Annotated in this window: 48 protein-coding genes and 2 tRNA genes (1 of these 50 running past the window's edge); 36 read left to right on the top strand and 14 right to left on the bottom strand. The window is 49.0% G+C overall.

The annotated features are described in order from the left end of the window. The 10 genes from EZV61_RS16895 to EZV61_RS16850 all read left to right on the top strand — a co-directional run. Positions 1 to 365: the 3' portion of a DUF1353 domain-containing protein gene (locus EZV61_RS16895; protein ID WP_205695406.1), read on the top strand. The gene continues 55 nt to the left of window position 1, outside the view; the window shows 365 of its 420 coding nt (coding positions 56–420); the start codon falls outside the window, past its left edge; its stop codon occupies positions 363 to 365. 70 nt (positions 366 to 435) lie between these two features. Further along, positions 436 to 3489, top strand: coding sequence for a tetratricopeptide repeat protein (locus tag EZV61_RS16890; protein ID WP_131417136.1), 3054 nt, complete (start codon positions 436 to 438; stop codon positions 3487 to 3489). A gap of 397 nt (positions 3490 to 3886) precedes the next feature. After that, a complete protein-coding gene (locus tag EZV61_RS16885) occupies positions 3887 to 4723 on the top strand; it encodes a calcium-binding protein (RefSeq protein ID WP_130567549.1) in 837 nt (278 codons plus the stop codon). A gap of 303 nt (positions 4724 to 5026) precedes the next feature. Further along, a complete protein-coding gene (locus tag EZV61_RS16880; protein WP_131417134.1) occupies positions 5027 to 5263 on the top strand; it encodes a TIGR02647 family protein in 237 nt (78 codons plus the stop codon). 203 nt (positions 5264 to 5466) lie between these two features. Continuing rightward, positions 5467 to 7062, top strand: a complete 1596-nt coding sequence (locus EZV61_RS16875; RefSeq protein ID WP_114338930.1) for an ABC-F family ATPase — start codon at positions 5467 to 5469, stop codon at positions 7060 to 7062. Between the two features lie 722 nt (positions 7063 to 7784). Continuing rightward, the gene (locus EZV61_RS16870) at positions 7785 to 8090 is read left to right on the top strand and encodes a hypothetical protein (protein WP_130567551.1); all 306 of its coding nucleotides are present in this window, start codon (positions 7785 to 7787) and stop codon (positions 8088 to 8090) included. Between the two features lie 102 nt (positions 8091 to 8192). After that, positions 8193 to 8627, top strand: coding sequence for a hypothetical protein (locus EZV61_RS16865; protein WP_131417132.1), 435 nt, complete (start codon positions 8193 to 8195; stop codon positions 8625 to 8627). Between the two features lie 145 nt (positions 8628 to 8772). After that, positions 8773 to 9078, top strand: a complete 306-nt coding sequence (locus tag EZV61_RS16860) for a DUF6506 family protein (protein WP_130567554.1) — start codon at positions 8773 to 8775, stop codon at positions 9076 to 9078. Positions 9079 to 9563: 485 nt separating this feature from the next. Next, positions 9564 to 9716 carry a beta/alpha barrel domain-containing protein gene (locus EZV61_RS19485; protein WP_165569650.1) on the top strand — a complete coding sequence of 51 codons (153 nt, stop codon included), beginning with the start codon at positions 9564 to 9566 and terminating at the stop codon, positions 9714 to 9716. A gap of 163 nt (positions 9717 to 9879) precedes the next feature. Then, complete coding sequence (locus EZV61_RS16850) at positions 9880 to 10392, top strand: GNAT family N-acetyltransferase (protein WP_131417130.1); 513 nt, start codon at positions 9880 to 9882, stop codon at positions 10390 to 10392. Between the two features lie 79 nt (positions 10393 to 10471). Here EZV61_RS16850 and EZV61_RS16845 read toward each other — a convergent pair whose 3' ends face one another. The 4 genes from EZV61_RS16845 to mnmC form a co-directional block, all read right to left on the bottom strand. Next, positions 10472 to 11542, bottom strand: a complete 1071-nt coding sequence (locus tag EZV61_RS16845; protein ID WP_165569649.1) for a M14 family metallopeptidase — start codon at positions 11540 to 11542, stop codon at positions 10472 to 10474. Next, positions 11539 to 13026, bottom strand: coding sequence for a glutamate-cysteine ligase family protein (locus tag EZV61_RS16840; RefSeq protein WP_131417126.1), 1488 nt, complete (start codon positions 13024 to 13026; stop codon positions 11539 to 11541). The genes EZV61_RS16845 and EZV61_RS16840 overlap by 4 nt, the downstream gene beginning before the upstream one ends. 126 nt (positions 13027 to 13152) lie before the next feature. After that, positions 13153 to 15570 carry a diguanylate cyclase gene (locus EZV61_RS16835; protein WP_114339918.1) on the bottom strand — a complete coding sequence of 806 codons (2418 nt, stop codon included), beginning with the start codon at positions 15568 to 15570 and terminating at the stop codon, positions 13153 to 13155. A gap of 147 nt (positions 15571 to 15717) precedes the next feature. Further along, positions 15718 to 17781, bottom strand: a complete 2064-nt coding sequence (gene mnmC / locus EZV61_RS16830) for a bifunctional tRNA (5-methylaminomethyl-2-thiouridine)(34)-methyltransferase MnmC2/FAD-dependent 5-carboxymethylaminomethyl-2-thiouridine(34) oxidoreductase MnmC1 (protein ID WP_131417124.1) — start codon at positions 17779 to 17781, stop codon at positions 15718 to 15720. A 147-nt stretch (positions 17782 to 17928) separates the two neighbouring features. Here mnmC and fabB point away from each other — a divergent pair, with 147 nt between their 5' ends. The 9 genes from fabB to purF all read left to right on the top strand — a co-directional run bounded on the left by fabB (position 17929) and on the right by purF (position 30160). Then, the gene (fabB, locus tag EZV61_RS16825) at positions 17929 to 19143 is read left to right on the top strand and encodes a beta-ketoacyl-ACP synthase I (protein WP_114339951.1); all 1215 of its coding nucleotides are present in this window, start codon (positions 17929 to 17931) and stop codon (positions 19141 to 19143) included. A gap of 196 nt (positions 19144 to 19339) precedes the next feature. Continuing rightward, positions 19340 to 20473, top strand: coding sequence for a 4-phosphoerythronate dehydrogenase (locus tag EZV61_RS16820; RefSeq protein ID WP_131417122.1), 1134 nt, complete (start codon positions 19340 to 19342; stop codon positions 20471 to 20473). 303 nt (positions 20474 to 20776) lie between these two features. After that, entirely contained in the window at positions 20777 to 24274 is a 3498-nt protein-coding gene (locus tag EZV61_RS16815) for a FimV/HubP family polar landmark protein (RefSeq protein ID WP_131417120.1), read from the top strand. 65 nt (positions 24275 to 24339) lie between these two features. Then, positions 24340 to 25122, top strand: coding sequence for a tRNA pseudouridine(38-40) synthase TruA (gene truA / locus EZV61_RS16810; protein ID WP_131417118.1), 783 nt, complete (start codon positions 24340 to 24342; stop codon positions 25120 to 25122). 173 nt (positions 25123 to 25295) lie between these two features. Next, complete coding sequence (gene accD / locus EZV61_RS16805; RefSeq protein ID WP_114339923.1) at positions 25296 to 26171, top strand: acetyl-CoA carboxylase, carboxyltransferase subunit beta; 876 nt, start codon at positions 25296 to 25298, stop codon at positions 26169 to 26171. Positions 26172 to 26184: 13 nt separating this feature from the next. After that, positions 26185 to 27429: a bifunctional tetrahydrofolate synthase/dihydrofolate synthase gene (gene folC / locus EZV61_RS16800; RefSeq protein WP_131417116.1), complete on the top strand. Its 1245-nt coding sequence runs from the start codon at positions 26185 to 26187 to the stop codon at positions 27427 to 27429. A 14-nt stretch (positions 27430 to 27443) separates the two neighbouring features. Further along, positions 27444 to 28046, top strand: a complete 603-nt coding sequence (locus EZV61_RS16795; protein WP_158538150.1) for an SPOR domain-containing protein — start codon at positions 27444 to 27446, stop codon at positions 28044 to 28046. Between the two features lie 65 nt (positions 28047 to 28111). Continuing rightward, on the top strand, positions 28112 to 28615 hold the full coding sequence (locus EZV61_RS16790; protein ID WP_114339926.1) for a CvpA family protein: 504 nt from the start codon (positions 28112 to 28114) through the stop codon (positions 28613 to 28615). A gap of 18 nt (positions 28616 to 28633) precedes the next feature. Then, positions 28634 to 30160, top strand: a complete 1527-nt coding sequence (gene purF, locus EZV61_RS16785; protein ID WP_114339927.1) for an amidophosphoribosyltransferase — start codon at positions 28634 to 28636, stop codon at positions 30158 to 30160. 87 nt (positions 30161 to 30247) lie between these two features. Here purF and EZV61_RS16780 read toward each other — a convergent pair whose 3' ends face one another. Beyond that, on the bottom strand, positions 30248 to 30844 hold the full coding sequence (locus tag EZV61_RS16780; RefSeq protein ID WP_114339928.1) for a Yip1 family protein: 597 nt from the start codon (positions 30842 to 30844) through the stop codon (positions 30248 to 30250). 329 nt (positions 30845 to 31173) lie between these two features. On the opposite strand from EZV61_RS16780, the gene miaE reads away from it, so the two are divergent. Beyond that, positions 31174 to 31950, top strand: coding sequence for a tRNA isopentenyl-2-thiomethyl-A-37 hydroxylase MiaE (gene miaE / locus EZV61_RS16775; RefSeq protein WP_114339929.1), 777 nt, complete (start codon positions 31174 to 31176; stop codon positions 31948 to 31950). On the opposite strand, the gene lpxH is transcribed toward miaE, so the two are convergent. Both lpxH and EZV61_RS16765 read right to left on the bottom strand, forming a co-directional pair. Further along, positions 31947 to 32696, bottom strand: a complete 750-nt coding sequence (lpxH, locus tag EZV61_RS16770) for a UDP-2,3-diacylglucosamine diphosphatase (protein ID WP_131417114.1) — start codon at positions 32694 to 32696, stop codon at positions 31947 to 31949. The genes miaE and lpxH overlap by 4 nt on opposite strands. 6 nt (positions 32697 to 32702) lie before the next feature. Next, positions 32703 to 33194 (bottom strand): peptidylprolyl isomerase, encoded by a 492-nt coding sequence (locus tag EZV61_RS16765; RefSeq protein WP_114339931.1) that lies wholly within the window; start codon positions 33192 to 33194, stop codon positions 32703 to 32705. A 176-nt stretch (positions 33195 to 33370) separates the two neighbouring features. On the opposite strand from EZV61_RS16765, the gene cysS reads away from it, so the two are divergent. After that, positions 33371 to 34750, top strand: coding sequence for a cysteine--tRNA ligase (cysS, locus tag EZV61_RS16760; protein ID WP_131417112.1), 1380 nt, complete (start codon positions 33371 to 33373; stop codon positions 34748 to 34750). A gap of 86 nt (positions 34751 to 34836) precedes the next feature. Here cysS and folD read toward each other — a convergent pair whose 3' ends face one another. Beyond that, the gene (gene folD / locus EZV61_RS16755; protein WP_131417110.1) at positions 34837 to 35697 is read right to left on the bottom strand and encodes a bifunctional methylenetetrahydrofolate dehydrogenase/methenyltetrahydrofolate cyclohydrolase FolD; all 861 of its coding nucleotides are present in this window, start codon (positions 35695 to 35697) and stop codon (positions 34837 to 34839) included. 180 nt (positions 35698 to 35877) lie between these two features. Between folD and EZV61_RS16750 the strand changes: the two genes are divergently transcribed. From EZV61_RS16750 to EZV61_RS16715, 8 genes are all read left to right on the top strand, one after another. Continuing rightward, positions 35878 to 35954: transfer RNA gene (locus EZV61_RS16750), tRNA-Arg, on the top strand. A 210-nt stretch (positions 35955 to 36164) separates the two neighbouring features. Further along, complete coding sequence (gene tig / locus EZV61_RS16745; RefSeq protein WP_131417108.1) at positions 36165 to 37475, top strand: trigger factor; 1311 nt, start codon at positions 36165 to 36167, stop codon at positions 37473 to 37475. An 85-nt stretch (positions 37476 to 37560) separates the two neighbouring features. Further along, the gene (gene clpP / locus EZV61_RS16740) at positions 37561 to 38190 is read left to right on the top strand and encodes an ATP-dependent Clp endopeptidase proteolytic subunit ClpP (protein ID WP_114339935.1); all 630 of its coding nucleotides are present in this window, start codon (positions 37561 to 37563) and stop codon (positions 38188 to 38190) included. An 89-nt stretch (positions 38191 to 38279) separates the two neighbouring features. After that, positions 38280 to 39560: an ATP-dependent protease ATP-binding subunit ClpX gene (gene clpX / locus EZV61_RS16735; protein ID WP_114339936.1), complete on the top strand. Its 1281-nt coding sequence runs from the start codon at positions 38280 to 38282 to the stop codon at positions 39558 to 39560. A gap of 124 nt (positions 39561 to 39684) precedes the next feature. Next, the gene (lon, locus tag EZV61_RS16730; protein ID WP_131417106.1) at positions 39685 to 42039 is read left to right on the top strand and encodes an endopeptidase La; all 2355 of its coding nucleotides are present in this window, start codon (positions 39685 to 39687) and stop codon (positions 42037 to 42039) included. Positions 42040 to 42222: 183 nt separating this feature from the next. After that, positions 42223 to 42495, top strand: a complete 273-nt coding sequence (locus EZV61_RS16725; protein ID WP_114339938.1) for an HU family DNA-binding protein — start codon at positions 42223 to 42225, stop codon at positions 42493 to 42495. Between the two features lie 69 nt (positions 42496 to 42564). Further along, positions 42565 to 42641: transfer RNA gene (locus EZV61_RS16720), tRNA-Asp, on the top strand. A gap of 77 nt (positions 42642 to 42718) precedes the next feature. Next, on the top strand, positions 42719 to 44617 hold the full coding sequence (locus EZV61_RS16715) for a SurA N-terminal domain-containing protein (RefSeq protein ID WP_131417104.1): 1899 nt from the start codon (positions 42719 to 42721) through the stop codon (positions 44615 to 44617). 63 nt (positions 44618 to 44680) lie between these two features. Here the strand turns inward: EZV61_RS16715 and EZV61_RS16710 are convergent, their stop codons facing one another. From EZV61_RS16710 to pspF, 6 genes are read right to left on the bottom strand one after another with little or no spacing between them, the layout of a single operon-like run. Then, complete coding sequence (locus tag EZV61_RS16710) at positions 44681 to 45436, bottom strand: ATP-binding cassette domain-containing protein (protein ID WP_114339940.1); 756 nt, start codon at positions 45434 to 45436, stop codon at positions 44681 to 44683. Continuing rightward, complete coding sequence (locus EZV61_RS16705; RefSeq protein ID WP_114339941.1) at positions 45433 to 46449, bottom strand: oligopeptide/dipeptide ABC transporter ATP-binding protein; 1017 nt, start codon at positions 46447 to 46449, stop codon at positions 45433 to 45435. The genes EZV61_RS16710 and EZV61_RS16705 overlap by 4 nt, the downstream gene beginning before the upstream one ends. After that, positions 46446 to 47336, bottom strand: coding sequence for an ABC transporter permease subunit (locus EZV61_RS16700; RefSeq protein WP_114339942.1), 891 nt, complete (start codon positions 47334 to 47336; stop codon positions 46446 to 46448). Before EZV61_RS16700 ends, EZV61_RS16705 begins: the two co-directional genes overlap by 4 nt. Beyond that, positions 47329 to 48354, bottom strand: a complete 1026-nt coding sequence (locus tag EZV61_RS16695; protein ID WP_114339943.1) for an ABC transporter permease — start codon at positions 48352 to 48354, stop codon at positions 47329 to 47331. The genes EZV61_RS16700 and EZV61_RS16695 overlap by 8 nt, the downstream gene beginning before the upstream one ends. Before the next feature lie 2 nt (positions 48355 to 48356). Beyond that, positions 48357 to 50018 carry an ABC transporter substrate-binding protein SapA gene (gene sapA / locus EZV61_RS16690; RefSeq protein WP_205695405.1) on the bottom strand — a complete coding sequence of 554 codons (1662 nt, stop codon included), beginning with the start codon at positions 50016 to 50018 and terminating at the stop codon, positions 48357 to 48359. A 6-nt stretch (positions 50019 to 50024) separates the two neighbouring features. Continuing rightward, positions 50025 to 51116, bottom strand: a complete 1092-nt coding sequence (gene pspF, locus EZV61_RS16685) for a phage shock protein operon transcriptional activator (protein ID WP_131417101.1) — start codon at positions 51114 to 51116, stop codon at positions 50025 to 50027. 176 nt (positions 51117 to 51292) lie between these two features. On the opposite strand from pspF, the gene pspA reads away from it, so the two are divergent. The 7 genes from pspA (at position 51293) to gmhB (ending at position 57490) form a co-directional block, all read left to right on the top strand. Further along, positions 51293 to 51982, top strand: coding sequence for a phage shock protein PspA (pspA, locus tag EZV61_RS16680; protein WP_114339945.1), 690 nt, complete (start codon positions 51293 to 51295; stop codon positions 51980 to 51982). 30 nt (positions 51983 to 52012) lie between these two features. Then, on the top strand, positions 52013 to 52252 hold the full coding sequence (gene pspB / locus EZV61_RS16675; protein WP_114339946.1) for an envelope stress response membrane protein PspB: 240 nt from the start codon (positions 52013 to 52015) through the stop codon (positions 52250 to 52252). Then, positions 52252 to 52647 (top strand): envelope stress response membrane protein PspC, encoded by a 396-nt coding sequence (pspC, locus tag EZV61_RS16670; RefSeq protein ID WP_114339947.1) that lies wholly within the window; start codon positions 52252 to 52254, stop codon positions 52645 to 52647. Before pspB ends, pspC begins: the two co-directional genes overlap by 1 nt. Then, complete coding sequence (locus EZV61_RS16665; RefSeq protein ID WP_131417099.1) at positions 52648 to 54066, top strand: YcjX family GTP-binding protein; 1419 nt, start codon at positions 52648 to 52650, stop codon at positions 54064 to 54066. Further along, positions 54063 to 55094 (top strand): TIGR01620 family protein, encoded by a 1032-nt coding sequence (locus tag EZV61_RS16660; protein WP_114339949.1) that lies wholly within the window; start codon positions 54063 to 54065, stop codon positions 55092 to 55094. The genes EZV61_RS16665 and EZV61_RS16660 overlap by 4 nt, the downstream gene beginning before the upstream one ends. A gap of 203 nt (positions 55095 to 55297) precedes the next feature. Beyond that, on the top strand, positions 55298 to 56860 hold the full coding sequence (gene tyrR, locus EZV61_RS16655; protein ID WP_114339953.1) for a transcriptional regulator TyrR: 1563 nt from the start codon (positions 55298 to 55300) through the stop codon (positions 56858 to 56860). Positions 56861 to 56923: 63 nt separating this feature from the next. Continuing rightward, a complete protein-coding gene (gene gmhB, locus EZV61_RS16650; RefSeq protein WP_131417097.1) occupies positions 56924 to 57490 on the top strand; it encodes a D-glycero-beta-D-manno-heptose 1,7-bisphosphate 7-phosphatase in 567 nt (188 codons plus the stop codon). Positions 57491 to 57671: the final 181 nt, after the last annotated feature.

Raw genomic sequence — 57671 nt, 5'->3', positions numbered from 1 at the left:
AAGTGAAGCTACCGTTGTCACCTGCAGAGGCGATTGACGATGGGCTTTTTCTAACGCTGTCGACGTTTGGCGTGCTCAGTATTAAAGCTGGCTATGCTTGGGACGGCCCATCTGGTCCGACGCTGGATACGGCCAACTTCATGCGTGGCTCATTGGTGCACGATGCGTTATATCAGTTAATGAGAAATGGCCACTTGGATAGAGGTGAGTATCGCGATATCGCAGACCGACTGCTGCAGCGCCAATGTAAAGAGGATGGCATGTCATCGCCTCGGGCGTGGTGGGTGTATTGGGGGGTGCGTTTATTTGGTGGTAAAGCGAGTCATGAAGACGCCGTGAAAAATGTGTTGAGTGCCCCGCGATAATGCACTATCGCGCTTGTCATTGGAGTTGGTTGCAATAGACTGAGGCCGACTAATTTCTGTGGGATATGTCGTGGCAAAGCAACTCTTCTCCTCTTGTTATCTCTGTTTTAGCAAACCGGTTTGTTTTTACTGGTTACTGGCTGCCGTCTTATTACCGAGCAATGTCGGCGCTGTGGATCTGGTGGGGTTACACCAAGAGCCCAATTTTAGCCGTGCTATTCAACAGGTCGAAGATGCCCCCGCTGAGTCATTGTCGCAGTTAAGCCTTGCCATAGTGCGAGTCGATAGCACCGATAGAAAAGCGCGTATCAGCTACCTGATGGGACGGGCTAATATGGCGCTCGGTGCGCCCGATGCCGCCATCGTTAATTACCAAGATAGCCGCGAACTCGCGCTGGCGCTGGCTGATGATGAGTTGTTGCACCGTTCTGATTACGGTATCGCGTCTATCTACCTCTACCACGATAACCCTGTGCTGGCGTTGGATATTTTCAAGCGGTTACGGATCAATGATGAAAAGCGTGGCAACCTGAAGCGCCTGGGCTCAACACTTAATAATATCGGTGTCAGTTACCGACTGTTAGGCAAGTTAGACCTGGCGATGCAGTACTTTATTGAAGCTCTGGTCTATAAAGAGCAATACGAAAATCCGATATCCGTGGCACGAACTCTGACCAATATCGGTGAAATCGAACTGGACATGGGGCAGTTCGATGCTGCCAAGGCGCGTTTGCTACAAGCGGAGATGATATTTACGCAGGAAGAGCGTGGTAAAGACCTCATGCGCGTACTTAATCTGTTGGGTAATGTTGAAGCCAGCGCTGGTCAGTTTGATGCCGCAATGCGTCACTATCAAAAGGCGTTGGATTATTATCAGCGTCATGGGCCGGAAGCCGCATTGGCGCAATCCTATCAGAATATTGCCGATCTTTATGCGCGGCAAAATCAGCCTGATAAATCGATAGCCCTGTACGAAAAAGCGTTAGAACTATCAGATGATCTCAGTGATGGCGTGCTTAGTCCCGATATTGCTGTGCGGCTCGGCAACGCTTATTTGGATAAACAGCAGCCTGCCGTTGCCCTTGAGATCTATCAACAAGCGATGGCGCAAGTTGGAACTCGTACATTGGGCGCTTATGAAGGTCCGTTGTTGCTTGGTTTGTCCCGTGCCAGTGAAGCAATGGGCGATTATCAACAGGCACTCGCTTACCTGAAACAGTTTCAAAGCAGCACCCTGGGGTTACAGCATTCTGAAATGCGGATGCAGGCTCAGGAGTTGCACCAGAAATTTGGCGTGGCGGAGAAAGAGGCATCGATCCGTTTACTTGAGCAGGAAAATGCACTGCGTGAGTCGGAGCTTGCCGCGCAGGCGTATCAGCGAAACTTTTGGTTATCGGGCAGTTTGGTGTTGTTGTTGGGCTTCTCATTCCTCACCTACCGTCAACGCAGCCGACGTCTGCTGATGGCGGAAAAGGCCAGCGTAACAGAGACCATACTTGAGAAAAAACGTACCTTGTTTGCCAATATCAGCCATGAATTTCGTACGCCACTGACGCTGATCTTAGGCCCGCTGCATCAATTAAAGTCTGCCGACACGCCAGAGTTAAAAAGACAATCTCTATTGGCGCAGATCGAGCTGAATGCACAGCGTATGTTGCGCATGGTTGAACAGGTGTTACAACTGGCCAAGCTGGAAGCGGGCGAAGAGCGGGACGCCAAGCGTGTATTGTTAGACCAGCTAGTGGCGCAGACCACACTGGAGTTAAGGCCTCTTTTTGAGCAAAAACGGATCCAGCTAACTACCGCTATTGCGCCGGATTGTTGCTTGATAGGTGATCACGACCTGTTAGAAAAAGTGGTGGTTAATTTGCTGAGTAACGCCGTGAAATACACCCCGGAAGGCGGGCGGGTGGCGGCGTCATTAACAGCAGAGAACGAAAAACTGAAGTTGGTGGTCACTGACAGTGGCATCGGCATGACAGACGAAGCGATGAAACAGATATTTGAACGTTTCGTACGTGCTCATGTGGATGTTGAAGGCACTGCCGGTGTGGGGATTGGTCTGGCCTTGGTGAAAGAGGTAGTGGAGGCGCATAAAGGCGAAATCAGTGTCAGTAGCCGAGTCAATGAAGGGACGGTTTTTACCGTAGTGCTGCCCCGCTATATGACGTTAGAAGCGCTCGCAACAAGTCTGCCCGCTAGTGAATCGGGGCAGGTGTTAACTGCAGCGCCATTACCTGCGACTCAATCTGCCGCAGCCTCGCCGGTGGCGTCGAATAGTGACAGCGAGCAAGCCGCGGATCAACCTGATGAGAGCGTGCGCCCTAAGGTGCTTATTATTGATGACCACCCGGAGATCGTCGCCATGGTGGCTGATGTTTTAGCCAATCAGTACCACTGCATTACAGAGACCGACAGCCCTACCGCGGTACAGATCGCGATAGAGCAGGTACCAGATCTGATTATCACCGACCTGATGATGCCGTCGCTTGATGGTTTCGAAGTGAGTCGTTTAATCCGCGATAACCCCGCAACTAGTCATATTCCTTTGATGTTGCTCACCGCCAAAGGCGATGATGAAAGTCGCTTGAAGGCATGGCAAAGCGATATTGATGCCTACTTGTCGAAGCCATTTAACCCGGATGAGCTGCAACTGCGTTGCGCTGGTCTGATTAAAGTGCGGCGCTTGATTGCGCAAAAGCTGCAGTTGCGTGATCCGCAGCCGGAGCAGAGTGCAGAATCGAGCGGAACGCCGCAACCTAATCAAGAGAGTGCGGCGGGGCTTAATCAACGGGATCGTCAGTTTGTTGAAAAGCTAGAAGGGGTATTGGCGCAGCATTATTCACAGAGCAGTTTGGATAAAGCGCTGATCGCCAATGCCGTGGCAATGAGTGAGCGGCAATTGCAACGCAAAATGCAGGCCCTATTTGGCCAAACGCCCACGGATTACGTTCGCAGCTTCCGCTTAAAGTTAGCGGCTGATGCGTTGCAAGCGGGCGAAGCGGTAACACAAGTGGCCTCCGCTGTTGGTTTCTCTTCACCCGCTTACTTTAGCCAGTGCTTTAAGCAAAAATTTGGCATGAGTCCGAGCGACTTTGTGCGGCAACAAACTTCATCGGGCTGATTTCAGCGCGCGTCTCTTCAACATCTGCTTGTGGCTGGTCGTTTGGTATCAGCCACAAGCGCACTTTAGTAGCAATTATCGGCCAACCGTTCTCGATTATAGAAAATGGCCGATTTTTCACTGTATCTCATATCCGACACCGCTATTGTTTCTGCGACAGAGCTATAAATAACGGCCATTTTGGTGTCCGTTTTTTAATGCCACAAGCTTATTGTTGATTTTGTTTTTGATTTTATCTTATTGAAAATAAATGTTTTTAATAGGTTGTCCGTTATTTGGTGTTATCTGTCCGCTGATTGAATGCGCTTATCGATAGCAACTTCTAATCTTTGCTCAACGTTTCGCACTACTGATATGCAAGTCGTCGCATCACAGGTGCTTTGGGTAGGGAAAGACAATGAAGACACAATGGGTTTATCGCGGTGTATTGAACTGTTCAGCAGCCGTCGCATTTATTGGCTTACTGATGCTGTTTGGTGAAATAGATGATGTCACACGGGACTGTTCTGACAGCAGCCGGATTGTTGCAGCGAAAGAGATCGCTAAGAACAGCTTTTTTGGTGCCGCTGAAACCATTGACCCAAAGCAGATAACAGAGTGTCGCCAGAACGCTGAGGTTGTTGCTTTTCTATATGACCAACAACTGTGGGTTGATTGTAAAAGTAGCTGCTCATTATTGGTAACCAGTGACGGCTTGTCGGGTGACATGAGTGTTTTTCGCATCGACAGTCAGGATGACCGCTGGGACGAGTTTCATACTTGGCGCAGTGCGTCGCTGAATATGCACCGGATCAATTTGAGTGGTTCGCAGTATGACGACGTGATGGTGATAGATGACGACATGAGCCGTTGCATAGATGTGCGGATGGATGGGTTGCAGGGTAAAGACCTGCTGCAAGCGGGCTGTGGTAACGACCTCATATATGGCAGCGGCGGTAACGACATGATTATAGCGCAAACGGGTAATGATGAGATTTATGGTGGCACTGGTAACGACCGCATATGGGCGGGCCATGGTGCCGATGAGATCTTCGGCCAGGCGGGGCAAGACGTTATCCACGGTGCCGATGCACATGATTATGTCGAAGGAGTAGATGGTGAAAGCCTGTTTTTGGGCAAACCTAAAGGCCTTGATATCGCTGGTGTGTTGGAAAACCAAGCGGTACGCCTGAAACAGCAACAGATGCTTTCATCCGTCGCCCTATCAGGCTCTGAAAGTCTGGACTTTGAATAAGCGAAGAGAAAGAGAGCTTTAGCAACAGAACGTAACAGGCGCCCTCGGGGGAGCCTAAGCAACCGAATAATAACGATAAGAGTGATTCCACGCGAATTGAAGGCGGCCAAGGATGGCTGCCTATTTTTTTTGGCTGTTATTTAACCGTCCTTCATACATCCGCTGTTGCAACTGCGTACTCTGTCACAGAGTCTTAATGCTTGCCTGTATCGGCATGATCCAGATCTTTTTTAAATTCGTCTGACTGCACTATGCTCAATCGTAATTTCATTTCTTATAAGACCAACATTGATGGGATCGACTATGCCTTACACCGCCGACACAATCCAAGAGTTGAACATTTTGTGCCGCTTTAATCTCGATACAACGCTTGAAGGAATAAAAGTTCACCATGATGCAGCCCCTGAGGTGATTGAAGCCACTCAGCGATTACATAATAAAGGCTTAGTGACCATGCCAGATGGTGGCTATTTAACCGATTTAGGAAGAGAAACAGCAGAGCACGCGCAAGCGATGGCGTCGCTGCTGATGACCAGCTAGTCAGCTTTGTGTGTTAACCCCTTAAGCGCAAAGAAAAGAGGTCGTTTGCTGCTGATATAAGCCGCAGTGAACGACCGTTCCATCTGCATTTTCTCCCCTTAAAAAAACGCATTCTGGATTGCCCAATTGGCACTATCTGTGTAGTCTGCCACCCTCTTAACACCTAATACTTTTTCGTTCAATCCAGTCAATGGAGTTTTGTTGTGATCTCAACCGCCAATATCACCATGCAGTTCGGCGAAAAGCCGCTGTTCGAGAACATCTCAGTCAAATTTGGTGGTGGTAACCGCTACGGTCTCATTGGTGCCAATGGCTGTGGTAAATCCACCTTCATGAAGATCCTCAGTGGCGAGCTGGAAGCTACCTCCGGCAAAGTGATGTTGGATCCCAACGAGCGTTTAGCCAAACTGAGTCAGGATCAGTTTGCTTATGAAGAGTATTCCGTGATCGATACAGTGATTATGGGTCATGCGGAACTCTGGAAAGTAAAGGAAGAGCGTGACCGCATCTACTCCATGGCAGAGATGAGTGAAGAAGATGGTATGCGGGTGGCCGATCTGGAAACCGAATTTGCCGAAATGGACGGCTATTCCGCCGAAGCCCGTGCGGGTGAGTTGCTATTGGGTGTAGGCATTCCGGTCGAGCAGCATTTTGGCCCGATGAGCGAGATCGCGCCGGGTTGGAAACTTCGGGTACTGCTTTCTCAGGTGCTGTTTGCCGATCCTGATGTGATGTTGCTTGACGAACCGACCAACAACCTGGATATCAACACCATCCGTTGGTTGGAAGGGGTCCTGAATCAACGTAACTGCACCATGATTATTATCTCTCACGATCGCCACTTCCTGAACAGTGTTTGTACGCATATGGCCGATCTGGATTACGGTGAACTGCGCTTGTTCCCTGGTCACTATGACGAGTACATGGCGGCAGCTACTGCAGCGCGCGCTACGATGATGGCCGACAACGCGAAGAAGAAAGCGCAGATCGCTGAGTTGCAGCAATTTGTTGCTCGCTTCTCTGCTAACGCTTCTAAGGCGAAACAGGCAACGTCGCGGGCCAAACAGATAGACAAGATCCAACTGGCAGAAGTGAAAGCCTCTAGCCGCCAGAACCCATTTATTCGCTTTACCCAGGAGAAGAAGCTTTACCGTAATGCCCTGGAAGTGAGCAAAATGGGACAAGGTTACGACGGTGAGCTGCTGTTTAAAGGCTTGGATCTGTTGGTGGAAGTGGGTGAACGTATTGCCGTGATCGGCCAAAACGGTGTTGGTAAGTCGACACTGTTAGACACCTTAGCCGGACGTAAAGTGCCGAAAGAGGGCACAATAAAATGGTCTGAGAACAGTCATATCGGCTACTACGCTCAAGATCACGCCAGTGAGTTTGAACAGGATATGAACCTCTACGACTGGATGGATCAGTGGGGCAAAGAGGCCGATGACGAGCAGGTGATCCGTGGTACTTTGGGTCGTTTGCTGTTTTCGCAGAACGATATCAAGAAATCAGTGAATGTGATCTCTGGTGGTGAGCAGGGGCGGATGTTGTTTGGTAAGTTGATGCTGCAAACGCCAAATATTCTGCTGATGGATGAACCGACCAACCACATGGACATGGAATCGATTGAATCCCTGAATATGGCGTTAGAGCAGTATGAAGGCACCCTGATCTTCGTCAGTCACGACCGTCAGTTTGTTTCCAGCTTGGCAACGCGGATCATCGAGTTAACCGAAGATGGCGTGACCGATTTCCACGGCACTTACGACGAATACCTGAAGTCGCAGGGTGTCGAAGAGTAAATCGCAATCACCTGCGGTTAACGCTCAAAAAAGGCGCTGAACTCAGCGCCTTTTTTGTTGCCGAAGCAATGCTAAAACCTTCTGCCTAAGGTCCGACAGGCTGTTTATCTGGTGCCATAAAGTCTAACGGACTGGTGGTGCCAACGCGCGGTGCTTCGCTATTATGCCGCTACGTTACTACCCGTTAGCTTGGTGCTGGAGGGTCACCTTATAAATCCTTCAGTCCGGCGGTGTGAACCAGTCTTACGAATTCATTGATAGTCGACCGTATTCGCAGCTCTGAGATAACAAAGTCGCGTTCTCTTCGTACTTTCTTCCCTAAACGAACAACGACTACATAGCCCGCTTTTTGATGGTGTTAGGCTGAAAGTAGCACTGCCATCCAACCTGCTGGGCTACGGGCCCTAGCCACCATAAAGTGACTTCAGCGATCATGTCGATTAACAGCGGCACATCGTAACGGCGAGGGTAGCGCGAGCGACTTAGTCGCAACCATCAGTGAACTCAGGCGTTTTTTGTGCATTTATGGGCACTGTTGTGCAAGCATTTGGTGTAGGATTTGAACTTCGGGCATCCCGACTGCCTCCGTGCAGGGTGAGATAGGATTTGTTTTTGGCGAAATTAATTAGATTAAACCACGGGGTGCGCGTCTACTTTTATGAACTTCCTAAGGATTATGAGGGGATTCGCTAGATTTAAGCGTTAAGACTAATGGAGAGAAAATGACTGAATTTTGGTTTAAAGTCGCCAATGTATTCAACCTGCTGGTTGCGAACATATTTGCCATCTTAGCATTGCCATTTGCGTTACTTTTTCTGTTTGTAGGTGTTAAAGGACTACTAACTTCTGCTATTGCAATAATTGATAAAGTAGAGGTTGAAGGGAGTTTTTCAGCCGGTGCTGTATATGGTGGTGTCGTTACCGGACCACTTATGGTTTTGCTTGCACTTTGGTTATTTAGACTATCGTTTCGGATTTTTAAAAGGAACTTCAAAAAGGGGCCATACAAGTCAATTGATTATGGCTAGTCTTAACAAAAAGTCTTTCCTCAGCCCCCTAAATACAACACTTCGCGGCAGGACCTTGGACTCGCAAGCTCACCGTAAAACGAAGGCGTTAGGCATAAGAACATGAATCTACCAAGTCTTTTAAATCTTTCATTAAAGTCAGACGAGTTAATCGAGTTATTTGAACTTTATGAAGTTGAAGTGGTTTACGCTTATGATCGATTGTATGAAGGGACAGAAGATAAATACTATGGTTCAATCTATGATTTAGGGCTTGAGTTTTCATTTGATCATGAGCAAATTCTTAAGACAATATTTGTTTTTATGAATACTACAGAAGAATATCAGGCTGCAAGTCTTTCAAAATTAGGCATTGATGAATTCTCAGACAAGCCGTCTCTGCTAGAGCATGTGAAATTAAACAACCTTGAATTCCAAGAGGGTGAGGCAGAATTCCTAGGCGAGTATAGAAAGTGGGTTAAAGTTATATTCGATGGTCATTCAATACACTATGAATATCTTAAGAGTGGTTTGTCTCAGGTTACTTTTCAAGCTTAAATGCCTAACTAGTTTAGGCAGCAATCGCTGTAGTTGCTCCGTTCTAGTAGACACCAAAGTCAAACAAGCCAGTTTTTGATCTGAGTTTCATATTATTCGGTGCGCTTTGCTAAGTCGCTTATTTTTAACACTAAAAGGAATTAACATGAAACTTAAAGCAGCATTCATTTTTGTCGCACCGGAAGCCGATCGTAAAACCCATCGTTCCAGTATTGACACGCCAGCGGTTGAACTCATTAGTGTTGGGGTGAAAGACTACGCAGACGCTGAGGTATTAGCAAAGGAGTTGGTTTTAGAAGGCGTTGCTGCGATTGAATTATGTGGTGGTTTTGGCAGTGATGGCGTCGCCCGAGTGAGTCAGGCGGTAGAGGGGAGGGCTGCTGTTGGTGTCGTTCGGTTTGATAATCACCCAGGCCTTGATTACCAAAGTGGTGATGCAATTTTTCAGTAGGATGTTTTAACTCTTTGTAATGTAAACGGGATGATTTTCTCGCAAGCGCGCAGAGACACCTGCGGTGTGTTTTTGCGTACGCCTTAATTTCCAGTGCTGTTAGGTTTTAGTGATATGGTCGAGTACGTCAGAATTGCTTTTTTGGTTGTAGGTTCAATTCCTTTGCTTGTGTATCCCTTTGTCGCTATCGCCAGCCTGATGGGGTTGGGTAGCCAATCCACGATCGATATCCCCCTATTTAACAGAATAATGAACCTGTTTTTCTTATGGGGAACGCTGACATATCCGGTCGTTCTTTTGCTCTGTTTTTGGTTGAGTGGAAAAGTGCAAGCTCATGGTGTGTACGTTGCTTGTTTTCCCTTACTGTTTTTGTTTTTGCTCTGGGTGAGTTTTCATTTTATGGATGCGCCTTAGGTTCAAAAGATAACGTGGGTGATTTTAGGTGCTGGAGGCTATCTCTACCTTAATACGCTGTTCAGTGAGTGTTGGAATGCTATAAGGCAGGAATTGGTGCGATTACGTTGCCGGTCGATGTGCTTGAGCAGATGATCAGCCATCCTGGCAGTCAATCGGCATGTATGCAGTTTGATCAAGACTGGCGTGGGGCATTTGGTAGCAAACTCTCGTTTCAAGCGTAATAACCCGCGTTTAAGCATCATCATGTGCTGGAAAACACATTGCATGCGTTAAGTAAGTTGAAAGCACTGTTTCGGGTTGGATTGCTCGGGCATTGTGCTTTACTCACTGTGGCGGGTTCGCTTCGCTGTTGATGTCATCTATTTAGGAGCACAAGAGGTTGTTATGGCGCAAATTTGGCTCCGAGACGTCTTGTCGTCTGATATGGATACGTTATTTGAACAACAGAATGAACCGAAAGCCTGCGAAGTGGCCCAGTTTGTTCCGCGAAGCCGTGAGGCGTTTTTATCTCATTGGCAAAGTAACGTGTTATCGAATACGTGTGCCACAGTGAAAACCGTTATGGTACTAGATGCAACGGATGTGGCGAGGGGAGATAAGGGACGCGTGGCGGGCAGTGTCGTGTGTTGGTTGCAGCAGGAACAGTGGAAAATAGGCTATTGGTTGGGCTGTGATTTTTGGCAGCGAGGAATAGCGACACAGGCGCTGTCGTTGTTCCTAGATGTCGTGATTGAGAGACCCTTGTATGCCAATGTGACAAAAAGCAATATTGGTTCGTTACGGGTGTTGGCGAAGAATGGTTTTATAGTTGAACGGGAACAGCGCTTTTTCTGCCCCGGATTAAATCAGCAGATAGAAGAGCTGGTGTTATGTTTGCCTGCTACCGGTTCCGCGTGAATAGTGTCCCCCGCGAGAGAGCGTCGCACTCTGTGTGAGCCAATTCTAGCAATGACCATACCTTATAAAAGAACACAGCCTAATAAGGCGCGGCGACTAAATAGAACAGACAGTCACTTTGCGCTATGCGGATATTGGTGGTGATCATAAACAGCTTTAGTGGCTGTTTAGGCGTTAATTCACCTGCTCGGTTTTCAAAATAATCGTTGGTTAAGTCGATGCCCTGACCGTCGAGCACTTTGATGGCTCTGGTATCATTTCCTTGTAGCCAAGCTAAACATGTGCCGGGCAGTACACGACCAAAGTTGTGATGTTCGATATTGCCCGGAAGCGTAATATCCGCGCCACTGACCGCCTGTTCAGCGACTGCCAAGCTCATTTGTGGGGTGATGATGACACGGCATGGATGATGCAACAGTTCCACATCCCAGTCTTGACGGCTGTACTCCCTCACATTGGCTGCGCAAATAAACTTCTCTAATCCTTCTAATGCCACTTGGCGAGACTCGGGATCGATGGCACCGCCACATTCAATGGTGACGATGGGCATCTGAGTGGAAGTCTTCTCCATTAACGCACCCAGCCTGACGTCGGTGACGATCATACGTTGGCAAAATAGAGAGGCGATGGCTTGGTGTATGGCGCAATCTTCGACCGACACGGCAAATGCCGGTCCTGAGCCCGAAGTGTTGTGTAGATCGACGACCGCTTCGGGTTGTAACTCTGTAAGTACCTGCCAGATCTCGCTTGCTAGCTGACCTGGAAAATCGTCGGTGGGCCCGTTAAAACAGCGATTAAGATCGCGGTGCTGAGGCAAATGGCGGTGGCTAAAGTAAGGCCGGGTTAGCGCCGTATTGATGACGGCGATAAACAGGTGACAGGTGACAGGAGGGGATAGGGCGCGCTGTAGTAACTGAAACAAAGCTTCGACGCCTGACGGTTCGTTGCCGTGCAGTAAGGTGACGACGGCGCGCGAGCGGGTGATGTCTTCGCCTTCTATGGTGAGCCATGTCGGGCCTCCGCATTGCTGGAGGAACTCGATGACGGAATGCCCTGTCGTGGCTTTATCTAAGCGTTGCCCATAGGGAATGATGTAGCGGGATAACAGCGGAGAGTATGTGTCGTTTGATGGGCGGATAGGCGCGCTCATAATTCGCTGCTCCATTGGGCTACGGGGGTGCCTATTTGTTGCTGTTCGTAATATCGCCATAGCATTTGATGTAGGGCATCGTGGCGGGAAAGGCTTTGTTCCAGCTGGCTTAGTATCTTGAGTTGCCAGATGGCACCGTTTTGTTGGTGGGTTAGTCGCATCCTGATGGGATCAAGGTAGAGTGCTATTTCAGCTGCGGTGATCCCGAGTGTGGCTAATCCGCGCTCTGCAACGGGGAGCATTTTTGTCGCTAACGTTGTTAGAGGGGTCTCTTGCAACTGCCCATGTGGGCCAGACGGCCATACCAGTTGTGCGTCTAACCCGTGCTGAGCGGACCGGTAAAAATTGTAGCGCGCATGCTCAAAAGGTAAGGCAACCAAGTGGTCTTCGAGCTGATCCTGCAGGCCGACCGCCATGCCGATGCAAAATGCGGCGTTGGCCATCATATCTAAGGGGGTAGGGCCCGCGGGTAGAGCCCTTAGTTCGATCCTTAGGTGGCCTTCGGCAACGGGATCGTAGACCGGACGGTTCCAATTCCAGACCGTGCCTTGGTGTAGCCGCAGGCTACTTAAAGCGGGCGTTTTACCTTGTTGGATGTCAGTCAACGGTGTTTCATGGTAGTCAACCGGCATCATCACGGGGAATTGACGTGCGCTGGAGGAAAACAGTTCCAGTGGACTTTTGCGTGCCCAACCACAACCGAAACCCACACGGGCGGGTGGGCGCCAATGATTTGAATGTCTGTCTCGGTAGTCGATCGACTGTTTAAACAGCGTGATCCTGGTTTCGTGCCACAGCCGATGGCCGAGCAGAGTCGGTGAGTTGGCTGCTAAACCAAGCGCGATCGGTGTAACTAACTGTATGGCGTTGTAGTGATCGACAAACTCTTTAGGATTTACTCTCAGATGAACCTGAAATGATGTGTTTGCACCTTCCAGAGTTAAAAAATCGGTGTGTAATTTGAGCGGCTCTGCGCCATCGATGTGGATATAAAACGGATCTTGTTTTAGCTCATCCAGTCTTTGGGATAGGGCGTGATAACGAGGTTCGTCGGTCATGTTGGCTAAGCCGAAATCGCTTTGCCTTAATGTGGGAAGAATGCCAATGGCGAGAATGCGTGTATCGGTTGGCGCAGCAATATGACGAAGTTCAGCCAGCTTTTCGTTTAGCTGACGGTGAATTGCGGTAAAAGGTGTGCCCGCAGCGGGTACCGGGGATAGATTGTATTCCAGGTTGAAGCGGTTAAGTTCTAATGTGAGTAATGGATCGTTCGCCAGTTTTTGGAAGTGTTTGTTGAATGGTTGAGGGTGGCCGCAGTGATCGACCAAGTACAACTCAAGCTCTGCTCCCAGAGAGCAGGGGCCAACGCCGAAATCTGGTTTATCTAATAAGCATGCTAGTGCTTCAATGTCCTGTTCAAGGCATTGTGCAAAGCGCTCAAAATCAGCCGCACAGAAATGATGCTTATCAACGGCTTGTCCCATAGAGCCTGCGATAAAAAATCAAGGATAAACTCAGTGTATGTCAGCGGGCGGTGGTTGCCCGAAAGAGTGCGAAATATTTGACCCGCTTCATTTTTCGGCCTGCCGGATCGGCCTGACAAACCGTCATTAGGATGTTGAGTCCGATTTTTTTATCGGAGCAACGGTGTTTGTTTTTGCTGCGGGAGGTGCATTACGCGTCGTGCGGGGGCTTTCTTTCCCTGTGCCCGCGTCTGTATCTGCTTCTATCTCGGCTTCGGTTGGGAGCGGATGGCTACTGTGCAACTGCACTTCATTTCTATGCAGCGCGGCATAGAGCTCGTCTATGTCGGCATCCATCAACTCCCGAGACTGCCAGCTCTTGCTTGTGCCTAACCCCAACCAGGCATTGCGGTATTTGGCTTTGGCTTCATAAAGCAGACGATCGGAGAGCATGATTGCGGGCTCAATCATCGCTTCATCTGGTTCTTGTTCGGCGAGAGGGAACGGTGCAAAGCCCAGAGAGCAGGTGATGCTGATGGGCTGATTGTCAGCGACGATAAAGCTATGTCGGGCGACGACTCGGCGTATCTTTTCCGCCAGTTGTGCTGCGCCATACTCATCTATTTGCTGGGCAACCAAGAGAAACTCTTCTCCGCCCATTCGTACCAGCTGGTCACTGTCACGCAGCAGCTTAGTACAGAGGCGGCTGAACTGCACCAGTACCTCGTCTCCGGCGGAGTGGCCGTGCTTATCATTGACCTCCTTGAAAAAGTCGAGGTCAATCATAAAGAAGTAGATGTCAGCACTTGAGTAGATCGATGAGCGGCGTTGAAACCAGCGGCGGCGCATGATCGGTATCTGGATCGAGAGCCAGTGCTGCAGAAAACGGCGATTACCAAGTTTGGTTAGGGGATCGTGCTCACTCTGATCTTCATAGGCTTTGGCGAGCCGTCGGCTTTGGTAAACCAGCGCACTGATCAGGCAGAGCAAAATGCATAACACAGCGATGGTCGCTTGCAGGCTTTTCTTTTGCCAATCTTGCTGAGCAAGGGCGAGCTCTGCTTGCAGTTTGCCTGATTTAAGTTGCGCTAGTTGTTCCGATTGTACTGACAGTTGGTGTTCTGCTCTGAGTAATTGCAAATTTGTATTCTGATTTTGTTGCGCCAGTTGGTTGGTGTAGTTATCCGCTGTCTTATGGGCAAAAAAGGCGTCTTTGAATCTGTTTTGTTGCTGATAGATATCGGTCAGGAGCTGGTAGCTTTGACTGGCTTCCTCAAGCAGCTCGAGCTGTTCTGCCAGTGCCGCTGCTGATTGTGCAAAGGTTTGGGCGGAAGTTAAACGCCCTAACAGTAAGCGGCTTCTGGCTTTTAATAGATCGGTTTTTAACTGCAGTGTCGGCGGTGCATTTTTCAGAGTGTCGTTGTTGGCGCGTTTGAGAAAACTCTCCGCTTGTTTCGGTTGGTTGCGTAGCAGCCAGCTTTCGGCAATGGCAAGTAAGGATTCAAGCTGAGCGTTGCGTTGATCCTCGGCCTGATATAGCGACAGTGCCTGACGAAAGTGTTGCTGCGCCTTTTGGTACTGTTCATGGTCGAGCGCCAGTTCACCGCTCTCCATTAACACGTTAGCAATACCGTTACTATTATTCAGCTGTTGATAACCACTCTTGGCCGAATCTAGGTGGCTTTGAGCAAGATCTTTACGTTTCAGCAGGCGTTGCAGTTTTGCCAAATTTAGATGGCTACGTGCGACAGCATCTTTCTCCTGATGACGTTGCCAAATAGCGTGGGTCTTTAACGCTGTGTCCAAAGCTTCATGGTATTTGCCTTGTGTTTGATACACCTCGGAAATATAGCCAAGCGGATAAACGGCAGCCAATTCGTTGTTTGCTTTGGCAAAACTGGCTAGTGCATTATTAAAGCGGTTTAATGCGTTGTTGAACTGCGCGTTGTCTTTGTAAATTAACCCTAAGTTCACCTCGGTGACACCGGTGCGCCAGGGATCATTCAGTTGGTAGCTATAATTGAGCGCCTTGTATAGGTTGTCGAGCGCAAGCACTGGCTCGCCAAGACTACGGTAGACACTGCCCAGGTTTGAGTGGGCACTGACCTGCCTGTCCAGATACTTATGTTGGTCGGCGATCGCCAGTGTTTTGTGAAAATAGACTTCTGCTTGCTCAAAGCGTCCTTGGCGAAAGGCCAATGCCCCTTCGAGGTTAATTGCTTCGACACGTAATCGAGGCAGGTTGTGTTGTTCAGCGACCATTAACGCTTGTTCGGTTAACAGCGCACTTCTTGGATATTGCCCCTGCAGCATATATGCCCACGCAACAGCGACTTTGACGTTGGCGGCGTCTACTGCGGACAGCGGAGTATCGAGTAGCAGGTTACCCTGTTGTATGGTCGCGGTGGGGTCGCGACGGGCTAACTCTTTTAGTTCGGTGAGGCTAATGGGCGTGCCTGTAGACATCCCCGTCACTGGCGAAGAAGACGGTTCATCCGCCAGACTGGGTTGACCCCAAAGCATAAACATCGTCAAAAGCAGTGCTAGCTTTGCCCGAGAATTCACCCTGTGCTCCCATTACGTTGGCTTGCTTCCATGCGGACGCCTCACTGTGAGTTGATCTTGTAATGTTAGCAAGATGTTGCGCTTTGTACAGGAGCTGCTTAAATACTTTCTGCGGCGGCTGAAGGGGTTACGGTGCAACCCCGCCGTTTACCTGTTCTTACCATGGTCGACGGCGTGCCTAGCGCTGTCAGATTGTTTTGCTTGGCGCTTGAGTTGTCGCCAGATAAAACGCTTGGCACTTAGGCTATTTGATTGGCTCAGGGGTAATGGCTCTGGTTCGCTCACAAGCTGGGCAACGAGTTGCTCGGCACATAGCCAGGCAGACGTTAGGCCGCGAGAGCCAAGCCCGGTAAGTGTCCACAGCATAGGTGCCCCAGGTAAAGACTGCGGGCCATCACTGAGGGTGACTTCTGCTAATGTCGTCTGAACCGGCACCGGACCAACCAGCGGCAGATGATCAGGTGAAGCGCAGCGAAAGCCCACTTTTCCCTGTTGGCTCATCGATAAGGTTTGTGTCCACGGCGCAGGCGCCAAACAGCGCTGTAGCTTGTCTATGTTTTCTGCAGCTTCAGTTGGACTTAGTTCGGTGTCGAGGTTGCCCCGTTTAAAGCTAGAGCCAATACAGTGTTCACCGGCCACCGCAGGGGTCATGTAGCCTTCATAGCAAAGGACGCGTTTTAATGGTTGCGATGTTGTGGTGGCGGGCATGTGACTGACCTGACCACGGATAGGCGTTAAGGGTAGGGAGCCTAATGGGCCTAGCTGGCTTTGATGACCTGCACAGACAATCAATGGCGTATGGTTTAGTGCATAACTGCTGGTTTTTGCCGTGTTGTCGGCAGACAACAGGGTGAGCTGCCAGCCTTGTTTGCTTGCAGATATGTCTTCAACTCTGGCATGAACAGTTTCCAACAGGCCTGTTTGTTCCGCCCAACGGAATAGCGCCTGACAAAGTTCAGCAGGGGAGACCCAGCCTGCATTTGGATAAAACAGTGCGGCATGGGGCAGAGTTACTCCAGCTAATTCGGAGGCCTGGTTGGCATCTACCGAGTGCATCAGTGCGGGAGGGTATAGCGCACTGGCCAGCAGCTTTTGTTGGCGTTGTTGACTGCGCTCATTGAAAGCAAGCTGCAAGACGCCGTTGAGCTGTAAATTCAGTTCAGCACCTTGCGCCTTCGCATGTTCGGCGAGCTGTTGGGTTTGCTGGACGGCAAATAGCGACGCAGGGGTAAAAAATTGGCTGATAGCATCGAGTTCAACATGTAGCAGTGGATAGATAGCCCCTTGACGGTTGCCCGATGCCTGCGAGCCTGGTGTTTCGTCTTGGCTGATCACTTTGCAGTTGATGCCGCGCTTGGTTAGGGAGTAAACCAGTGTCGCTGCCGCGATGCCATTACCTATGATGGTGACCGGTTGGCTGCTATTCGGTGCGGTTGAGGCCGTTATGCTGTCATCGTGAGACTGGTATTTGCCTGCCAGCATCTCCCGTTTACGGCCAAATCCTTTTACTTTCCACATCTCGAAACCGGCGGCGATCAGCGAGCGGCGTATCATGCCCGCGGCGGTAAATGTGGCGACGGTGGCATCGGGTGCCGACAGTCGAGCCATCTGCTGGAATAGTGTGGGTTGCCACATCTCTGGGTTTTTTGACGGGGCAAAACCGTCCAGGTACCAGGCGTTGACGATATGAGGGTGAGAGCTGGCGCTGGCATTGATCTGCGGTAGCCAGTCGTTAACATCACCCAGCCATAAATCCAGGGTGACGCGCCCATGGTCGAAGGTCAGGCGGTGGCAGCCAGCAACGGCAGGCGGATACTGGGTTAAAAGTGGCGCGATATAGTGTTGCAGCTGTGGCCAAACGCTGAGTGCTTTGGCTAAATCCTCAGGCTGTAATGGATACTTCTCAAATGAGATGAAGTGCAGGCGTTGGCTGTGTGGCTTATCGTTTGCGGCGTCACGGGAGCGTTCGAATTCGCTCCAGGTGAGCAAAAAATTCAGGCCGGTGCCAAACCCCGTTTCGGCGACGACAAACAACGGGGTGTCACTGTTTTGCCAGCGTTCTGGAAGACGATTTTGCGCCATAAACACATAGGCGCTCTCCTCCAGTCCTGAGGCTCTGGAGAAGTAGACATCATCAAACTCAGTGGCCACCGGGGTGGTGGGATCAGACCAATCAAGTTGTGCATGACTGAGGTTGAACTTTTGTGCCATTGAAAAAAAGCTCCATTACGCGACAAGACGCGCTATTCTACTGCATTGTAAGTAGGAAGGTAGTGTTTGGTGCCGCTGAAAGCCGACCAGTTTGATGGTGCTTTGCGGCTATTATCCCCGGTTGGATTAAGAATCAAGGTTGTGGCAATGAAACGAGCGGTAATCACAGGTATCGGTATTGTTTCCAGTATCGGAAATAATGCAGAAGAGGTTTTGGCATCACTAAAGGCTGGACGCTCTGGTATCACTAAGGCCGAATCCTTTGCTGAAATGGGCATGCGTAGTCAGGTTTGGGGTGATGTGAAACTCGATCCCAGTGAACATATTGACCGTAAGGCGATGCGCTTTATGGGCAACGCAGCAGCGTACGCATATATTGCAATGGATCAGGCGATCGCAGATTCAGGCTTGGATGAAGCACAAGTTTCCAATCCTCGCACCGGCCTCGTGGCTGGTTCTGGCGGCGCAAGTTCCGAGAATCAGGTTGCTGCGGCTGATATTTTGCGCGAAAAAGGTGTTCGTCGTGTCGGGCCTTACATGGTACCACGTACCATGGGCAGTACGACTTCCGCTTGTTTGGCGACACCGTTCAAGATCAAAGGTGTTAACTACTCGATGAGTTCAGCTTGTGCTACCTCTGCACACTGTATCGGCCACGCTTTAGAGCTTATTCAGTTGGGTAAGCAAGATGTTGTATTTGCTGGTGGTGGTGAAGAAGTTCATTGGTCTCTGGCTGTGCAGTTCGATGGCATGGGCGCGTTATCTACCAAGTACAACGATACGCCAGAATTAGCATCACGTACGTATGATACCAGCCGCGATGGTTTTGTTATCTCCGGTGGCGGCGGCATGGTTGTGGTTGAAGAACTCGAACATGCTTTGGCCCGTGGCGCAAAAATTTATGGTGAAGTTGTAGGTTATGGCGCAACCTCTGACGGCTACGATATGGTGGCTCCGTCAGGCGAGGGTGCTGTACGTTGTATGCGTCAGGCGATGGATACTGTTGATGCCCCAATCGACTATTTGAATACCCATGGCACCAGCACGCCGGTTGGTGATGTGAAAGAGCTGGGCGCGATTAAAGAAGTGTTTGGTGACAATGCGCCAGCCTTGAGTGCCAGTAAGTCGATGACTGGGCATGCTCTGGGTGCGGCGGGTGTTCACGAGGCGGTCTATTCACTATTGATGATGGACAATGGCTTTATCGCGCCATCAATCAATATTGATGAGCTTGATCCAGAAGCCGCAGGTTTACCCGTGGTGACTGAAGCCCGTGATGCTGAGCTTAAGACTGTGATGTCAAACAGCTTTGGTTTTGGCGGTACAAACGCCACCTTGGTATTCAGCAAGTACGAAGCTTAACTGCAGATTAGCTATCGCAGTATTGAAAGGGCCTAAGGGCCCTTTTTTACGTTTAGGCGGTGTATTATTTAGTTGATTTGAATATTAAAAAGCCAATTAGACTAAGCTATTGTCTAATCCCTTGCTCGCTAACTGGACAGCCTTGAAAGTGCAGATTAGAGTGCCAGCTCTCAAAGCCTATTGATGTGAGTGTGAGATGCGAATTCTTGTTGATGAAAATATGCCCTATGCGCGCCAGCTATTCAGCGAATTTGGTCAGGTTGAAGCAATCTCTGGGCGTGACCTGACGCCATCAAAATTAAAAAATGTTGATGGTTTGATGATCCGCTCCGTCACCAAGGTCAATGAAGCATTGCTAACAGAAGCAAATAAACTCTCGTTTGTTGGCTCGGCCACCATAGGTACAGATCATGTCGATAAGTCATTGTTGATGAGTCGAGATATCAGTTTTGTCAACGCACCAGGCTGCAATGCGCACTCGGTGGCTGATTACCTAATCAGTGCCTTATTTGTTTTGGCGCAGCAACACCAGTTTAATCTGCGCGATAAAACGGTGGCGATTATTGGGGTTGGAAATATTGGGACTCGCGTGATCGATAAATGTGAGGCGCTTGGGATCAACTATCTGCTTTGTGATCCGTTTAAAGCCCCTGCAGATGCGTTTCGCCAATATGTATCGTTGGAAGAGGCGGCAAGAGCCGACATTATCACGTTTCATGTGCCATTGACCCGTGATGGTCAATATCCAACCTTCCATATGGTTGATGAAGCTTTCCTATCAGCACTTAACCCTGGCACTGTGTTGGTCAATGCCAGTCGTGGTGAAGTTATTGACAATAAGGCGCTGTACCGCGTGTTATCCCAAGGCAAACAACTGCCCACTGTACTCGATGTGTGGGAGAACGAGCCCCATGTGATGGCAGAGCTATTGCCGTTAGTGGAGTTGGCCACAGCACATATCGCTGGTTACTCGCTGGAAGGGAAAGCGCGGGGTACAGAGATGATTTATCAAGCGTTTGCGGATCATTGTGGACGCAGAGTCAGTCAGCATCTTGAGGATTTTCTGCCACACCCAGAAATTGCCGGTTTTAATTTGGGGCAGCCACCCACACCAGAGATCGTACAACGTTTGGTTCATGCGGTCTATGATGTGCGCCGAGATGACAAGCTGTTCCGAGAGCATGCATTGGCGGGTAAGGGGTTTGATTGGTTACGGCGTTTTTATCCTGAACGCCGTGAATTATCATCGGCGGTCATCACAGGTAATCCGTCCGTAACTTCACTGCAGCTAGCGCCACTGTATCAGTTAGGTTTCTCCCGCCCAGACTAGGGGAATATCGCGATTTTTAATGGCTGAGTTGGTAGAAAACGCAGCTTCAGTTATGTAGTGCGCATTGACTAGCAAGGCGCGCAAAACGCTTCGCTTAGCTGTTTTTGCTGCCGGTCAACGTGATTGGTCAGCTAAATGCTTGACGCTCCCCACATTAATCGCCTTACTCATTGATAGATAATGGCCAAACACTATCTTATAGTCAGGCCATCTTAAGTTTTTGTTACTTTGGGATAACCTCAAGTTAACAACAAGATGTGCCGAAAGCCTTAGTATGGCCGATTACCAGATCAGGACTGTTGTATGAAATTTATGCCGCGCGTATTGCTGACTTCGCTAATGATTGGCTCAGCGTTTTCTTGTGTTTCGCTGGGATATGCCAACACACCGTCACCCGGTGCAAGCCATGACGTAGTGCAGTTGGGTGTGATTGAAGCGCCCTTGGCGACCGATAAAGACCTATATGCTCGTGTAGAGATCAAAGGTGAGGGTGGACAAAAAGCCCCTGACCAGGCGAATGCCTATGATGTTCGCTCATTCGGCCCGGTGGTACCTGATGACACCATGTGGTCCATCGCGGTCAAAATGCGTCCCGATAGCAGTGTCTCTATCTATCAGACCATGATGGCGATCTATGATGCCAACCCATCAGCTTTCGAAGATGGTGATCTGCACAGGCTAAGAAATGGCAGTGTGCTGATGGTGCCACCAATGGATCAGATCCAGCAGCTTAGCGCGGCAGACGCTCAAGCTCGCTTTAATGACTGGGCTCAACGGGGTCCGCAAGCACAATCTGAGCAGAAACAGAAAGCCAAAGAAGCGGAAAAACTTGCTGCGTTAGAAGCGGAGAAAGCCGCGGCTGCGGCGGAGAAAGAGCGCCTGAGACAAGAGAAACTTGTACTTGAGCAGCAAGTTGAAAAAATGGAAAAGGTCGAAGACCTGCGCAGTGAAACCTTATCAACAGAGTTAGCGCAAGCTGGCGGGGCGGTTGAAACCCTGCGTGCTGAGAACGCGCGTTTACGCCTGCAACTCGAAAGTGCAAACAAAGAGTTGGCACTGCTAAAAGAGCAGGTGGGCAAAGAGGAAGTGTTGCAGCAGAAGTTAGCTGACTTGTTAGAGGCGCAAAGACAAGTGGGTGAGCTGACGCAAATTGAAGATCAAAAGTTGGCTGATCAAAGTTGGGATCAGTGGTTGATGGAGCGTCAGGGGCTACTCGCCTTGCTGACTACCATTCCAACCGTCTTGTTCATCGGCTTGCTGGCGTTCTGGTTGCTGCGTAAAAACCGCAGTGATAGCCCAGCAGAAGAGAGCACTGTGGCGACAGAGCTGCCTACAGATACGGTTGAAGCCGATACCATTGGTGCGCCAGAAGCCTTGCCTGAGGAAGAGGTTGCAGGCTTGGATGAACTGGACGCATTTGATCTCGAGGATGATGTTGAACAGTCGGTATTGGTTGACGACGATGATGACGATCTGTTGGCCGATCTTGGTGAAGCGGATGCATCGCAACTGTTCGGCGATGAAGCGGCTCATGAGATCCTCGAAGACGAGCTGGGTGATGCGATTGAACTGTCTGATGACACTGAGATTGCGCCGGAGCCTGCAAGTGAGGAGATTGACGAGGCTGAATTAGGCCTAGATGACATTGATAGCTTGCTTGCTGATTTTGACGAGGATTCGTCGGGAAAAGATGACGCTTCGACTCAGCCTGCTTCTGCTGATTCGGAGCTTGATCTGTCTGATGGCGTTGAAGAGCGTAGTGACGAAGCGGTTGATATGGTTGATACAGCCGTTGAGCAGGATGACTTAGACGCTCTGTTGGCCAGTGTCAGTGAAGAAGACGATAGCGAAGAGGCGGTTGCAGAAGAAGCTGCTGACGCGCCGGTGGATGTCGATGATATTGATGCCTTATTGGCAGAAACTGAGGCACAAGCCGGGGCAGTAGATGAGCCGGTTGAACAAGTTGCCGAGGAGTCTGAAGAGGCCAGTGCTGATGAGCTTGATATAGACGAACTGTTGGCTGCGACGCAGGATGATAGTGCTGCCGCGGAACCCGTCGAGACAGAAGTTAGCGATGAACAAGCCGCTGTCGATACTGATGATATTGATGCTCTACTTGCCTCTGCTAGCGAAGATGAGGTGGCGGAAAGCGCCGAAGAGGTTGAAGAAGTTGAGGAGCAGATTGTCGATGATTTAGATGTCGATGCTGACCTTGATGATATTGATGCATTGTTAGCCGCCACTGGTGAAGGTGAGCCTGAGAGTGATGTTGCAGAGCTTGTTGCCGAAGAGGCTGCAGAGCAAGAGCCTGATCAGGCTGATGATCTAGATGCATTGTTAGCTGCAGCTGATGAGGCTGAACCTGAGGCTGACGTTGTCGAGCCTGCAGCTGAAGAGACAGCAGAGCAAGAGACAGCAGAGCAAGAGATGGGGCTGGCAGGTGATGGCGATGATCTAGATGCTTTGTTAGCTGCAGCTGATGTGGCTGAACCTGAGAGTGACGTTGTCGAGCCTGCAGCTGAAGAGACTGCAGAGCAAGAGATCGATCTGGCAGATGATGGCGATGATCTGGATGCTTTGTTAGCCGCAGCAACGGAAGAGGAATCAGGCCAAGATCTCGAAGTAGAAGAGGCGCCTCTCGAAAGCGATACGCTTGCTGAGGTCGATGATTTAGATGCTTTACTGGCTGAAGCGGCCGAGCCCGTCAGTGTCGATGATGCGTTGGAAGCGCTTGCGGATAGTGAAGCTCCTATTGATGACGCCGAGCTGGCGTTGGCTGATGAAGAACTTGCTACCGACACGCTGGCTGAAATTGATGACCTCGATGCGCTATTGACGGAAGCGACCGAGCAAGAGAGTAGCGATGAGGCGATCGTTGCTGATGAAACTGAAGAGGTCGAAGATGCGCTGTCACTAGTTGACGCCGCGGATGAGGCAGACCTTAGCGTTGAAGATGTCGATCTCACGGTTGATGATGAGGAACTGTCAGCAAGTGACGCTGAGTTGGCGGATTTTAACCTTGATGAATTAGCACTGGAAGATGAACCTCTTCCTGAGGATGAGATAGATCTCAGCCTTGGTGGTGACGATGAAATCCTTGCCGAAGCATTGGACGAGTCTCCGGCCGGTGAAGATCTTGAACGTCTAGATGAGGTCTCTGCTGACGAACTGCTAAATGAGTTGTCACTTGCCGATGAAACCGAGCCAGCCGCTGAAACGACAGCGCCTGCGTTGGAAGAAGCGGATGATCTGGACGCTCTATTGGCAGAAGCGGACAGTATTGATGATAGTGGCCTTTCACTGTCTCTTGATGATGCCGTGGCTGAGTTGCCAGAGGAAGAAGAGTCAGAAGCAGAGCGGGCGCCGTCTCTGGAAGAGGATCTTGGCCTTTCGTTAGCGTTGGATGATGAGCCATCACCGGCTAAAGTTGATGATAGCGAAAACCTATCTCTCGCTAGTGAAACGGAAGAGAGAACGGGTGAGCAGGCTGATGCTGAAGGGTATATCGATATCGACAGCATTATGGATACGCCAGAGCAGGAGAGCGGTAGTCCGACTGAACCTTATCATTCGGGCGGTGTAGCTAAGGCTCTGAAAGGTTTTGCTGACATAGCCCCTGATGCCCGGGAGATGGATGTTGATGACGACAATGGGTATAGCGCCAAGCTTGATTTAGCCCGAGCCTACATTGAGATCGATGATCCTGAAGGGGCAACGGTTATACTCAACGAAGTGATTGAAAAGGGCTCTGAAGATCAGAGAGTGGAAGCGCAGTTGTTACTTTCAAGATTGAATCAGTAGCGACTCGCGGAATTTGCAAAGGCCGGTATAATACCGGCCTTTTCGTTTTATCGAGACGGTGTTTTATGCGATTGGCCCTTGGCATCGAATACGATGGTGCTAAATATTCCGGCTGGCAACGCCAAAGCCACGCGTTAGGTGTGCAACAGAAGTTGGAAGAAGCGATAGGTTCGATCGCCAATGAACCTATCGAGCTGGTGTGTGCTGGACGGACGGATGCTGGGGTTCATGCAACCGGTCAGGTTGTTCACTTTGATACCAGTGCTGAGCGCGATATGGGAGCGTGGACGCTCGGGGTGAATTCGAAGCTACCCGATGATATCGCCGTGACTTGGGGCAAACTGGTCAGTGATGATTTTCACGCACGCTTTACCGCGTTTGCCCGTCGTTACCGATACATCATTTTTAATGAACGTCTGCGTCCCGGTATTTTGCGCCGCGGCGTTAGTCATTACCATATGCCACTGGATGCGGCAGCCATGCACATTGCGGCGCAATGCTTGGTTGGTGAGCATGACTTCACCTCATTTCGCGCTGTACACTGCCAGTCGAACTCTCCTATGCGTAGCCTCAGCCATATTACTGTGCAACGCCGTGGCAGCTATATTATTGTTGATGTAAAAGCTAATGCCTTTCTTCATCATATGGTGCGCAATATTGTTGGAAGTTTGATTGTGGTCGGGGAAGGTGAAGCGCCGACTACTTGGATCGCCGATGTTTTAGCGGCAAAAGATCGTTGTCAGGCAGGTGCAACGGCAAAACCTAATGGCCTCTATTTAGTTGATGTCAGCTATCCTGATGAGTGGGATTTGCCAAAAACGCCGATGGGGCCGCTGTTTTTAGCCTAATAGGGTGTTTTTTTGGGTGCGTGATGATGGGGTATGACCAGTTTTCTCTTATGTTTAGGGGGCAGGTTGTGATTAAATTGGACAGTTTTGCCGGAACCCGGTGTTTTGCAATGAATTTTGTTGAGCTAAAACTGTCATAGCAGCAGTAATAGCGGACGATACAGAGGGAAATAATGAGCTGGATTGAGAAGATTCTTCCCAAGAGCAAAAGCGGTTCGACTAAGCGTCGAAATATTCCTGAAGGGATCTGGACTAAATGTCCAGCCTGCGAACAGGTGCTTTATCGCGCGGAGTTAGAGCGCAATCAAGAGGTATGCCCTAAGTGTACCCATCACATGCGCATCCATGCTCGCCCTAGACTGGATAGTTTCCTGGATCCCGGTTCACGGGAAGAACTGGGTAGTGAACTTGAGCCGCGAGATATTCTGAGATTTAAAGACACCAAGCGATATAAAGAGCGTATTGCATCGGCGCAAAAGGCGTCGGGTGAAAAAGATGCATTAGTAGCGATGAAAGGTGAGCTGAAAGGGTTGCCAATTGTTGCAGCAGCATTCGAGTTCTCTTTCATGGGCGGCTCAATGGCGTCGGTCGTTGGTGCTCGCTTTGTAAAAGCCGTTGAGGTCTGCTTGGCTGAAAATCGTCCACTGATCTGCTTCTCAGCCAGTGGTGGCGCTCGGATGCAGGAAGCGTTGTTTTCGTTAATGCAGATGGCTAAAACCAGTGCTGCTTTGGCAAAAATGAGTGAAAAAGGCCTACCGTTTATCTCAGTCTTAACCGATCCCACGATGGGTGGTGTATCGGCGAGCTTAGCGATGTTAGGTGATTTAAATGTTGCTGAGCCGAAAGCACTGATTGGTTTTGCTGGACCACGGGTTATTGAGCAGACGGTGCGAGAGAAGTTGCCAGAGGGCTTCCAACGCAGTGAGTTTTTGGTCGAGCACGGTGCCGTCGATATGATCGTAGATCGTCGAGAGATGCGTGACACCTTGGCCCGTGTATTGGCAAAACTCAGTGATAAACCGAGCACCGAAGCGGCTGTAAGCGAGTAGTCGGATCCCATTGATGCAAAATGAACGTTTTGAAAGCCAGTCCCTTGCGGACTGGCTTTGTTATTTGGAAAAGCTGCACCCCGCTGAAATTGAGATGGGGCTGGAGCGTGTCTCCAAGCTGGCGGCGCGTTTATCGTTAATTAAGCCAGCACCAACAGTATTGTTGGTCGGTGGCACTAACGGTAAGGGGTCGACGGTTGCTCTGTTGGAAAACCTTTGTTTGGTACAGGGGCTGACGACGGGTATCTATTCTTCACCTCACCTTAGACATTACAACGAACGTGTTCGTATCAATGGTAAGGAGTTAGAGGACAGCCAACACTGCCAAGCGTTTGCTGCTGTAGAGGCAGCTCGGGGTGATATTGCGCTGACCTATTTTGAGTTTGGTACCTTGGCTGCCTTATGGCTAATTGCTCAAGCCGATGTAGATGTCGCCCTGCTGGAAGTGGGTTTAGGTGGTCGACTGGATGCAACCAATATTGTTGATGCTGATGCCAGCGTGATCACCAGTGTCGACCTGGACCATCAGTCCTTTCTTGGTAACACCCGTGAATCTGTTGGTTTTGAGAAGGCCGGTATCTTCCGCGCCAACAAGCCTGCCATTATTGGCGAACCCGATGTGCCATCCACCATGCTCGAACAGAGTCGACTCAAGCAGGCTATCCCAGCTTTTGTGGGCGAGGATTTTCACTATAAGAAGCGACAGGACAGTTGGTACTGGCAAACGGAAGGTAAGCTGTTGGAGCGACTGCCACTGCCGAATATTCCGTTGGCGAATGCTGCCACTGCGTTGATGACTTTGCATCAACTGAAGCTGATGCCCGACATTGAGCTGGTTAAGCAGGTGTTGATTAATACCGTGCTTCCTGGTCGCTTTCAGGTTATTTCCCAACAGCCAACTGTGGTGCTTGATGTTGGCCATAATCCCCATGCTGCTAACTACTTAAACAAGCGGTTACAAGCATTGAAAGGTGACGGTAAGGTGATTGCTGTCGTGGCGATGTTGGCGGACAAAGATATTGCCGCGACGCTATCGGTAATGCTGCCGACGGTCGATCAATGGCTCGTTGCTAGTTTGGATGTTCCGCGCGGCGCGACGAGTGATCTATTAGAAGATAAGTTAGCCGAGCTTGGCTCGTCCAGCGACCGTTTTGAGCAAGTGAAAGATGCCTATGATCACGCCTTAGCACATGCTTCGGCGGGTGATGTGGTAATCGTTTTTGGCTCGTTTTACACTGTCGCCGAGATATCAGCCTAAGCAGGGGACGTTTTTTGGCCAATCAACTTACCAATCGATTAGTGGGTACAGTGGCATTACTCGCCGTAGGCATCATTGTGTTGCCTGATTTGCTTGATGGCGAAAAACAGCGGCATAGTGATGAGTTTGCTGTGATCCCCTTGAAACCAGAGGTTGACCTAGCGATCCATCAAGATGACTTGGCGGCGGCTGAGGGGTTGGTTGAGCAGGAAGATACGGCCGCGGCGCTCTTAGCTGAGAACCAGCCGCCAGTTGTTGATATTGATGGCGACAATGTGGTGGTCAGCGAGCCAGATATTGACGCAGCAACGCCAGCGCCAGTAGTCGTAAAACCAGTCAAATCAGCGCCGAAATTGGAAGGCTTTAAGGATAATGCCTGGGCTATTCAGTTGGGTGGCTTTAAGAACGCTAAAAACGTCAATGGTCTGATCAACAAGTTGGAAAAGGGCGGTTATACAGTGTATACCCGACCAAAAACACCAAAAGATGGCATGATCACGCGAGTTTATATTGGTCCAAGTCTTGATAAACAAGCGCTTGAAAGCAAACTGGAAAGTTTGAAAAAACTGACTGGCCTGACTGGCCAACTGACCGCATATAACCCTTTGGAACAATAGGCGGGATAGGCAAACCGTGAATGCTTTGTTAGAATTCGCGCCGTCCTGAAATAGGTGCGTAGTACATGATTTGGATTGATTTCCTCATTCTCGGCGTCATAGCGTTATCATCGCTGATCAGCTTGATACGCGGTTTCGTTAAAGAAGCAATGTCGTTGGTCAGTTGGGTGGCGGCGTTTTTTATCTCCAGCACTTTCTATCGTGATCTCTCTGCTCTGCTGGCGGACAGTATCTCTGACGCTCTGATCCGGGACGGGGTATCTGCACTGGTACTCTTTATTTGCACCTTGATCCTTGGCGCACTCATCAACTACATCATCTCCCAATTAGTTCAGAAGACCGGATTGTCAGGCACAGATCGCGTGCTCGGCATATGCTTTGGTGGCCTGCGTGGGGTGCTGGTTGTTTGCGCCATGATTTTCTTAATGACTAAATTTTTCCAGTTCGCTGATAGACCTTGGTGGCAGGCTTCTGAATTGATCCCGCACTTTGAAATCATCATTGACTGGTTCTTTGAACACCTGGACGAGACACAAGAGTTGGTCGACCAGGCTGCTAGCGCAGTTTAAAAACGGGGTATATTCGCTATGTGTGGCATTGTTGGGATCGTGGCTCAGTCGCCAGTTAACCAATCTATTTATGACGCGCTCACTGTGCTTCAGCACCGCGGTCAAGACGCGGCAGGTATCGTTACTATTACCGAAGATGGTAATTTTAGATTGCGTAAGGCCAATGGTCTGGTGCGTGATGTATTTGATGTTAAGCATATGCACCGTTTACGGGGCAATGTTGGCATTGGTCATGTGCGTTACCCAACCGCTGGTAGCTCTAGCTCTGCCGAGGCGCAGCCGTTTTACGTTAATAGCCCTTTTGGTATTGCTCTCGCTCACAACGGTAATTTGACCAATGCCGATGAGCTAAAAGAGATGCTTTTTAATGAAGCTCGCCGTCATATCAATACCACGTCAGATTCCGAAGTACTGCTAAACGTACTTGCCCACGAGCTATGCTACGAGCCTAATCTTCAGCTCACCCCTGAGCATGTGTTTGGCGCTGTTTCCCGTGTTCATAAGCGATGCCGGGGTGGTTATGCAGCTATCGCCATGATTATTGGTCAAGGTATGGTTGCCTTCAGAGATGCTTTTGGTATCCGACCTATTGTTCTTGGTAAACGAGCCAAGGCTGACGGCGGTTTTGACTATATGGTCGCGTCGGAAAGTGTTGCGTTAGATGCTGTCGGTTACCAGTTTGTTCGCGACTTAGCGCCAGGTGAAGCTGTGTATATTACGGATCAAGGCGAGCTGTTTTCTCAGCAATGTTCTGATGATCCTAAATGCTGCCCATGTATTTTCGAATACGTTTATTTCGCTCGTCCAGACAGCAAAATCGATGGCGTGTCGGTTTATGCCTCCCGTGTTCGTATGGGTCAGCGTTTGGGTAAAAAGATAGCCAAGGAGTGGGCGGATTTGGATATCGATGTTGTTATCCCGATCCCTGAAACTTCCTGTGATATCGCTTTGGAAATCGCTAATAACCTTGATCTACCGTACCGTCAGGGTTTTGTGAAAAACCGTTACATTGGCCGTACTTTTATCATGCCTGGGCAAACTGAGCGGGTTAAATCGGTACGCCGTAAACTCAATGCGATCACTACCGAGTTTAAAGGTAAGAACGTGTTGCTGGTGGATGACTCAATTGTTCGCGGTACGACGTCAAATCAGATTATCGAGATGGCTAGGGAAGCGGGCGCAAAGAAAGTTTATTTTGCTTCGGCGGCTCCGGAAATTCGTTTCCCGAATGTTTACGGCATCGATATGCCATCGGCGAATGAACTGATTGGCCATGGTCGTGAACTGGATGAGATTTGTGACATCATTGGTGCCGATGGTTTGATCTTCCAGGATTTAGCGGATCTGGAGCTGGCGGTTCAGGATGGTAATCCTGATATTGACCAGTTTGAAACATCAGTATTTACCGGTCAGTACGTCACTGGCGATGTGACACAAGAGTATTTGGAGCATATTGACCAAGTGCGCAATGATGATGCCAAGGCTGATGAAGAGTTTTTCCAGAACAGCTCCAACATGGAACTGCATAACGAAGGCCATCCGTGAATGGCTGGTTTAGATACTCTGATTGAGTGTCTTTGACAATAAAAAAGGCAGCGAAAGCTGCCTTTTTTATCTAACAGAAAGGGCCACTTACATATATTCAGGGCCTAAACCCAAGTTCCAAAGGATCACTGACCCGGCCATCAGAGCAACCAGCAAAACCAAGCCGCAGGTAACCACAGAACTGGCGTAGATAAAGCCACGCTCTTCCGGGATATGCATCATGATAGGGACGCCGCTATAAAGCAGATAGACGCTATACGCGACGCCAGCGAGTCCGACCAGCATTACAAACCATAAGATTGGCAGTAGTGCGGCAAAGCCAACCATAAACAGGGGGGTGGAGGTATAAGCGGCGAGTTCCAACGCATGGGTGAATGAGGTTTTTGTGCCGAAAGTGTGTGCCATCCACTGGGTCAGCCAAGCCAAGCCAAAGACGCCAGCAATTAAGCCAAAATACATGGCTATCGACATTTTGAGGGCACTGGCTTCGGTGAGCATGATGGGATCACCTGCGCCAATACTCCAGCCGATATGAGCAGCAGCATAGTAACTGCAGATCGCCGGTATCAGGGCCGTTAACATTATATGTGACAAACTGTAGGTTAAACCTTCATGTTTGAGGTCGATTGCTTGCCATTCTTCACGAGGGTGGGCATAGATGCCCCAGAGGTGGTTCAATATCATAGTTGTTGCCCTTTTGCTTCTTCCCCAAGAAATAGAACAGGCGCGCGTTATTATAATTGTCGCGTCACCCTATGAACATTTATTGACCAGTATCGCGATTTCTGCAAGTTGCGGAGTCAACTCGTGCTGCGGATCATGATCCAGCTCTCCACACTCTAATAGAACGTGATATGGCACCAATGAGCTTGCTTACGCTGAACTCAGGCGTTTAGATCAGACACAGAAGCTGTGATAGAACAAGAACTGTGTGGATCTAAGCTGAAAGCTGAGCTGGTTGCAGGTAGCATAGGCGATTCATGTATCTATTCTGCAATTGAGCTATCGCTGTCATGGATCTGGAACATCAACAACTGCTGGCCCCCATCTATCAATTTCTTAAGTGTGAAACGCCTGAAGCCTGGATTGAAGAAGCAATCAAGCCTGAGCGCTTGTCCGCTTTGTTGGTGGATCATGCTAACTGTGAACTGAAAGCAGCACAGAGTGCCGCGCTGCTTATTCGCCGTTACGCTATCGACAAGGAGAGTGGTGCGACCCTGTTATCTTGGTTAAAACCTTATGAAGACTTTGTTTATCGGCAGGAGGGAGACGGTATTTTTTCTGCTAAGAAGAATGCATTGATTGGCAGTTTAAAAACCAAAGATCTTAAGCCGGAAACGCAGGATCTGCTGGATAAGATGGTGCGTCTGATTAAAGAGGAACTGCATCATTTTGAGCAGGTGCTGGAGATCATGCAGGCCAGAGATATTCCTTATGAACAGCTGTCCGCGGCCAGATATGCCAAGGGGCTCATTAAACACGTGCGTACCTATGAGCCCGCCGCTGCCGTTGATAAGTTGATTATCGGTGCCTTTATTGAAGCGCGGAGCTGTGAACGCTTTGCCAAGCTGGCACCCTATTTGGATGCGGAGCTGGAGAAGTTCTATATCTCCTTACTGCGGTCGGAGGCGCGACATTATCAGGACTATCTGAAGCTTGCTGCGACGATATCTGCTGACGGGCTAGAGCAACGCATCGCATTTTTTGCTGAGCAAGAAGCATTGCTGATGACCAGCGAGGATGATCAATTTCGTTTTCACAGCGGTGTGCCAACGTCAGTTTTTGCTTAAGCGCTATTTTTATCTTCTGGCGACAGGGGAGCGTGGTGCAGTTCAAAGCTATCGGCATCGAAGGTGAGATAGCTGGATTGGCTATACCAGTCACCGAGGACGATACGTTGTCCGGTTCGGCCATTGGCCAAGGTGACATCATGGACAAAGGGACGATGAGTATGGCCATGGATCATCAGCTCTACGTTGTTATCAGTCATGACCTGTGTCACTTCCGCTGACGTTACATCCATAATTTCGGCGCTTTTCATCGCCGTTGCTGCTTTGCTTTTTGCGCGGTAATCATCGGCGATCTTTTTTCGCAGACGTAGCGGCAACGACAACATAAAGCCTTGCCACCACCAAGTTCGGCTCTTGCGGCGAAATTTTTGGTAGTCATGATCTCGGGTGCAAAGGGTGTCACCATGGAGTAACACCACCGGTTTGCCATACAGTTCGACGACACACTGTTCAGGCAGCAGTGTCACGCCAGACTGTTTTGCAAAGCGCTTTCCTAACAAAAAGTCACGATTCCCATGAATAAAATAGACAGGTACACCACTTTGAGTCAGGGTCAAAAACGCCTGCTTCACCTGATTGATGCACTCATCTTCAAAATCGTCGCCAAACCAAGCGTCAAACAGATCACCAAGGACATAAAGCGCATCTGCCTGACTGGCCGTATCCGTCATAAACTCGACGAAAGCGGCCGTAATATCAGGCCGCTCGACGCTGAGGTGGAGATCTGAAATAAAGAGAGTGCTCACTAGGCGTTAGACCAGTTCAGCAGATTCGATCACGACATCTTCACGGGGCACATCTTGGTGTCCGGCGTAGTTACCTGTACTGACCGCTTTAATTTTGTCGATCACATCCATTCCCTCAACGACTTCTGCAAATACGCAGTAGCCCCAACCTGAAGGCGTTTCAGAGGTATGGTCAAGGAAGGTGTTGTCGGAAACATTGATGAAGAACTGGCACGTTGCTGAGTGAGGATCGTTGGTACGAGCCATTGCCAAAGTGCCCACTTTGTTGCTCAGGCCATTGTTAGCTTCGTTTTTGACCTTTTCGTTGGTTGCCTTTTGTTCCATGCCTGGCTCAAAGCCCCCACCTTGGATCATGAAGCCATCAATAACACGATGAAAAATGGTGTTGTTATAGAAGCCTGATTTCACGTATTCGACAAAGTTTGCCACGGTTGCTGGTGCCGCTTTTTCGTTCAGTTCTATTTTAATGTCGCCAAAATTAGTGTGCAGGATAACCATTTGAACTCTCTCCAGTGCATTGTTTGGCTGGATTCTAGCGGATGCGACGCAAGGCTGAAAGGTGTGAGGTGCCGTTTAAGTAGAAAGCTGAGATAAAAAGGGCGATGCGTGGCAGCGGACGCGATGGTAGAATCCCCCTCTATTTGGTGATTTAACCGCAAAGGACGATTGTTTCAATGTTGCAGATCTACAATACGCTCACCCGCGAAAAAAAGGCGTTTCAACCGCTTCAGCCCGGCAAAGTAGGGCTCTACCTGTGTGGGGTTACAGCGTACGATGATTGTCACATTGGCCATGCTCGTACCGCGGTGAGCTTCGATGTAGTGGTACGTTATCTGCGTTTTTCCGGCTATCAGGTGGAATTTGTACGTAACATCACCGATGTGGACGACAAGATCATTAAGCGTGCTTTAGAAAATGGCGAGAGCTGTGACCAGTTGACTGCCCGCACTGTGGCGCGGATGCATGAAGATTACGATAAATTAAATATTTTACGCCCTGATATCGAACCTCGCGTGACTACCCATATGGATGAGATCATCGCTTTGGTGGCGCGCCTGATAGAGAAAAAGCACGCCTATGTCGCGGAGACCGGTGATGTGATGTTCGAGGTCTCAAGTTTTGATGAGTATGGTCGGTTAGGTGGCCAAAACCTCGAAATGTTGCAGGCTGGCGCGAGGGTAGAAGTTGAACGTAGCAAGCGTAGCCCGCTCGACTTTGTGCTCTGGAAGATGGCAAAGCCGGGTGAGCCTAGCTGGATCTCTCCGTGGGGTGAGGGCCGACCGGGCTGGCATATCGAATGTTCGGCGATGAACGCCAAACATCTCGGTGAGCATTTCGATATTCACTGCGGCGGCTCAGACCTCATCTTTCCACACCATGAGAATGAGATTGCACAGTCTTGCTGCGCCTTTGATACACCCTATGTCAACCTGTGGATGCACAGTGGCATGGTGCAGGTGGACAGTGAGAAGATGTCAAAGAGCTTGGGCAACTTTTTCCTTATTCGCGACGTGTTAACTGAGTATGACGCGGAAACCATACGTTTCTTCCTATTATCTGGTCATTATCGTAGCCAGTTGAACTACTCTCGGGATAACTTGCAGCAGGCGAGGGCAGGTCTAGAACGTCTGTATACCGCGATGCGTGATATTGAGCCTGCGTCAGCAGCGGATTTTTCAACGGATGCCACGAGCAAGTTCCGCCAGGCGATGGATGATGACTTTAATGTGCCGGAAGCGATGTCGGTATTGTTTGAGTTGGCGAAAGAGATCAATCGGTGTCGCCAAGCAGAGCCTGAACGGGCGGCACAGTTAGTTGCCCAGTTAACAGCGCTGGGTGGCGTGCTGGGCATACTGCAACAATCGCCAGCGACTTTTTTGCAGGGCGATGAAAGTCAAGATGAAGTCGCTTTAATTGAATCTCTGATTGCGCAGCGTAATGCCGCTCGGGCAGCAAAAGATTGGGGCGCAGCAGACGAAGCGCGGGACAAATTGAATGAGATGAAAATTGTGTTGGAAGATGGCCCTGAAGGCACAACTTGGCGTCGAGGTTAACCGCGGTTCTACCGTAGCAAAGCCAAAGTAGAAATAAAAACGCCCACATGTGTGGGCGTTTTTATTAGGGTAATAGGCAACTCATGTCAATCGTTGTCGTGGTATAGCTCGCAGGCTTCTAAGGTATTTTCAATCAAGCTGGCTACCGTCATTGGGCCAACTCCACCCGGTACAGGGGTGATGAATGCAGCTTTTTCTGCTGCAGGCGCAAACTCAACATCACCGACCAAGCGTCCGTCATCTACTCGGTTGATACCAACATCAATAACGTAAGCGCCCTCTTTAACCCAGTTACCAGGGATAAATTCAGGCTTACCTACAGCAACCACCAGGATATCGGCACGGCGTACTTCGGCTTCGAGATCTTCAGTAAAGCGATGGCAACATGTGGTGGTGCAGCCAGCAAGCAGCAGCTCTAGGATCATTGGGCGACCAACAATGTTGGAGGCACCAACGATCACCGCGTGTTTACCGTGAAATTTAACACCCGTTGAATCAAGCAGGGTGATCACCCCTTTTGGCGTACATGGGCGTAGCGCTGGAATGCGTTGAGCCAGGCGGCCGATGTTATACGGATGAAAGCCATCCACATCTTTATCTGGACGGATCCGCTCCAGTACCACCTCTGAATTGATATGTTCAGGCAGCGGCAACTGCACCAAAATACCGTCGATAGCGACCTGTTCATTGAGCTGATCGATTAACGCAAGCAATTCATCCTGCGTCGTTTTACCTGGCAGATCATGGGAAACCGATACAAATCCCACTTCGTCACAGGAGCGGCGTTTACTACCAACGTAAACGGCCGAGGCAGGGTCGTCGCCGACCATGACAACGGCGAGGCCGGGCGCGCGTTTACCCGCATCAAGACGTACTTTAACCCGTGCGGCGACGGATTCTTTTACCTGCTTAGCAATTGCTTTGCCATCAATAAGCTGAGCTGCCATGTCTACCTTTGCTATTATTGGAACGAAATTATGGTTGCTGAGCATTGTCTCAGAATGTGGTTAAGCTTCCAACTATGCTTTTCGCTTGATTTGCACGATTGACCGCTGGATCCATACTCGCTATTATGCCGCCGCTTTTGCGACAAAGCGGTCTTCGATTTTGTCCGATGCAATCATAAAGCGCCCGTAGCTCAGTTGGATAGAGCATCCGCCTTCTAAGCGGATGGTCGCAGGTTCGAATCCTGCCGGGCGCGCCATCTCTTGATTACTCGACTCTCTCTATTAACCCCGCTATAATGCCGCGTCATTTTTCGCCGTCGCCGAAGTGTGGTTTAGTCAGTCAGCTGGCTTTTTCCGACCGCGAAAACAGAATTCATATTGGTGGCAGTGTTAACGGAATGTCGTTCGCTGTCCTAAATACCGTAAGAAAACAGAGAGTAAGCAGCTCTCGATATTGAGGTAGCAAGATGCAAGTGTCTGTTGAGACTACTAGTGGTCTGGAGCGTCGCCTGACCATTTCTGTTCCTGCTGAGCAGGTAGAAAAAGAAGTGGAGAATCGTCTCCGTCGCCTGTCTAAGACTCAGCGCATTGACGGCTTCCGTCCAGGCAAGGTGCCTGTGTCCGTTATCCGCAAGCGTTATAGTGATGCCGTTCGTTATGAAGTTGCTGGTGAGCTTGCTCAGCGCAACTATTTCGAAGCTATCATGGCTGAGAAGATCGCCCCTGCAGGTCGTCCTGAACTGGCTATCGTTAAAAACGAAGCGGGTGCGGATCTAGAATTCACAGCAACTATTGAAGTCTATCCAGACTTTGAAGTGGCTGGCCTGGAAACGGTTGAAGTTGAGAAGCCTAGCGCAGAAGTGACAGATGAAGATCTGGCTAACATGATCGAAACACTGCGTAAGCAGCATGCTACTTTTGCTGAAGTGACTCGTGCCGCCGCTGAAGGTGATAAGACTTTCATTGATTTCGTTGGCACCGTTGATGGCGAAGAGTTTGATGGCGGCAAAGCTGAAAACTTTGAATTGGTTATCGGCGCTGGCCGCATGATCCCTGGTTTCGAAGATGCTGTTGCTGGTAACAAAGCAGGTGACGAAGTCGTTGCTAACGTGACCTTCCCTGAAGACTATCACGCAGAAAACCTCAAAGGAAAAGCCGCTGAGTTCAAGATCAAGATCAACAAGATCGAAGGTCAGGAACTGCCAGAAGTGAACGAAGAGTTCGCAGCTAAGTTCGGTGTAGGTGATGGTACGGTTGAGTCTTTCAAGACTGAAGTAAGCAAAAACATGCAGCGTGAGCTGGGTCAAGCGCTGAAAAACGCGGTAAAAGAGCAGGTTATTAACGGCTTATTGGCCGCTAATGAAGTTGACCTGCCTAAAGCTTTGGTTGACCAAGAGATTGATGCTTTGCGTCAGCAAGCGCTACAGCGCTTTGGTGGTGCCGAGCAGCAAAACTTGCCTGAACTACCTGCTGACCTGTTTACTGAGCAGGCCGAACGTCGTGTACGTACCGGCTTAGTATTGGGTGAGTTGATTAAAGGTAATGAGCTGGAAGCTGACGAAGAGCGTGTGATGGAGCAGATCAACACGCTGGCGACTGCTTATGAAGATCCATCAGAGGTCGTTAACTACTACAAAGGTAACGAAGAGTTGATGCAGCAAATGCGCAATTTGGCTCTGGAAGATCAGGCGATTGATTTAGTGCTGAGCAAGGCAAAAGTCACTGAAGTGACCAAAACCTTTGACGAAGTAATGAATCCAGCTCCTAATAACGCCTAAACAGCGTTGACTTGTGCGGCCTCGTGCCGCATATAATGGCTCGACTGAATTATTCACTCGAGCCATTTTTATATCTAGGAAACACATGTCAAATTTCGAACAGCCTTCCGCTTTTGATCCGCTAGCCTCATTGGTACCCATGGTTGTAGAGCAGACAGCCAAGGGAGAGCGCGCTTACGATATCTATTCTCGCTTACTCAAAGAGCGTGTGATCTTTATGGTTGGGCCGGTCGAAGACCATATGGCAAACCTGATTGTTGCACAGATGCTATTCCTTGAGTCAGAGAGCCCAGAAAAAGATATTTTTCTCTATATCAACTCTCCAGGTGGTTCAGTAACGGCCGGCATGGCGATCTACGACACGATGAAGTTTATCAAGCCGGATGTGAGTACCGTCTGTATCGGCCAAGCCGCCAGCATGGGGGCTTTCCTTTTGTCTGGCGGTGCGAAGGGTAAGCGCTACTGTTTGCCAAATAGCCGAGTAATGATCCACCAGCCGTTGGGCGGTTTCCAGGGCCAGGCATCGGATTTTGAAATTCATGCCAAAGAGATCCTGTCTATTAAAGAGAAGATGAACCGGTTAATGGCAGAACATACGGGGCAGCCTTATGAACAGGTTTCTCAAGATACCGATCGAGACAACTTTATGAGCGCTTATGACGCGAAAGAGTATGGCTTGGTAGATGATGTTCTGACACGTAGAACAGAAGTGTGATAACGTTTTACTAAGTTCGGCTTATACTGGTTGTATGCCTATGAAAGTTTTGAGCCTGGTAAGCGGAAGTTAAAAGTGAGGATTTGTGCATGACTGATCATCGAAAGGGCGGGGATAGCGACAATAAACTGCTGTACTGCTCTTTTTGCGGCAAGAGCCAGCATGAAGTGCGCAAACTGATAGCAGGGCCATCGGTTTTTATTTGTGATGAGTGCGTAGAGCTCTGTAACGATATTATTCGTGAAGAAATAAAAGATCTGCCTAATAAGCGTGATGGTTCCAGATTACCAACACCACATGAGATCCGGGATCACCTGGAAGGCTACGTGATTGGTCAGGAACACGCGAAGAAAGTGTTATCGGTTGCGGTTTATAACCACTACAAGCGCCTGAAGAATACCGACGTCAACGATGAAGTTGAGTTAGGTAAAAGTAATATTTTGCTCATCGGTCCAACAGGTAGTGGTAAAACATTACTGGCGGAAACGCTGGCCCGTTTTCTTGACGTGCCTTTCACCATGGCTGATGCCACAACACTGACCGAAGCAGGTTATGTGGGTGAAGATGTCGAGAATATTATCCAGAAATTGCTACAAAAGTGTGACTACGACACAGATAAAGCACAGCGCGGCATCGTGTATATCGATGAGATCGACAAGATCTCGCGTAAATCTGACAATCCAAGCATTACGCGAGATGTCAGTGGTGAAGGTGTACAGCAAGCGCTATTGAAGCTGATCGAAGGTACCGTGGCGTCTGTGCCTCCGCAAGGTGGCCGTAAGCATCCGCAGCAAGAGTTCTTGCAGGTTGATACCTCCAAGATATTGTTTATCTGTGGTGGTGCCTTTGCTGGGCTGGATAAAGTGGTTGAGCAGCGGGTTAATGTGGGTACTGGTATCGGTTTTGGTGCCAAGGTTAAAGATTCTGATGAGAAGGCGTCGCTTAGCGATATGTTCCGTCAGGTTGAGCCGGAAGATCTGGTTAAGTATGGCCTGATCCCTGAATTTATTGGCCGTCTTCCTGTTGTAGCAACATTGGAAGAGCTGGACGATGAAGCCTTGATCCAGATCCTGCAAGAGCCAAAGAACGCGTTAACGAAACAGTACAGTGCTTTGTTCCGCCTTGAAGAGGTTGAACTGGAGTTCCGTGATGACGCTCTGCGAGCGATAGCTCGTAAGGCGATGGATCGTAAGACTGGCGCCCGTGGTTTGCGCTCGATAGTTGAGCAAATATTGCTCGATACTATGTATGATCTGCCATCAATGGAAAATGTCGCAAAAGTGGTTGTTGATGAAACGGTGGTTACAGGTGAGTCAGATCCAATTCTGATTTACCGTGGAACCGAGCAACAAGTCGCTTCAGCAGACTAAAGTCGTACAGATAATGACCAACTAAGGGGCTTCGGCCCCTTTTTCCGTATTTGCCGATTGAATCGGCTTTCCATGCCCCCATATACTGTTGAAATAAGTCCTTATCCTCTGGTGGAGATCCTGCATGACAGAAGAGCGTTTGGAACGCATAGAGATCCCTGTACTGCCATTACGTGATGTAGTGGTATACCCGCACATGGTGATCCCACTGTTTGTTGGTCGCGAAAAGTCTATCCAATGTCTTGAAGCGGCGATGGAAAATGACAAACAGATATTCCTGGTGGCACAGAAAGATGCATCAGTTGAAGAGCCGGGTACCGAGGATGTGTATGACGTCGGTACGGTAGCCACCATATTGCAGCTGCTAAAACTGCCTGATGGTACGGTGAAGGTTTTAGTCGAAGGAAGCCAGCGTGCTCGTATTGAGCAATTTACCGCGTCGGAAGATTTCTTCGAAGCGGAAGTACAGTACTTAACCACGCAAGTGGAGATGGAAGAGCGCGAGCTCGATGTGCTTGTCCGCTCGGTGATCGCACAGTTTGAAGGTTACATCAAACTGAATAAAAAGATCCCGCCCGAAGTACTGACCTCCTTGCAGGGAATAGAAGAGCCGACTCGTCTGGCTGATACGATGGCGGCACATATGCCGTTGAAGCTTGATGATAAACAGAAAGTGCTTGAGGTGGTCAGCGTTAACGAACGCCTCGAGTTCTTAATGGCGATGATGGAATCCGAAGTTGACCTGTTGCAGGTTGAAAAGCGGATCCGCGGTCGCGTTAAGAAACAGATGGAAAAGAGTCAGCGCGAGTACTATCTGAATGAGCAGATGAAAGCGATTCAGAAAGAGCTGGGTGAGCTGGAAGAAGGTCCTGACGAATTCGAAATGCTGAAGAAGCGTATCGAAGAAGCGAAGATGCCCGATGAAGCCAAGGAGAAGACAGAAGCGGAATTGCAGAAGTTGCGCATGATGTCACCTATGTCCGCTGAAGCGACGGTTGTTCGTGGTTATATCGATTGGATGGTCGGGTTACCATGGCATAAGCGCAGTAAGGTGAAAAAGAACCTTGCTGGCGCGCAGACCATACTCGACAAAGACCATTTTGGCCTCGAGAAAGTCAAAGAGCGTATTCTTGAGTACCTGGCCGTACAGAATCGGGTACGCAAGCTGAAAGGCCCTATTTTATGTTTGGTTGGGCCCCCTGGCGTGGGTAAAACTTCTCTCGGGCAGTCTATCGCGAAGGCGACAGGGCGAAAATATACTCGCATGGCATTAGGCGGCGTGCGTGATGAAGCTGAAATACGCGGTCATCGCCGAACTTATATCGGTTCTATGCCGGGTAAGCTGCTGCAGAAGATGAGTAAGGTTGGGGTGAAAAACCCGCTGTTCTTGCTTGATGAGATCGACAAAATGGGCAGTGACATGCGTGGTGATCCGGCATCTGCGCTGTTAGAAGTACTCGATCCAGAGCAAAACAACAGTTTCAATGACCACTATCTTGAAGTGGATTACGATCTGTCGGACGTGATGTTTGTTGCCACTTCCAATTCGATGAATATTCCGGCGCCTCTATTAGACCGCATGGAAGTGATCCGCTTAGCGGGTTACACCGAAGATGAAAAGCTTAACATCGCCCGTGAACACCTGTTGTCAAAACAGGTTGAACGTAATGGCCTCAAGGCCAATGAAGTTGAGATTGAGGATAGTGCGATTAATGGCATTATTCGTTATTACACTCGCGAAGCGGGTGTACGTAATTTGGAGCGAGAGATCTCCAAGCTATGTCGAAAAGCGGTCAAGCAGTTACTACTGAAAGAAAAAGCTGTGCCCATTCGGATCACGAATGAAAATCTGAAAGAGTACTTAGGCGTACAGCGTTACGATTTCGGTAAAGCGGAAGATAACAACCGCATCGGCCTAGTCAATGGTTTGGCTTGGACGGAAGTTGGTGGCGATCTACTGACTGTTGAAGCGATGTCGGTGCCTGGTAAAGGCAAGCTTTCGTTCACCGGTTCCCTTGGTGAGGTGATGCAGGAGTCCATTCAGGCTGCGATGACTGTGGTGCGTTCTCGTGCTGACAAGTGGCGTATTAGTCCTGATTTTCATGAGAAGCGTGATATTCACGTACACGTGCCAGAAGGGGCAACGCCCAAAGATGGTCCGAGTGCGGGTATCGCCATGAGTACAGCTTTAGTTTCTACGCTGACAGGCAACCCGGTGCGTGCAGATGTTGCGATGACTGGTGAGATCACGCTACGTGGTGAAGTACTGCCGATTGGTGGCTTGAAAGAGAAACTGTTGGCCGCACACCGCGGTGGTATTAAGCGGGTGATCATCCCCCATGAAAATGCCAGAGACCTTGAAGAGATCCCTAATAACGTGAAGCAAGACATGGAAATTCATCCGGTACGCTGGATCGAAGACGTGTTGGAGTTAGCGTTACAGGAGCCTGCGGAAGGTTTTGCAATTGCTAAGAATTAGATCTTGGTAACGAAAATAATGCGGGTTCGGTGATCGTGCCCGCGGATCTGGCTCAATCCCTCATAATTCAAGGCTTCGCGCCTTGCGTAGCGGATTTAAGCCTGATATAAAACGTCGCTAGTTGCGGTAAACAAATAATAAATTGCTGCAACCAATGAATAGAATAAGAAAGGGGATGACACCGTGAATAAGTCTCAACTTATTGATCAAATTGCTGATGGAGCAGATATTTCAAAGGCGTCTGCTGGCCGTGCGCTAGATAGCTTCGTCGATGCTATTACTGAAGCTCTTAAAGATGGCGACCAGGTTGCTCTGGTTGGTTTTGGTTCTTTTGTAGTTCGTGAGCGTGCTGCTCGCACTGGTCGTAACCCACAAACGGGTGCAACCATCGATATCGCTGCTGCTAAAGTTCCTGCGTTCAAAGCCGGTAAGGCTTTGAAAGACGCTGTAAACTAATTCACGGCCGCGTTAGCGGCTGGAATTTGGTTTACGCGTCATACACTGCAGATGTAAGTCTGCAGTTATGGAGTGGTAGTTCAGTTGGTTAGAATACCGGCCTGTCACGCCGGGGGTCGCGGGTTCGAGTCCCGTCCACTCCGCCAATTTATCGAAGGCGCATCCGACGACGATGCGCTTTTTTTATTTTAGTTTTGCGTAAGCGCTAACGAGAGACAACAACATGCTGGATAAGATCCGTGAGGGAGTTCACGGCCCCGCCGCCAAAATTGTATTGAGTTTAATCATTTTGTCATTTGCTTTTGCGGGCGTCAGTAGCTACATGGGCGGTAACAATGCACAGCCTGCTGCCGTAGTGAATGGTGAAGAGATCAGCCCTCGGGCATTTGAGGCTGCTTATCAGAACGAACGCGCGCGCATGGAGCAGCAGTTTGGGCAATTGTTCAATCAGTTGGCAAGTGATAGTGCTTATATGCAGCGCTTTCGCGCGAGTGTTTTGGAGCGCCTGATTGACGAAGTAGTCACAGACCAGGCTGCTGATGAATTAGGCCTAACTATCAGTGATGAACAGATTAAATCTGCCATTAAGGAAATGCCTCAGTTCCAAGTGAATGGGCAGTTTTCTAATGATGTGTATTTGAGTACTGTTCGCCGTCAGAACATGTCAACGTCGCAGTTCCGTGAATATCTGCGTCGCGAAATGACCCGACGTCAATTGTTGCAGGCGCTGATTGCGACCGATTTCGTTACCGAGGCGGAATTGAAGCAACGCTATATGCTGGACAATCAGACGCGCGATATTCGCCTGGTGACCATTGATTCAGCAACCTTGCTTGGGCAGGTTGAGCCTTCAGATGAAGAGTTGCAGCAGGCCTATGAAATGCAGGCACAGCGCTTTGTTACGCCTGAGCAGATCGCACTTGAATATATTGAATTGAAGGTGTCGGATCTGGCTGCTACGCAGTCAGTAAGCGATGATGAGATCAATGCTTACTACAGTGACAACTCTGCTCTGTATATGCTGCCAGAACAGCGCAAGGTTGCGCATATATTGTTGCCAGCGGAAGATAGTGAAAAGGCCGCTACGTTAGTGTCTGAATTGGCAGCAGGTGCTGATTTTGCAGAACTGGCTAAAGCTAACTCTATCGATACTTTTAGTGGTGAAAACGGTGGTGAGCTGGACTGGTTTGAGCGTGGAACCTATGGCGAAGATTTTGATGACGCATCATTTGCTTTAGCTGTTGGTGATGTATCAGCACCAGTAGAAACAACTAATGGCATTCACCTGATCAAGTTGCTAGATGTTAAACCGTCGGTTCAGCAACCACTTGCGGAAGTGACCGATAGCATTGCGCTACAACTAAAGAAGCAGAAAGCTGAAAGCGATTTCATTGAGTTGCAAACGGCAATGACCAACGTAGCGTTTGAAGTTCCTGACACGCTGGAGGATGCTGCTAATGCGGCAGGCCTAGAAGTGCAAAAAACGGCTTTGTTCAGCAGAGAAAGTGCGCCAGCACCATTTAATAATGGTGAGTTGCTAAATGCAGCGTTTAGCGAAACTGTCTTGCTGGAAGGCCTGAATAGCGATGCGATTGAAGTTGGCGGTGAGCAAGTGATCATTGTGCGCTTGTTGGAGCATAAACCCTCTGCACAGCTAACCTTTGACGAAGTTAAGCCGCAATTGTTGACTGATGTGAAGCGACGTCTTGCTGGCGAGAAGGCTGACGCAATTGCAGCTGAACTCACAGAGAAGTTGTTAGCTGGTGAAGATGTCACGGCATTGCTTACTGAGAATAGCTTGGCATTTGAAGAGAAGTTGGCGTTGACACGCTATGGTAGTGATGTGGCTCCTGCGGTTCGCGATGCAGCATTTGCTTTAGCGCCGTCGACTGATGGCACAGCAAGTGCAGAACAAGCTTCGATCCCTGGCGGGAAGTATGCCGTGGTTGAACTGTTAAAGGTCAATACTGCAACCTCGCCAGAGCCAGCGCAATTGACCGCGTTGGAAGCGCAGGTTTCCCCGCAACTTATTGAGCAGGCTTATCAGCCATTGATCGCGATGCTTCGTGACCGGGCAGAGATAACCTATCCAGTGGTAGCGACAGAAACATTGCCACAGTAAAGCGTCATATGAATAAAAAAAGAGAGGCAATAGCCTCTCTTTTTTTTGCCTTAACAGCGATAACTATAAAGCTAGAAGTTGTCTAGAATAAGCTTCCTTTGGCTGGTTCAGTATCTGCTCAACCTGACCGTACTCTATCGTTCGCCCTGACTGCAACACCATTAGCTTATCGCACATATGTTCGATGATCTCACGATCATGGGTGATCATTATGTAGGAGAGATCCCGCTCTCGTTGCAATTTGAGCAGCAGATTAATGAGCTTGGCTCTGACTGATACATCGACCGACGACAGTGATTCATCGGCGATAATCACTTTTGGGTTGGTGATCAGGGCTCGTGCTAAAGCCACACGGTGTTTTAGTCCACTTGACAGCTGATCCGGATAAAAATCGATATGTTCGTGCAGAAGCCCTACATCTTGTAAGGTGTCGAGCACGCGCTGCTTTCTGTCCGCTTCTGGCATTGAAATCGCTAGCTTTAAGGTGCTATCCAGTTGTCTGCCTATGGACAGGTTTGGGTTGAGCGATGCACTTGGGTCTTGAAACATCATACGGATTGAGCGGTGGTACTCATCGCTGCTGACCGCATCAACGCGCTCTCCCTCCATCACTAAGGTGCCTGTGGTGACGGTTTCAGCCCCAGCAAGAACCCTGGCCAATGTCGTTTTACCTGATCCTGCCGCACCAATAATAGCGAGTGTTTCACCTGCCCCTAGTTCAAAACAGATGCGGTCGATTGCTGGCTCGGGCTCAGGGTGCCATGGCATAGCCATTTTGGGCTTGTAGATCTTGGTGAGGTACCGTGCGGTGAGGATCATGACTTGTCCTTTTTGCGCAGAGCATCGAGATTTAAAGGATAGTGGCAACGGTAGCTTCTACCTTTAAATCGTTTCAACAGAGGTAGCTCTACACATTGTCGCTGAGCATAAGGGCAGCGTGGACCTAGGCGACAGCCTATTGGCATATGTTGTAGCGTTGGTACGCCACCTCTTAACTCTGGTAAAGGGGCTTTCTTAGTTACTTGCCCGGAAAAGCTTGGGGTACTGGCCACCATCGCCTCGGTATAAGGGTGCACAGGAAACTGGATCATTCGCTCAGTAAGGCCTGATTCAACAACGTGGCCTGAATACATCATGGTGATCCGGGTGCTTAATTGCGCAGCCGTGTACATATCATGACTGAGTAGCAAAATACTCATGTTGTGTAGCTGATTGAATTTTCTGAGTAGCCGAAATAGTTGCCCCTGTGCTCTGGGCTCCATGGTGGCGGTGGGCTCATCGGCGATCAATAGACGTGGCCTCAGGGCAATCGCCATGGCAATGACCACCTTTTGGCAGAGTCCTTCAGAGATTTCATGAGGGTAGGCTTTTAACAGGCGCTCATGGTCCTTTACACCGACTTGATGGAGCAGTGTGATTGCTTGCTGACGTAGCTTTTTCCTTGCTCTAAAGAAGTTTAACGGGCCTTTTGTTATCGTTCGCGGCAAGGCTTCTAGCAGTTGCTCTTCGATGCGTACGATGGGATCAAGACTGTTCGCAGGGTCTTGAAAGATCATCGCGATCTCGTTGCCCATTAGCTCCCTGCGTTGTTGGAAATCCATCGCTTGCAGATCTTCGCCTTCATAAAACATGCGATCGGCAATAACGGTCCAATCATCTGACAGCAGGCCGATAATCGCTTTGGCTAATAGGCTTTTACCAGAGCCTGATTCGCCTGCCAGCGCGTGTATTTCGCCATCGGCGAGAGAAAGACTGACCTTATCGACAGCTGTCACCAATCCGTCTTGGGTATTAAGCGCTATGGTGAGGTTTTTGATATCCAGTAGACTCATGATTTAGCCTTACTGATTGAATTACGAAAACCTTCGCCGACAACGTTCACTGACAGCACACATATGAGAATGGCGAAACCGGGAAAGGCGACTGTCCAGGGGGCGCGGTAAATCAGTTCTAGTCCGCCGGACAGCATGGTTCCCCATTCTGGCGAGGGCGCTTGAGCGCCCAATTTTAGAAAACCTAATGCGGCAATATCTAAAATGGCTGTCGACAGGGAGATAGTGAACTGCACCATAATCGGTTCAATTAGGTTAGGTAGCAGGGTGAAGAGAAATAGCCTTGCGCCTTTTTCACCATCGAGAGTCGCCGCAGTGACATAGACCTTGCTCATCTCTTGCCGAATAGCGTTATTGACTGTTCGAATAAACTGCGGGATTTGCGCAAGTCCAATAGCAATTAGTACCTGTTCTAACCCTGAGCCTAAAATTGCTATAACGACGATGGCCAAGAGTAGCGAAGGGATAGAAAGGATAGTGTCTAGAATATGATGCAGCACGCTCGACTTTAAGCCGCGGGTCATGCCGGCAAAAACACCGATGATAATGCCGGCGAGTGCGCAAACCATCACAACCAAAAGACTACTGCCAAATGAGTATCGGGCACCATAAATCAAGCGGCTGAGTACGTCGCGGCCTAGATCGTCGGTGCCAAAGAAAAACTCTACTTGTCCCTCTTTGTACCAAGAAGGGGGAACCAACAACTGGCCTAAATGTTGTTCATCGGCACTGTATGGTGCAATAAGTGGCGCAAACAGCGATAGCACGGCCATCAATAACAACCAGTAAAATGCGGCCATATAGATGGGGTGTTTACGGAATTCTGCCAATGCCCTCGACAACGGTGAAGGCATACCTGCATCATCGTAGATATCGTGACTAAGCATTGTAGTCCTTACGCGCGATGGGATCGGCTGCGGTATGAAGAAGATCGTTAATCACTGTGGCCAGAATAATGAAGGTTGATACAGCTAATAAGCCGCCCTGTATTGCCGGATAATCTCGTTGATAAAGGCTGGCTACTAACCACTTACCAATTCCTGGCCAAGAGAATATATTTTCAGTGACCATGGCGCCGGTCATTAATGTGCTGATCTGCAGCCCAAGTTGCCGTGACACTGGCAATAGGCTGTTGGGGAGAGCGTGTTTGCGCAATACACGCCAGCGGCTAATGCCACGCGCTTGAGCTGCTTTGATAAAATTTTGCTTAAGCAAGCTGAGCATGGTCGCGCGGGTTGTTCTGATCACCTGTGTGGTTGGCACGGTAGCGAGCACCAGTGTTGGTATAATGATATGTGCTAAGGCATTTTTAAATGCTTCATTCTTATAGGATTGGTCGGAAATCAAGATATCTATGAGGATGAAGTTGGTCACCGGTTCAATATCATACAGTAAGCTAAGCCGCCCAGAGATAGGGAGTAATCCTAGTCCCAGAGCCAGTATCATGATCATCAATAGCCCCCACCAGAATACCGGGATGGAGATACCAAGCAGGCTCAGTGTCATGACGGTATGGTCTGTGATGCTCTCTTTTTTTAATGCAGCAAGAGAGCCAATCGGCACGCCGATAACCATGGCGAGTACGAGCGAGTAGAACACCAGCTCCAATGTCGCAGGGAACGTTTCTTTAACTTCATCCCAAACGTTTTCCCCCGATGTCAGTGACCGTCCCCAATTGCCGTCGAAAATATTCCCAAGATAATGGAAGTATTGAAGGATGTAAGGACGATCAAAGTAGAGTTCACTGCTGAGTTTTTGATACTGATCGGGAGTGAGGTTATCTAACCCGGTGGTGAGATAGACCGGATCGCCGGGTACGATATAGATCAGACTGAATGATAGTAGTGATAACCCGATGAAGGTGAAGATGAATAAATTCATCTTTCTTAATGTATAAGTCAGCATCGTTAGTTACGCTCGGCGTCCGCAAATCGGATGCCTCCATAAGGATTGAGGTCCATACCTGTTATTCCTTTGCGATACGCTTGGAATCTTAATGCGTGAGCAATAGGGAAGATAGGTAGCTGCTCTGAGATAATCTTTTGAGCATCACTGTAATACGCTTTGCGTTGGATGCGGGAAGGGGTTTCCAGCGCAGAGTTTAGCAAGCGATCAAATTCGAAGTCGCACCACTGGGCACGGTTGGTGCCGTAACTGAGTGCCTGACAGGTCAACAGAGGCCTAAAAAAGTTGTCAGGATCAGCGGTGTCAGCCATCCAACCTAAGAGCGTGGCGTCATGACGGCCAGCTTGCAGGTGTCTTCTAAAGGTTTGCCAATCATAAGAGACGATCTCAGCGGTGACACCAACTTTTTTCAGATCTGCTTTTATCAATTGCGCCATTTTTAGCGGGCTCGGGTTATAGACCCTGGGTACCGGGGGCGCCCAAAGCTCGAAACTGAAGCCCTGTTCGAGCCCCGCTTCTTGTAATAATTCGCGCGCTGTTTCAGGGTCATAATCAAGTACTGGTAAGGCATCGTTATAGGCCCAGGAAACGGGTGGCAGCACTGAATTAGCTAAAGTGGCGGTGCCAAAATAAACTGCCGCTAACAGGCGCTCGCGATCGATGGCATGAGCAATGGCGCGACGCACCCGAGCATCATCAAATGGCGGGTGTTGGGTGTTGAATGCGAGGTACCCTACATTGAGTCCTGTTTGTAAGTTGAGCTTAATCTGTTCACTTTTACGCAGTAGTGTCATCTCACTGGCTGAGGGGAGAGCTATAACGTCGCATTCGCCAGTGATTAACTTGGCGAGGCGCGCAGAGGGTGCAGGAGTGATATCAAAAACCAATCTTTCCAGCTTGGCTGGCGGCCCCCAGTACGCCGGATGACGGCGATACTTGATATAGGAATCTTTGCGGTAAGTGGCAAAGCTAAACGGTCCTGTGCCGATGGGACGACTATCTATATAGGACTGTTGTCGCCGTTTCTCCAGCCATTCACCATATTCGGCTGACAAGATGACGGCAAAGTCGGTCGCCAACGTGGTTAGAAAGCTGGCATCCGGGCGGAGCAGATCAAACTGCACGGTGAACGGATCTGGCGTCGTCACCGACATAACCAAGTTGTCTAAGCCGACACTTTGAAAATAGGGGTACTGGCCACCACCAACATGATGATATGGATGCTCTTTATCTAAAATGCGCGAAAATGAAAAAGCGACATCTTCAGAATTCAGGGTTCTGGTGGGGCGAAAGAAATCGGTATGGTGGAAATTAACACCTTGACGCAACTTGAAGCGATAGCTCTTTTGATCGCGGCTAATACTCCATTTAAATGCCAGTCCCGGGGTAATATTCCCCTGATTGTCGACATCGACTAAACGATCATAGAGTTGATGGGTTGAAGCATCAATGGTCGTACTCGAGGTGCCTATTTGTGGGTTAAATGTCTCTGGACTACCTTCTGAACAATAGATTATGCCCTGGTGTGGGCGAGTGTTTTGTCCATAGTCGCGGAGTAACCATGTTAGCGTAATGATGGCTAATGCGATAAACCCTAGCATGACAAGGCGCAAGCGCACCCTGAAACTATGACGACGTACTTTTGGTAAACGGCCGTTTTCCATGTTCAGTTATCTAAACTCGTCCAGTAATGAATATTTCTTCAATATGCCGCGCAGTTGGTGGTAGGTAAGATCCAAGGCATCTGCTGCTTTTCGCTGATTGAATTGAGACTTTTGCATCGCGTAACGCAATAACTCTATCTCGTAATCTCGCAATGTGTCTTTGAGCTTAATCGGAAATTCTATCTCTTGCATGGCGGAAGAGGGTAGACTTTTATCACCTAGCTCCTCTTTACTCGTGTTTTCGCTAGGTGGAGTTGCTGTATTGTCGAGCGTTCTGCGATCATTGGTTCTGACTATGCTGCGGGGGCGGTAGGGCGAATCAAATGGATCCAGGGTTATCTGGTGAACCGGTAGGTGAGCATTGTTATGGCGGTAAACACTTCGCTCTACTGCATTTTTTAACTCACGTACATTTCCTGGCCAATCATAAGATTGTAAAACTTCCTGTGCCGAACGGGTAAAGCCGCTAAACAGCTCCATCTCTAATTGCCGAGCCATATTGATAGCAAAGTGCTCTGCGAGCAGCATAATATCTTCGGGACGTTCTCTTAACGGTGGCAGGGTGATCACATCAAATGCCAAGCGATCCAATAGATCGGCTCTAAATTCACCTTGCTCCGCTAGAGTGGGGAGATCTTCGTTCGTGGCGGCGATCAATCGTGTATCAATGGTGACTGACTTTGAGCCACCGACACGTTCAAATTCGCCATACTCAATTACTCGAAGAAGCTTTTCCTGCACCACGCCGGATGTATTGGCTAACTCGTCTAGAAAGAGGGTGCCACCATCGGCGCGTTCAAAGCGCCCAGCGTGACGTTTACTCGCACCTGTAAATGCGCCACTCTCATGACCAAACAACTCACTCTCTAGCAGGCTTTCATTCAATGTTGCGCAATTAAGCGTGAGATAATTTTGATCCCAACGTTGAGACAGGTAGTGTAAACGCTCTGCAATCAGTTCTTTACCTGTGCCACGCTCACCGATAATGAGTACTGGTTTGTTTAGCGCAGCGACTTGACGAACATGCTCGATAACCTGCATAAAGCTGTTAGATTGCCCGATTAGGTTGTCTTTCTTTCTGCTTCGAGTCGATGACATGTGGTTATTTTCACCAAGAATTGGTTTTTTCCAATAATATGCCTCTTTAAGATTTACGCAAGCAAATAGCCTAACCTTTTGTTTTTTATTGTTAACTATCTATTTTTTGAGGTTGGCTTGTAAATTGCTTTTGTAATGGCATATAGATAATTCATTGTAAGTAATAGAGGTGTGTCATGGGTGTATTTTCTCGCTTCTCAGATATTGTTAACTCGAATATCAACTCATTGTTGGATCGAGCTGAAGATCCGGAAAAAATGGTTAGGCTGATTATTCAAGAGATGGAAGATACCTTGGTTGAGGTGCGTTCTAACTCTGCACGGGTTATCGCAGAAAAGAAAGATCTTGTGCGCCGCATCGAACGCCTTAAAGGTGAAGCCGATGATTGGCAGGCTCGTGCCGAATTGGCCCTAAGTAAAGATCGGGAAGATCTGGCAAAAGGGGCGTTGCTCGAAAAGCAAAAAGTGACAGATGCTGTATCGGCAGTGGAAGCTGATTTGGCGCAGCATGAAGAACAGCTGACGAGATTGAAGGATGAAATTGGCCAATTACAGGACAAACTGAAAGATGCGAAAGCACGTCAACAAAGCATTTTATTGCGCCGTGAGACAATCTCTTCACGTTTGGAAGTAAAAAAGCAGTTGGATAGCGGTAAAGTCCAAGACGCCATGGTGCGTTTTGAGCAGTACGAACGTAAGATTGATAATCTCGAAGCGGAAGTTGAATCTTATGATTTAGGTACTCAGGCGGAAAGATCATTGGCGCAGCAGTTTGAAGATTTGGAAGCTGAAGATACGGTGACCAGTGAGCTTGAGGCCTTGAAGAAGAAGTTAAAGGCCGACAAAAAATCAGCAAGTAAAGCTTAATCAGTTGAATCATCGCGAAGGAGAATAGGCGTGGATTACGAAGCATTAGCAGGCATTATCGCGGCACCGTTTATTGTTTTTATGGTGTTTGTGGCGCCAATCTGGTTGTTTCTCCATTATCGAAGTAAACGCCAGGTTAGTCAGGGATTGAGTGCAGATGAGATGGCGCTGTTGACCGAGTTGGCGAATCGTTCAGAGAAAATGGCCGACCGCTTGGATACCCTTGAACGAATTCTTAGTGAAGAGATGACGGCAAGAGGGCACGAATAATGGATGAACAAGTTAAGAAAAAGCAGCTTTATCGCAGTACCTCTCGGCAGAAACTAGCGGGTGTCTGTGCAGGGCTTGCGGACTACTTTGGCTTTGAAGTGTGGCTTGTGCGTGTCGTTGTTGCTTCAGCCATTATTCTAACCGGTGTTTTTGGTTTGCCATTACTAGCTTATGTCGTGTTATGGCTGGTGCTAGATAAAGCGCCAGAAGGTAACCAGTTTAGTCAACCTCCACATACCGTAAAGTCTCACGTGTGGCAGGCGGGAGAGCCTCCTCGGCAGGCGTTTAAAGAAGTGGTAACACGCTTTGAAAAGCTGGAGCTACGTTTACGGCGACTTGAGCAAGTCGTGACATCAAGTGAGTTCTCCTTAAAGCGTGAGATTAATAAGTTATAGATGAAGAAGGATTCAGGAGTTGGTCGTTGGTTAGATAAAGTGAGTGGCGGTGCGCAGCAAGCATTTGCCCGCTCACTGGATCGTCATTTGGTGCTCGCTGTTACCGGCTTATCAGGTGCAGGTAAGTCCGCATTTATTACCAGTCTGCTATTTCAGCTTATTAATTTTAGAGATGCCCGCTTACCTTTCTTTAAGCCTTGTGCCGAGCAGCGCCTATTGGCGGTCAGGCGTATACCCCAGCAGAGGCTGGACTGGGTCCGTTACCCTTATGAAAATTCGTTAACCGCACTCTCTTCTGAGCCACCCTGTTGGCCAGAGCCAACCAAAGGGGTGAGCACGGTTAGCTTGGAATTGGCATATCGCCCCACTAAACAACCGTTAGCGACATTGACTAATCGTGCTCTGATGCAATTGGATATTGTTGACTACCCGGGTGAGTGGCTACTCGATCTACCATTACTGGAGCTAGATTATCGTCAATGGTGTGAGCTATTTGCCACTATGTTGCCTAATCGCCCTGAAGTACCAGCGCTGACCGACTGGAAGTTGTCGATTGACACTATCGACTTGGATGCGCCGGCGGATGAGTTTCATATTGCAGAGGTTGCTCAACAATACGCTGAGTTGCTGCAAGCTTGGCGTTGTCAGGGAGCATATCTGTTGCAGCCCGGGCGTTTTGTGTTGCCTGGAGAATATGAAAATACCCCGTTATTGCATTTTTTCCCTTTGATGACCGTCTCCCAAGATACCGCTAAGTTTAATCGAGGCAGTGTGGGGGAGATGTTGGAGAAGCGTTTCGAACAGTACAAGTCCAAAGTGGTAAAGCGCTTTTACAAAGATTACTTTTCACGTTTCGATCGTCAGATAGTGCTCGTTGATCCATTAACCGCCTTAGGAGCTGGACACAATCAATTGTTGGAGATGCAACAGGCGTTATTGCAGGTCCTAGGCAGTTTTCGATACGGTCGTAGCTCAATAATCCGGCGGCTATTCTCGCCCAAGATTGAAAAAGTGATGTTGGCAGCTACCAAGGCTGATCATGTGACGCCGGAACAGCATGAACCACTAAAAGGCCTCATTCGACAATTACTGCTGACAGAAGAGAACCCGTGGGCTTTCTCTGATATCGCTTTCGATTGCATTACATTGGCGTCTATTCGTGCCAGTAATTCTGGAAAGAGCCAGCTGACTGGTGGTCCTAAGCCTATGCTGAAGGGCGTGAGGTTGAGTGATAGAGAGGAGATCATTACCTTTCCAGGGGAAGTACCAGCGAGCGTACCGTCGTCACAGTTTTTTAATGACCATCAATTCAGCTTTGTACCTTTCGCGCCTCCCGTGATAGGTAAGAGTGATAATCAGGTGCCACACATAGCCATGGATCGCGTATTGCAATTCTTGCTAGGGGATAAACTGCAATGAGTAAGGCTAGGAAAAAATCTAATTATCAACAGCAGCAGCTTTTTGAATCGGAGCAGCAGGGTGCGCCTTTGACGTTGGAAAAAGCTGTTGTGCTAGATGATCTAGATAACTGGCAGGAAGATGAGTCCTTTGGCGAAGACGCTTTGCAAGAAGAGCAACAAGCACAGAGTACCTTCGGTGCGCGAAAGCACCCTCTACTTTGGTTAACCTTAGCGCTTGTCTCTGTAATTTCAGTGATTGAGGCAATACAGTTTTTTGATCAAAAATGGCATCAAACCCCTGCCATCGCGCTGTTATATGGTGGTGTATTCCTACTCGTTGGCAGCTGGGCGGTTGGGGCAGTTTTTAACGCGTGGCGCCGCAGTGCCCAGTTAAGTCGAGTCAATAAGCGCAGAGCGGTTGCTGAGGCGATTAAAGAGGGTGAAGTGAGCGATGATATTATGCTCTTTTGTCAGCGGATGTTGCCTGCAAAATTGGATGAATCAGTTAATGAGGCTGTTGAGCGATGGAAAGCTAATGTCGAAGCTCACCACTCAGATCAGGAAGCGTTAGCGCTTTTTGAACGGGATGTTGTCGCTGTCCTTGATGACCGCGCTAAACGAGTCGTTGCCAGATGGTCTAGTGAGGCGGCTATTTTGATTGCCATCAGCCCACTGGCTGCCATTGATATGCTATTAATTGCTTGGCGTAACGTTAGGATGATTGACGAGATTGCTGATGTTTATGGTATTGAACTTGGGGTGTTCAGTCGCTGGATGCTGGTAAAGGCCGTCATACTGAACGTTATTTATGCTGGGGTGAGTGAAACTCTGAGTGATGTTGGTTTACAAGCATTGGGCGCCGATATGACAGGAAAGCTTTCAGGACGTGTTGCTCAAGGCATGGGGGCGGGCTTGTTAACCGCGCGTCTTGGCGTTAAAACAGTGCAGTTGTGTCGCCCCGTTATTTTTACTGAAGTACCCCCACTTCGCGTTCGCTCTGTTGCAGGAGAGATCTTTGCTGCGATTAAAAAACGCGCCATTGGTTAGTCAGCGCTGAACCAAAATTCGATGGTTTCTCTCTTCTGTAGTGGCTTATTTACTGTCTGTTTTCTTAGTATTCTATTGATAAAACTGTGATTTTTTGTTTGTTAAGCTAATTTTACATCTACAGGTAGCTTAGTTTTTCAAGCTGTATTATTATTTTTACACCCTGAATAATGACAATAACAGAATAGCTTTGGGTGGAAGATATGCGTTTAGAAGTTGTGTGCGAAGACCGCCTGGGAATCGCTCAGGAAGTCCTGGTCATATTGGTTGAGCATGGTATCAACCTGAAAAGTATCGAAACGGACCAAAAAAGAAACATCTTTCTCAATTTTCCTGGTTTAGCTTTTGAAGAGTTGCAGAAGTTAATGCCTGCACTTCGTTTGATCCATGGTGTTGAAGATGTCCGCACAGTCCCTTATACGCCCTCTGAGCGTGGTCATTATGAATCAGAAACATTGTTGAGAACGCTTCCTGATCCCGTTTTTTCCATCGATTTAAAGTGCCGTATTGTTGTCGTCAACGAAGCGGCAGCCATCGCTTTGCGTCTTAAAACCGAGAAGATCGTCGGTGGCGGTCTCAACCAATGGGTACATGGCTTTTCTTTTCAGCGCTGGATGGAAGCTGATGAGGTGATTGCTCAAGCCGCGAAGATTACGATGGCTGGTAAAACTTATCTTGCAGATGTGTTACCTATTCGAGTTCCTGATTTAGAAGGTCAGTCCATTTTGGCTGGCGCAGTGGTTGTATTGAAGTCAGTGGATCGTCTAGGTGAGCAAGTAACAGCGTTTCAACGCCAGAGCGATGATGGTTTCTCCCGCATCTTTGCCGAAAGTAGTCATATGAAGCGTGTATTAAGCCAAGCGAGAAAAATGGCTCAGTTAGATGCACCACTGCTTATTCATGGCGAAACGGGTACGGGCAAAGAGTTGTTAGCCCGTGCTTGTCACGAATTCAGTTTTCGTGGTGATAGACCGTTTATTGCCCTGAACTGTGCCTCATTGCCTGATAACGTGGCAGAGCATGAGCTTTTTGGATTCTCGGCTAATGCTTTTGAAGGCGCGGGAGAGGGTAAGCGCGGAGTTTTTGAACAGGCTGATGGTGGTACTGTTTTTCTCGATGAAATTGGTGATATGTCTGAGGGGTTGCAGGTTAAGTTTCTTCGTTTTCTCCAAGATGGCACCTTCCGCCGTGTTGGTGCAGAGGAAGAGGTTAAAGTGAGCGTGCGGGTGATCTGCGCAACACAGAAAGACCTGCCCGCGATGGTTCAGCAAGCGGAATTTAGAGAAGACCTCTATTACCGATTGAACGTCTTAAATCTGCGAGTACCAGCTTTAAGAGAGCGTAAGGCTGATATTGTCCCGTTGGCTGAGTTGTTTGTTGCCCGATATAGTCGGCAGTTGGGGCGTCCTACACCTAATTTAACCAAACAGTGTCAGGATGTTGTTCAGCAGTACCCATGGCCAGGTAACGTGCGCCAGCTTGAGAACTCTGTTTATCAAGCCGTTTCGTTGCTTGAGGGTCATGAGATTGATGCTGAAGACCTACAGCTTCCCTCTTATAGCAGTGGCTTCGGTTACTATGATGATAATTTTGAGGGCTCTCTCGAAGAAGCCACCAAGCGATTTGAAAGCAATTTACTGCGGCGCTTGTATCCCGCTTATCCGAGTACTCGGCAGTTAGCGAGAAAGCTTGGCGTGTCTCACACGGCGATCGCTAATAAACTCCGCGAGTATGGGATTAACAAGAAGAGCATCAGTAACACATAGAGAAGAGAATAATGGGTCGCGGTGCGACCCATTTTCTTATTAAGCGCGAGAGAACAGCTTTTTATGAGTAAACCGACAGTTTTTCTTGATCGTGATGGCGTTATTAATGTCGACCATGGCTATGTGCATACTGTTAGCGAATTTGAATTCATCCCTGGCGTACTGGAAGCTGCGGCGAAATTGACGGCAGCGGGCTATCGATTGGTCGTGGTGACTAATCAATCGGGCATAGCGCGCGGATATTACACAGAAGGTCAGTTCCAGAGATTGACTGAGTGGATGGTTGAACAGTTTAAGGAAGCTGGTGCTTGTATAGAGCACGTCTATCACTGCCCACACCACCCCGAAGGTCAAGTGGCTAGTTTCGCCGTTAATTGCGATTGCCGTAAACCTGCACCGGGGATGTTTTATCAAGCTAATAAAGATCTAAATATTGAGCTCTCAGAAGCAATGATGGTCGGAGACAAGGGCGATGATATGAGAGCAGCGCAAAATGCGGGGTTAAAGCTCTGCTTTTTAGTGAAAAGCGGAAAGCCTGTTTCAACTGAGTCAGTTGAGCTAGCTGACTATGTAGTAGAGAGCTTCGCTGAACTTCCTGCTTTATTGAATAAATTGTTTATATCTAAATAAGCTAATTATATCAGTCGATTAGATTTTCATCCCTTTGTTCTGGTACTTGCTTGTGAGCAAACTTTGTTCGGTTGAACTAAAATGTGTGTTCTTGGGGTTGCGTTCAGGATTAATCTCCCTATAATGCCGCCTCACTCGCTCAGGGCGAGGCAGCGGGAAGAAACGAACGGTTTAAGTTTTT

The organism is Corallincola luteus (genome assembly GCF_004336975.1).
Taxonomy (GTDB): domain Bacteria; phylum Pseudomonadota; class Gammaproteobacteria; order Enterobacterales; family Neiellaceae; genus Corallincola; species Corallincola holothuriorum.
The sequence above is the reverse complement of the archived record's forward strand: the minus strand, read 5'-3'. Positions and strand labels throughout refer to the sequence as shown.

Bases quoted from the DNA above. Each gene is read 5' to 3' on its own strand.
- EZV61_RS16820 (WP_131417122.1), top strand. From the start codon at position 19,340: ATGCGAATTCTTGTTGATGAAAATATGCCCTATGCGCGCCAGCTATTC.
- EZV61_RS16715 (WP_131417104.1), top strand. From the start codon at position 42,719: ATGCTGGATAAGATCCGTGAGGGAGTTCACGGCCCCGCCGCCAAAATT.
- pspF (WP_131417101.1), bottom strand. From the start codon at position 51,116: ATGTCATCGACTCGAAGCAGAAAGAAAGACAACCTAATCGGGCAATCT.
- lon (WP_131417106.1), top strand. From the start codon at position 39,685: ATGACAGAAGAGCGTTTGGAACGCATAGAGATCCCTGTACTGCCATTA.
- mnmC (WP_131417124.1), bottom strand. From the start codon at position 17,781: ATGGCACAAAAGTTCAACCTCAGTCATGCACAACTTGATTGGTCTGAT.
- tyrR (WP_114339953.1), top strand. From the start codon at position 55,298: ATGCGTTTAGAAGTTGTGTGCGAAGACCGCCTGGGAATCGCTCAGGAA.
- EZV61_RS16880 (WP_131417134.1), top strand. From the start codon at position 5,027: ATGCCTTACACCGCCGACACAATCCAAGAGTTGAACATTTTGTGCCGC.
- EZV61_RS16665 (WP_131417099.1), top strand. From the start codon at position 52,648: ATGAAGAAGGATTCAGGAGTTGGTCGTTGGTTAGATAAAGTGAGTGGC.
- EZV61_RS16865 (WP_131417132.1), top strand. From the start codon at position 8,193: ATGAATCTACCAAGTCTTTTAAATCTTTCATTAAAGTCAGACGAGTTA.
- EZV61_RS16695 (WP_114339943.1), bottom strand. From the start codon at position 48,354: ATGCTGACTTATACATTAAGAAAGATGAATTTATTCATCTTCACCTTC.
- EZV61_RS16765 (WP_114339931.1), bottom strand. From the start codon at position 33,194: ATGGTTATCCTGCACACTAATTTTGGCGACATTAAAATAGAACTGAAC.
- accD (WP_114339923.1), top strand. From the start codon at position 25,296: ATGAGCTGGATTGAGAAGATTCTTCCCAAGAGCAAAAGCGGTTCGACT.
- truA (WP_131417118.1), top strand. From the start codon at position 24,340: ATGCGATTGGCCCTTGGCATCGAATACGATGGTGCTAAATATTCCGGC.
- EZV61_RS16860 (WP_130567554.1), top strand. From the start codon at position 8,773: ATGAAACTTAAAGCAGCATTCATTTTTGTCGCACCGGAAGCCGATCGT.
- EZV61_RS16660 (WP_114339949.1), top strand. From the start codon at position 54,063: ATGAGTAAGGCTAGGAAAAAATCTAATTATCAACAGCAGCAGCTTTTT.
- miaE (WP_114339929.1), top strand. From the start codon at position 31,174: ATGGATCTGGAACATCAACAACTGCTGGCCCCCATCTATCAATTTCTT.
- EZV61_RS16845 (WP_165569649.1), bottom strand. From the start codon at position 11,542: ATGAGCGCGCCTATCCGCCCATCAAACGACACATACTCTCCGCTGTTA.
- EZV61_RS16840 (WP_131417126.1), bottom strand. From the start codon at position 13,026: ATGGGACAAGCCGTTGATAAGCATCATTTCTGTGCGGCTGATTTTGAG.
- clpP (WP_114339935.1), top strand. From the start codon at position 37,561: ATGTCAAATTTCGAACAGCCTTCCGCTTTTGATCCGCTAGCCTCATTG.
- sapA (WP_205695405.1), bottom strand. From the start codon at position 50,018: ATGGAAAACGGCCGTTTACCAAAAGTACGTCGTCATAGTTTCAGGGTG.
- purF (WP_114339927.1), top strand. From the start codon at position 28,634: ATGTGTGGCATTGTTGGGATCGTGGCTCAGTCGCCAGTTAACCAATCT.
- gmhB (WP_131417097.1), top strand. From the start codon at position 56,924: ATGAGTAAACCGACAGTTTTTCTTGATCGTGATGGCGTTATTAATGTC.
- EZV61_RS16870 (WP_130567551.1), top strand. From the start codon at position 7,785: ATGACTGAATTTTGGTTTAAAGTCGCCAATGTATTCAACCTGCTGGTT.
- EZV61_RS16850 (WP_131417130.1), top strand. From the start codon at position 9,880: ATGGCGCAAATTTGGCTCCGAGACGTCTTGTCGTCTGATATGGATACG.
- EZV61_RS16780 (WP_114339928.1), bottom strand. From the start codon at position 30,844: ATGATATTGAACCACCTCTGGGGCATCTATGCCCACCCTCGTGAAGAA.
- EZV61_RS16790 (WP_114339926.1), top strand. From the start codon at position 28,112: ATGATTTGGATTGATTTCCTCATTCTCGGCGTCATAGCGTTATCATCG.
- EZV61_RS16705 (WP_114339941.1), bottom strand. From the start codon at position 46,449: ATGAGTCTACTGGATATCAAAAACCTCACCATAGCGCTTAATACCCAA.
- pspC (WP_114339947.1), top strand. From the start codon at position 52,252: ATGGATGAACAAGTTAAGAAAAAGCAGCTTTATCGCAGTACCTCTCGG.
- fabB (WP_114339951.1), top strand. From the start codon at position 17,929: ATGAAACGAGCGGTAATCACAGGTATCGGTATTGTTTCCAGTATCGGA.
- EZV61_RS16710 (WP_114339940.1), bottom strand. From the start codon at position 45,436: ATGATCCTCACCGCACGGTACCTCACCAAGATCTACAAGCCCAAAATG.
- EZV61_RS16700 (WP_114339942.1), bottom strand. From the start codon at position 47,336: ATGCTTAGTCACGATATCTACGATGATGCAGGTATGCCTTCACCGTTG.
- pspA (WP_114339945.1), top strand. From the start codon at position 51,293: ATGGGTGTATTTTCTCGCTTCTCAGATATTGTTAACTCGAATATCAAC.
- folD (WP_131417110.1), bottom strand. From the start codon at position 35,697: ATGGCAGCTCAGCTTATTGATGGCAAAGCAATTGCTAAGCAGGTAAAA.
- folC (WP_131417116.1), top strand. From the start codon at position 26,185: ATGCAAAATGAACGTTTTGAAAGCCAGTCCCTTGCGGACTGGCTTTGT.
- EZV61_RS16815 (WP_131417120.1), top strand. From the start codon at position 20,777: ATGAAATTTATGCCGCGCGTATTGCTGACTTCGCTAATGATTGGCTCA.
- tig (WP_131417108.1), top strand. From the start codon at position 36,165: ATGCAAGTGTCTGTTGAGACTACTAGTGGTCTGGAGCGTCGCCTGACC.
- EZV61_RS16885 (WP_130567549.1), top strand. From the start codon at position 3,887: ATGAAGACACAATGGGTTTATCGCGGTGTATTGAACTGTTCAGCAGCC.
- cysS (WP_131417112.1), top strand. From the start codon at position 33,371: ATGTTGCAGATCTACAATACGCTCACCCGCGAAAAAAAGGCGTTTCAA.
- clpX (WP_114339936.1), top strand. From the start codon at position 38,280: ATGACTGATCATCGAAAGGGCGGGGATAGCGACAATAAACTGCTGTAC.